Source organism: Longimicrobium terrae (assembly GCF_014202995.1).
In the GTDB taxonomy this organism is placed as follows: domain Bacteria; phylum Gemmatimonadota; class Gemmatimonadetes; order Longimicrobiales; family Longimicrobiaceae; genus Longimicrobium; species Longimicrobium terrae.
In genome coordinates this window covers 1-41,350 of record NZ_JACHIA010000012.1, presented here as the reverse complement: position 1 = coordinate 41,350, position 41,350 = coordinate 1, and the positions used below count along the sequence as shown (strand labels likewise).

General features: G+C 70.2%; 49 protein-coding genes and 1 rRNA gene. 28 read left to right on the top strand and 22 right to left on the bottom strand.

Annotation, left to right across the window (positions count from 1 at the left end; all coding sequences use genetic code 11):
• Positions 1-5: 5 nt before the first annotated feature.
• From HNQ61_RS18055 to HNQ61_RS18035, 5 genes are all read right to left on the bottom strand, one after another.
• Positions 6-1,061 (bottom strand): saccharopine dehydrogenase family protein, encoded by a 1,056-nt coding sequence (locus HNQ61_RS18055; protein ID WP_170034809.1) that lies wholly within the window; start codon positions 1,059-1,061, stop codon positions 6-8.
• 166 nt (positions 1,062-1,227) lie between these two features.
• Positions 1,228-1,485, bottom strand: a complete 258-nt coding sequence (locus HNQ61_RS18050) for a hypothetical protein (RefSeq protein ID WP_183685736.1) — start codon at positions 1,483-1,485, stop codon at positions 1,228-1,230.
• Between the two features lie 753 nt (positions 1,486-2,238).
• A complete protein-coding gene (locus HNQ61_RS18045; protein ID WP_170034811.1) occupies positions 2,239-2,529 on the bottom strand; it encodes a hypothetical protein in 291 nt (96 codons plus the stop codon).
• Complete coding sequence (locus HNQ61_RS18040; RefSeq protein WP_170034812.1) at positions 2,526-2,783, bottom strand: hypothetical protein; 258 nt, start codon at positions 2,781-2,783, stop codon at positions 2,526-2,528. The genes HNQ61_RS18045 and HNQ61_RS18040 overlap by 4 nt, the downstream gene beginning before the upstream one ends.
• Positions 2,784-2,961: 178 nt before the next feature.
• Positions 2,962-3,792 carry a hypothetical protein gene (locus HNQ61_RS18035; RefSeq protein ID WP_170034813.1) on the bottom strand — a complete coding sequence of 277 codons (831 nt, stop codon included), beginning with the start codon at positions 3,790-3,792 and terminating at the stop codon, positions 2,962-2,964.
• A gap of 314 nt (positions 3,793-4,106) precedes the next feature.
• Between HNQ61_RS18035 and HNQ61_RS18030 the strand changes: the two genes are divergently transcribed.
• Both HNQ61_RS18030 and HNQ61_RS18025 read left to right on the top strand, forming a co-directional pair.
• The gene (locus HNQ61_RS18030; RefSeq protein WP_170034814.1) at positions 4,107-4,853 is read left to right on the top strand and encodes an SDR family NAD(P)-dependent oxidoreductase; all 747 of its coding nucleotides are present in this window, start codon (positions 4,107-4,109) and stop codon (positions 4,851-4,853) included.
• A 274-nt stretch (positions 4,854-5,127) separates the two neighbouring features.
• Positions 5,128-6,021: a hypothetical protein gene (locus tag HNQ61_RS18025; RefSeq protein WP_205761520.1), complete on the top strand. Its 894-nt coding sequence runs from the start codon at positions 5,128-5,130 to the stop codon at positions 6,019-6,021.
• Between the two features lie 624 nt (positions 6,022-6,645).
• Here HNQ61_RS18025 and HNQ61_RS18020 read toward each other — a convergent pair.
• From HNQ61_RS18020 to HNQ61_RS18010, 3 genes are all read right to left on the bottom strand, one after another.
• Positions 6,646-7,224 (bottom strand): hypothetical protein, encoded by a 579-nt coding sequence (locus HNQ61_RS18020; RefSeq protein ID WP_170034815.1) that lies wholly within the window; start codon positions 7,222-7,224, stop codon positions 6,646-6,648.
• 468 nt (positions 7,225-7,692) lie between these two features.
• Entirely contained in the window at positions 7,693-7,860 is a 168-nt protein-coding gene (locus HNQ61_RS18015; protein ID WP_170034816.1) for a pinensin family lanthipeptide, read from the bottom strand.
• 120 nt (positions 7,861-7,980) lie between these two features.
• Entirely contained in the window at positions 7,981-8,154 is a 174-nt protein-coding gene (locus tag HNQ61_RS18010) for a hypothetical protein (protein ID WP_170034817.1), read from the bottom strand.
• Between the two features lie 412 nt (positions 8,155-8,566).
• On the opposite strand from HNQ61_RS18010, the gene HNQ61_RS18005 reads away from it, so the two are divergent.
• The 3 genes from HNQ61_RS18005 to HNQ61_RS17995 all read left to right on the top strand — a co-directional run bounded on the left by HNQ61_RS18005 (position 8,567) and on the right by HNQ61_RS17995 (position 9,203).
• Positions 8,567-8,740 (top strand): hypothetical protein, encoded by a 174-nt coding sequence (locus HNQ61_RS18005; RefSeq protein WP_170034818.1) that lies wholly within the window; start codon positions 8,567-8,569, stop codon positions 8,738-8,740.
• A 66-nt stretch (positions 8,741-8,806) separates the two neighbouring features.
• The gene (locus tag HNQ61_RS18000) at positions 8,807-8,962 is read left to right on the top strand and encodes a hypothetical protein (protein WP_170034819.1); all 156 of its coding nucleotides are present in this window, start codon (positions 8,807-8,809) and stop codon (positions 8,960-8,962) included.
• A gap of 70 nt (positions 8,963-9,032) precedes the next feature.
• Positions 9,033-9,203, top strand: a complete 171-nt coding sequence (locus tag HNQ61_RS17995; protein WP_170034820.1) for a hypothetical protein — start codon at positions 9,033-9,035, stop codon at positions 9,201-9,203.
• A gap of 96 nt (positions 9,204-9,299) precedes the next feature.
• Here HNQ61_RS17995 and HNQ61_RS17990 read toward each other — a convergent pair whose 3' ends face one another.
• From HNQ61_RS17990 to HNQ61_RS17980, 3 genes are read right to left on the bottom strand one after another with little or no spacing between them, the layout of a single operon-like run.
• Positions 9,300-9,758 carry an SRPBCC family protein gene (locus HNQ61_RS17990; RefSeq protein WP_170034821.1) on the bottom strand — a complete coding sequence of 153 codons (459 nt, stop codon included), beginning with the start codon at positions 9,756-9,758 and terminating at the stop codon, positions 9,300-9,302.
• 3 nt (positions 9,759-9,761) lie between these two features.
• The gene (locus HNQ61_RS17985) at positions 9,762-10,106 is read right to left on the bottom strand and encodes an ArsR/SmtB family transcription factor (protein WP_170034822.1); all 345 of its coding nucleotides are present in this window, start codon (positions 10,104-10,106) and stop codon (positions 9,762-9,764) included.
• A gap of 54 nt (positions 10,107-10,160) precedes the next feature.
• On the bottom strand, positions 10,161-10,670 hold the full coding sequence (locus HNQ61_RS17980) for a hypothetical protein (RefSeq protein WP_170034823.1): 510 nt from the start codon (positions 10,668-10,670) through the stop codon (positions 10,161-10,163).
• 80 nt (positions 10,671-10,750) lie between these two features.
• Here HNQ61_RS17980 and HNQ61_RS17975 point away from each other — a divergent pair, with 80 nt between their 5' ends.
• On the top strand, positions 10,751-11,737 hold the full coding sequence (locus tag HNQ61_RS17975; RefSeq protein WP_170034824.1) for an aldo/keto reductase: 987 nt from the start codon (positions 10,751-10,753) through the stop codon (positions 11,735-11,737).
• Between the two features lie 84 nt (positions 11,738-11,821).
• Here the strand turns inward: HNQ61_RS17975 and HNQ61_RS17970 are convergent, their stop codons facing one another.
• The gene (locus HNQ61_RS17970; protein WP_170034825.1) at positions 11,822-12,088 is read right to left on the bottom strand and encodes a hypothetical protein; all 267 of its coding nucleotides are present in this window, start codon (positions 12,086-12,088) and stop codon (positions 11,822-11,824) included.
• A gap of 203 nt (positions 12,089-12,291) precedes the next feature.
• Here HNQ61_RS17970 and HNQ61_RS17965 point away from each other — a divergent pair, with 203 nt between their 5' ends.
• Positions 12,292-13,143: a purine-nucleoside phosphorylase gene (locus tag HNQ61_RS17965; RefSeq protein WP_170034826.1), complete on the top strand. Its 852-nt coding sequence runs from the start codon at positions 12,292-12,294 to the stop codon at positions 13,141-13,143.
• A gap of 269 nt (positions 13,144-13,412) precedes the next feature.
• Entirely contained in the window at positions 13,413-13,760 is a 348-nt protein-coding gene (locus HNQ61_RS17960) for a hypothetical protein (RefSeq protein ID WP_170034827.1), read from the top strand.
• A 521-nt stretch (positions 13,761-14,281) separates the two neighbouring features.
• Here the strand turns inward: HNQ61_RS17960 and thiD are convergent.
• From thiD to HNQ61_RS17945, 3 genes are all read right to left on the bottom strand, one after another.
• On the bottom strand, positions 14,282-15,082 hold the full coding sequence (thiD, locus tag HNQ61_RS17955; RefSeq protein ID WP_183685733.1) for a bifunctional hydroxymethylpyrimidine kinase/phosphomethylpyrimidine kinase: 801 nt from the start codon (positions 15,080-15,082) through the stop codon (positions 14,282-14,284).
• Between the two features lie 183 nt (positions 15,083-15,265).
• Positions 15,266-16,171 carry a M48 family metallopeptidase gene (locus HNQ61_RS17950; RefSeq protein WP_170034829.1) on the bottom strand — a complete coding sequence of 302 codons (906 nt, stop codon included), beginning with the start codon at positions 16,169-16,171 and terminating at the stop codon, positions 15,266-15,268.
• A 32-nt stretch (positions 16,172-16,203) separates the two neighbouring features.
• A complete protein-coding gene (locus HNQ61_RS17945; protein ID WP_205761531.1) occupies positions 16,204-17,046 on the bottom strand; it encodes a M48 family metallopeptidase in 843 nt (280 codons plus the stop codon).
• Between the two features lie 66 nt (positions 17,047-17,112).
• Here HNQ61_RS17945 and HNQ61_RS17940 point away from each other — a divergent pair, with 66 nt between their 5' ends.
• Complete coding sequence (locus HNQ61_RS17940) at positions 17,113-17,886, top strand: TrmH family RNA methyltransferase (RefSeq protein WP_170034830.1); 774 nt, start codon at positions 17,113-17,115, stop codon at positions 17,884-17,886.
• 21 nt (positions 17,887-17,907) lie between these two features.
• Positions 17,908-18,669 (top strand): prepilin peptidase, encoded by a 762-nt coding sequence (locus tag HNQ61_RS17935; protein ID WP_170034831.1) that lies wholly within the window; start codon positions 17,908-17,910, stop codon positions 18,667-18,669.
• 409 nt (positions 18,670-19,078) lie between these two features.
• On the opposite strand, the gene HNQ61_RS17930 is transcribed toward HNQ61_RS17935, so the two are convergent.
• From HNQ61_RS17930 to HNQ61_RS17915, 4 genes are read right to left on the bottom strand one after another with little or no spacing between them, the layout of a single operon-like run.
• Positions 19,079-20,236, bottom strand: coding sequence for a M42 family metallopeptidase (locus HNQ61_RS17930; RefSeq protein WP_170034832.1), 1,158 nt, complete (start codon positions 20,234-20,236; stop codon positions 19,079-19,081).
• Positions 20,233-20,802, bottom strand: coding sequence for a gamma carbonic anhydrase family protein (locus HNQ61_RS17925; protein WP_170034833.1), 570 nt, complete (start codon positions 20,800-20,802; stop codon positions 20,233-20,235). Before HNQ61_RS17925 ends, HNQ61_RS17930 begins: the two co-directional genes overlap by 4 nt.
• Entirely contained in the window at positions 20,802-21,788 is a 987-nt protein-coding gene (locus HNQ61_RS17920) for a pyridoxal-phosphate dependent enzyme (RefSeq protein WP_170034834.1), read from the bottom strand. The genes HNQ61_RS17925 and HNQ61_RS17920 overlap by 1 nt, the downstream gene beginning before the upstream one ends.
• Positions 21,789-21,799: 11 nt before the next feature.
• Positions 21,800-22,258: a BsuPI-related putative proteinase inhibitor gene (locus HNQ61_RS17915; RefSeq protein WP_170034835.1), complete on the bottom strand. Its 459-nt coding sequence runs from the start codon at positions 22,256-22,258 to the stop codon at positions 21,800-21,802.
• Positions 22,259-22,496: 238 nt separating this feature from the next.
• Between HNQ61_RS17915 and HNQ61_RS17910 the strand changes: the two genes are divergently transcribed.
• The 12 genes from HNQ61_RS17910 (at position 22,497) to HNQ61_RS17855 (ending at position 32,936) form a co-directional block, all read left to right on the top strand.
• A complete protein-coding gene (locus tag HNQ61_RS17910) occupies positions 22,497-22,766 on the top strand; it encodes an AtpZ/AtpI family protein (protein ID WP_170034836.1) in 270 nt (89 codons plus the stop codon).
• Entirely contained in the window at positions 22,763-23,143 is a 381-nt protein-coding gene (locus HNQ61_RS17905; protein WP_170034837.1) for a hypothetical protein, read from the top strand. Before HNQ61_RS17910 ends, HNQ61_RS17905 begins: the two co-directional genes overlap by 4 nt.
• The gene (atpB, locus tag HNQ61_RS17900) at positions 23,140-24,186 is read left to right on the top strand and encodes a F0F1 ATP synthase subunit A (RefSeq protein WP_170034838.1); all 1,047 of its coding nucleotides are present in this window, start codon (positions 23,140-23,142) and stop codon (positions 24,184-24,186) included. The genes HNQ61_RS17905 and atpB overlap by 4 nt, the downstream gene beginning before the upstream one ends.
• Positions 24,187-24,465: 279 nt before the next feature.
• Complete coding sequence (atpE, locus tag HNQ61_RS17895) at positions 24,466-24,726, top strand: ATP synthase F0 subunit C (RefSeq protein WP_276510113.1); 261 nt, start codon at positions 24,466-24,468, stop codon at positions 24,724-24,726.
• A gap of 91 nt (positions 24,727-24,817) precedes the next feature.
• Positions 24,818-25,399 (top strand): F0F1 ATP synthase subunit B, encoded by a 582-nt coding sequence (gene atpF / locus HNQ61_RS17890; protein WP_170034839.1) that lies wholly within the window; start codon positions 24,818-24,820, stop codon positions 25,397-25,399.
• A 3-nt stretch (positions 25,400-25,402) separates the two neighbouring features.
• Entirely contained in the window at positions 25,403-25,984 is a 582-nt protein-coding gene (gene atpH, locus HNQ61_RS17885; protein ID WP_170034840.1) for an ATP synthase F1 subunit delta, read from the top strand.
• Between the two features lie 147 nt (positions 25,985-26,131).
• Positions 26,132-27,829, top strand: coding sequence for a F0F1 ATP synthase subunit alpha (gene atpA / locus HNQ61_RS17880; protein ID WP_170034841.1), 1,698 nt, complete (start codon positions 26,132-26,134; stop codon positions 27,827-27,829).
• Positions 27,830-27,917: 88 nt separating this feature from the next.
• Positions 27,918-28,799 carry a F0F1 ATP synthase subunit gamma gene (locus HNQ61_RS17875; protein ID WP_170034842.1) on the top strand — a complete coding sequence of 294 codons (882 nt, stop codon included), beginning with the start codon at positions 27,918-27,920 and terminating at the stop codon, positions 28,797-28,799.
• Positions 28,800-28,829: 30 nt separating this feature from the next.
• Entirely contained in the window at positions 28,830-30,311 is a 1,482-nt protein-coding gene (gene atpD / locus HNQ61_RS17870) for a F0F1 ATP synthase subunit beta (RefSeq protein WP_170034843.1), read from the top strand.
• A complete protein-coding gene (atpC, locus tag HNQ61_RS17865) occupies positions 30,311-30,598 on the top strand; it encodes an ATP synthase F1 subunit epsilon (protein ID WP_170034844.1) in 288 nt (95 codons plus the stop codon). Before atpD ends, atpC begins: the two co-directional genes overlap by 1 nt.
• A gap of 402 nt (positions 30,599-31,000) precedes the next feature.
• Positions 31,001-32,662, top strand: a complete 1,662-nt coding sequence (locus HNQ61_RS17860; protein ID WP_170034845.1) for an AMP-binding protein — start codon at positions 31,001-31,003, stop codon at positions 32,660-32,662.
• Positions 32,655-32,936, top strand: coding sequence for a phosphopantetheine-binding protein (locus HNQ61_RS17855; RefSeq protein WP_170034846.1), 282 nt, complete (start codon positions 32,655-32,657; stop codon positions 32,934-32,936). Before HNQ61_RS17860 ends, HNQ61_RS17855 begins: the two co-directional genes overlap by 8 nt.
• Before the next feature lie 39 nt (positions 32,937-32,975).
• On the opposite strand, the gene HNQ61_RS17850 is transcribed toward HNQ61_RS17855, so the two are convergent.
• On the bottom strand, positions 32,976-33,848 hold the full coding sequence (locus tag HNQ61_RS17850) for a R2-like ligand-binding oxidase (RefSeq protein WP_244973945.1): 873 nt from the start codon (positions 33,846-33,848) through the stop codon (positions 32,976-32,978).
• Positions 33,760-34,752, bottom strand: a complete 993-nt coding sequence (locus HNQ61_RS28815; RefSeq protein WP_240978475.1) for a lysophospholipid acyltransferase family protein — start codon at positions 34,750-34,752, stop codon at positions 33,760-33,762. The genes HNQ61_RS17850 and HNQ61_RS28815 overlap by 89 nt, the downstream gene beginning before the upstream one ends.
• A gap of 427 nt (positions 34,753-35,179) precedes the next feature.
• Here HNQ61_RS28815 and HNQ61_RS17845 point away from each other — a divergent pair, with 427 nt between their 5' ends.
• The 5 genes from HNQ61_RS17845 (at position 35,180) to HNQ61_RS17825 (ending at position 40,052) form a co-directional block, all read left to right on the top strand.
• The gene (locus HNQ61_RS17845) at positions 35,180-36,955 is read left to right on the top strand and encodes a right-handed parallel beta-helix repeat-containing protein (RefSeq protein ID WP_170034848.1); all 1,776 of its coding nucleotides are present in this window, start codon (positions 35,180-35,182) and stop codon (positions 36,953-36,955) included.
• A 304-nt stretch (positions 36,956-37,259) separates the two neighbouring features.
• Positions 37,260-37,859, top strand: a complete 600-nt coding sequence (locus HNQ61_RS17840; protein ID WP_170034849.1) for a hypothetical protein — start codon at positions 37,260-37,262, stop codon at positions 37,857-37,859.
• An 86-nt stretch (positions 37,860-37,945) separates the two neighbouring features.
• A complete protein-coding gene (locus tag HNQ61_RS17835) occupies positions 37,946-38,767 on the top strand; it encodes a PHP domain-containing protein (protein ID WP_170034850.1) in 822 nt (273 codons plus the stop codon).
• A 5-nt stretch (positions 38,768-38,772) separates the two neighbouring features.
• Complete coding sequence (locus HNQ61_RS17830; RefSeq protein ID WP_170034851.1) at positions 38,773-39,348, top strand: hypothetical protein; 576 nt, start codon at positions 38,773-38,775, stop codon at positions 39,346-39,348.
• A complete protein-coding gene (locus HNQ61_RS17825) occupies positions 39,345-40,052 on the top strand; it encodes a hypothetical protein (RefSeq protein WP_170034852.1) in 708 nt (235 codons plus the stop codon). Before HNQ61_RS17830 ends, HNQ61_RS17825 begins: the two co-directional genes overlap by 4 nt.
• A gap of 3 nt (positions 40,053-40,055) precedes the next feature.
• Here the strand turns inward: HNQ61_RS17825 and HNQ61_RS17820 are convergent, their stop codons facing one another.
• Complete coding sequence (locus HNQ61_RS17820) at positions 40,056-40,685, bottom strand: hypothetical protein (protein WP_170034853.1); 630 nt, start codon at positions 40,683-40,685, stop codon at positions 40,056-40,058.
• 583 nt (positions 40,686-41,268) lie between these two features.
• Between HNQ61_RS17820 and HNQ61_RS17815 the strand changes: the two genes are divergently transcribed.
• Positions 41,269-41,350: ribosomal RNA gene (locus tag HNQ61_RS17815) — 23S ribosomal RNA — on the top strand; the annotation flags it as partial.

Genomic DNA, 41,350 nt, shown 5'->3' with positions numbered 1-41,350 from the left:
CTTCCCTACTCCACATCCACCCGCTCCACGCCCTCGAACTCCGTAATCCAGTCCGCGCCAAAGACGCGCGACGGCGTCTGGAATCCGGAAGGCGCGTGGCCGGCCAGCACGCGGCGCACGGCTTCCACGGCGGTGCGGGCGGTGAGCGTGTAGCCCTCCGGCGCGCGCATGCGGCTCACGGCACGATGGCCGGCATTGTCCTCCGCCTCGCCCCAGAGCAGGGTGAGGCCGCGGGCCCGCTGCTCCGGCGTGGGCCCCGCCGGACCGCGGCGGATTCTGCGCTTCATCAACCCCTGCACCGGCGCGGAACCCGTCAGCCATCCCAGGCGCCGCGTGGCGCGCAGCAGCCGGGCCTGCCGTGAGGGCATCCGGGTGTACACCTGGATGTCGGGGATGCCGGTGCTGTGGAACGCGGTCGATACGTCGCCCCACGGAATCGTCGTGACGGCCACCGGCCCGCGCCCGAAATCCACCTCGCGCGTGGCCCATGCGGCCGGCACGCGGGTGATGCGGCCGTCCCGGCGCACCGCTCCGCCCTGATCGATGGATTCGGCCATCGTGTTCAGCGTCCCGCGCGAGGGCCCGCCGACGGTCTGAAACGCCAGCGACAGCCGCGTGGCCCCAGGCAGCCGCCGCTTGAGATGCGCGGCCAGGCAGTCGGACGGCACCACGTCGAACCCCGCGCCCGGCAGCAGCATGACGCCCGCCGCGCGCGCCTGCTCGTCGCGGCGGGCGGCGGCCTCAAAGACCGCGATCTCGCCGGTGATGTCCAGGTAGTGCGACGACGTGCGCAGGCACGCCTCCACCATGGGCCGCGACGTGCGCGAGAACGGCCCCGCCGCGTGCAGCACCACCCGCGTATCGCGCAGGGCGGCGTCCAGCGCATCGTTGTCATCCAGCGCGAACGTGCGATACGGAACGCCCAGTTCCGCGGACTGCGCCGCCAGCGCCGGGCCGTCGCGCCCGGCCAGCAGCGGCGTCAGGCCCGCCTCGCGCGCCCGTTCCGCGATCAGGCGGCCCGTGTATCCGTACGATCCGTACAGAAGAAAGTCGGCCGGCATCGGTCTCTGGTGGATGAGGAACGGGCGGTCCGCCGCGCCACGTGTGTGGCGGGCAGCCGCCCGTTTCCCGTCATGCGCAACCCGCGCGCCGGATCGCCGGAACGCAGCGCGGCGCGGCCCCGGAATGGAGCCGCGCCGCGTGGATGTTTCCGCTGCGATGAAGCAATTACCAGAGGCCGTGCCTGGCCTCGTGCCGCGCGAGTGTTCCGTCCTGCCGCATCTTCAGGCAGGAGTTGTCGAGTCCTCCGAAAGCGTCATCGAACGCCGCCGTGTCCGCCGCCGTGCTCGACCGCCGGTACATGACCGTGCAGAGGTGGAGCCGCCGGTTCCAGTTCATCTCGATGTAGAACAGCGCCAGCATTACGGCGATGATGCCCGCCGCCTGCACCACCCACGCGGGCGGGCGGAAGCCTTGGCGGTCCATCGGGTCCGGTCGTCCAATCCAGTATGTCATGCGGATGGATACGAAACCGGCGCGAACCGTGTTTCATCCCTTCCCGGAAAGCTCAAACGAAAACGCGCGGCGGAGTAGATCCGCCCCGCCTCTTTGTTATCTCTCCTCAGCCGACGCCCCCCGCGCCCGGGAAGCCTCGTAGCGCGACACCGTACCATTGCGGCGCAGCAGGCCGCACTTGTCGTCCGCCGGCCGTGCCCCCGCCGGGTATTCCGCATCCACCGCAGCCGTATCCGCGGCTGAGCGTGCCCCCGCGTACTTCTCAAGACAGGAACGTGCAGCGCCGTGGGGCCCGTTCATGACGATGAGGATCAACGTGGATCCGTACCAGGCCATCAGAAGCACGCCAAAGATCCCCAGCAGCGCGGGTCCAATCCACGGCTGATTCCTGGGCAGAAGGCCGGCCAGCCTCATCTCGCCCCCGCCGATGTTCTGCGTGATGCCTGATGCCGGGCGATTGTGCCGTCGCGCCGCATCATCCCGCACGTGGTGCCACTCGTTGCTCTCCCCGCCGCGATAAACACATCGACCTTGGACGAGCCCTCGGCTGTCCGCGCCACGGCGTACTCCGCGATGCACCGGTTGATGGGCCGGTCCCACGGAAGGACTGCGTAGGCGAACGCCACCAGAGAAGCGATCACGACGATGGGGATCCCCACGATGGATCGTGCCGGGACGCCGTCCCACGGCCGAGGCCTGCGCCTGCGTTTCGTCATCTCCGGCTCAGCGGTCGGGGTGCGAGGCCTCGTATCGCGCCAGCGTCCCGTTGCGCCGCATCAATCCGCATGTCAGCGCGTTCGTGTCTTCGGACAGGGTGAACGCATCGATACGGGCCGTGTCGGCGGCCGTGCGTGCCGATTCATACTCCGCGATGCACAGCTTCGGTGATGTGTCCCACATGGACGCGGCATACCCGAATCCCGCCAGGCACACGGCGACGACGATCACAACGGCGACGATTGATCCTTTGGGGATTCCGTCCCACGGCCGGGGGGTAGGTCTGGGTTTCGTCATTCAGACTCAACGGCGGGGTGCGAGGCCTCGTAGCGCGCCAGCGTTCCATCGCGCCGCAGCATTCCACAGGTCTCCTCATAAGGTCTGCGACTTACCAGCGTTCCGTCCGCCGCGGCCGTGTCGCGCGCCGTTCGGGCGCCTTGATACTGGAACCGGCAGAACCGGCTGCTGCCGTCCTCGCCGTCCGAGGAATACACGATGGAGCCGGCCAGGACGAGCACGGCAGCGGTGGTCAGGACCGCCCTCACATCCATCCCGTCCCAGAACCTTGGCGTGCGTTTTGGCCGAGTCATGCGAGGGCGTACGTGATGGGCCCGCGGCGGGTTTCCGCTGTGCCGATGGCGCGGATCGCATTAGATGAACGGAAACGGCGCCGCGGAGAGTTCTCCGTGGCGCCGTTCGCTGTCGTGATCCGGATGGCTCCGGCGCGGATCAGCGCGGGGCGGCGGCCTGCCCCAGAATGCGCGCGCCCAGCACGCGGCCGCCCTGGTCCGTCACGTACTCCACCGTCTGCCCGGCCGGCGTGCGCACCTGCCGCACCAGCTGCCCCGCGGCGTTGGTCGTCTGGCGCAGCGCCGGAAGGCTGGTGAGCGCGCCCAGGTTCTGCTGCCCCACCACGCGCCCGGTGGTATCCAGCGTCCGCGTCACCAGCCCGCCCGCGGTGGTCAGCGTGGTCTGCACCGTCTGGCCGAGCGTGTTGACGGTCTGCGTCAGCACGCCGCCCGGCTGCGTAAGGTTGTTCAGCGTCTGGCCGACCGTGCCCACCGTCTGGCTCACCACGCCGCCCGGCCGCAGCGCCGTGTTGGCCACGCCGCCCACGGTGTTGAGCGTGTTGTCCACCGCGCCCAGCAGGCTGGTGACGATCTCCGGATTGCGGTCCAGCGTCTGAACCACGCGCGTCACGATCCGCGCGACGTTGTCCAGGTCCACGTACAGAAACGCCTGCGCGCCCACGCCCTGAATGCGCAGGCCCACGCTGTCGATGTGCACCGTGGCGCCCGCATCCAGCGAAACGAAGTTCAGCACCCGGGCCCGCGCGGAAAGCTGCGCGTCCAGCGTGTCGACCGTGAGGATGATGGAATCCACCGACAGGCGGGGCACCTCCAGCACGACGTCGTAGTTGGCCGTGCCCTGGATGGAGTCGATGCCGGTGCGCGGAGCGGCGGCCCGGACCTGCGCGGCCGGCCGAGTCTGCGCCGCCACGGGCGCCGCGGCCACCACCAGGGCCAGCGCGGCCCACACCATCTGATGCCCTCGAATCACGGTCGCCTCTTCAGTCCCTCGGTGCGTGGCCCCGCGCGCGGAACCGTCCGCCCCCGCCGGTTGTGGCGATGGGCGGAGCAGCCGGGGTCAATTTCCATGCCTTGTGCCCGGATTGGCATCGGGCCGGGGTGTTCCGGGTGGATTCGACGACGACGCGGCCGAGCCTCGGTCTCACCAGCACGCGCGAATGCCCACGGTGCATTGCTAAGCGGAACGAGATTCCGTATTATGTGGAATCGTGTTCCGCTTGGGTGCGCCGCGTCATACATCCGGTGACGCCCGGCATCTCGAGTTCAACTGAGGAGAGGTACATCATGCATGACAGGCGCGTGGCTCTGGTCACCGGGGCGAACCAGGGGATCGGTCTCCAGATCGCAAAACAACTCGTCGCGCACGGTCTGACGGTGCTGGTCGGCGCGCGCGACCTGGAAAAGGGCAGGGCAGCCGCCCGGGAGATCGGCGAGGGTGCGCACGCTATCCAGATCGACGTCACGAACCAGGCATCCATCGCGGCGGCGGCCGGGCGCATCCGCGGCGAGTTCGGCCGGCTGGATGTGCTGATGAACAACGCGGGCATCTCGCGCGCACAGCCGGATCAGCCGTTCGACGTGGCGATCCGGACCAATCTTCTGACCGATGCGCCCATCGAGGATGTGCGCACCGTGTTCGAGACGAACGTGATCGGCGTCGTCGCGGTCACGCAGGCCATGCTGCCGCTGCTTCGCGAGGCGCCCGCCGGACGCATCGTCATCACCGCCACCTCGGGCGGTTCGCTCACGCTGAACTCCGATCCAGCGAATTCTCACCGCCGGATGTTCGGCAACTACTCGGCATCCAAGGCCGCCGCGCACGCGGTCATGCTCGGCTTTGCCCTGGCGCTCGAGGACACGAACATCAAGGTCAACGCGGCCTGCCCGGGCTTCACCTCCACCGCGCTGAACAACTTCCGCGGCACCCGCAGCCTGGAAGAGGGCGCGCGCGAGCCGGTGCGCCTCGCCCTCATCGGCGACGACGGCCCCACGGGCACCTTTTCTGACGAGAACGGCCCCGTTCCCTGGTAAGAGCCGGTCGCGTTCGATGGACCGCGGGGATCGGCGTGCGTGTCCCGCGGCGGCGGCCCGTTCGCGTCCTCCGCGCAATCACGGGGAGGGCACGCACAACCCGCCTTTCGGGCCGGTCCGGCGGGCGCGAGACGTCGAGCATCCGTGCATCTGTCATCGTGCTCACCCGGTCGAAAAAGCGTGCTCGTGTGACGGATCTGGCATTGGGCCGGGATCTTGCGAAAGGCGCCGCCCACGGGAAGGCCGGCGTACACGGGTGAGGGAGAGACGCAGAATGCACGGACCGAGCAGGACCGCCGCGCTGGCGGTGGTGGCGATCGCGACGCTGGCGACGGCGGCGGATGCATCCGCGCAGCGCAGGCGCGCGTCCAACGAGCCCGCGGCGTCGTGCCTGCAGACGCCGCAGGCCACGCAGCCCCGCACCGAGCACGCGCCCCCGGCCGACCAGCGCGGCTACGACGTGGTGCTGGACGTGCCCGCGCTCTGCGTGGACGCCATTACGCTGGGCGTGCGCAACCTGGACGTGCATCTGGCGCTGGACGCGCAGGTGGCCAACCTGGTGCAGATCAGCGCCGGCGCCGACGTCCGCATCGCCAGCGTAGACCTGGGATTGTACGGCGTGCAGGCCCAGGCGCTGCTGCTGGTGGACCTGGACAACGTGTACCAGGTGGTGGACCGCACCATGACGTTCGTCGACAACAACCCGCAGATCGTGGCCGCGCTCACCAACACGGTGAATAACGCGGTCGGCACCGTGGGGCAGGTGGGCAACACGCTGCTGCAGCCGGGCGGCGTGGCCAGCCAGGCGGTGGGCGTGGTGGGCCAGACGCTCGACAACACCACGCGTCCCGGCGGCCTGCTGACGCAGACCGTCAACACGCTGGGGCAGACGGTGAACACCCTGGGCCAGACGGTGAACACCATCGTCACGCCGACGGGGCAGATCCTGGAGCAGACGCTGGATACGGCCGGCCGCGTGGTGGGCTCCAACGCGATTGGCGACGTGCTGCGCCTTCCGGTAATCAGCGAAACCGCCGGCACGGCGGGCGGGCTGGTGCGGCAGGTGCGCGACACGGCGGGGCGCACCATCGAGGTGACGCTGAACCAGGCCGGCCAGGTCACGGGCACGCGCGTGCTGGGGCAGGCCACCGGCGCGGTCCGTCCCTGACCGCTTCGGGATGATGGACGGATGAAGAGGGCCCCACCGCACCGCGGTGGGGCCCTCTTCTTTTTCCGCCTCGTGTGTGATCGAGGATGAACAGCACGGCGAGGGGGCGGCGTCCGTGCGATCCGCATGGTGTGTCGCGGCCGCGGGCAGCCCTCACCCCCCGGCCCCCTCTCCCGCAAGCGGGAGAGGGGGAGACCTCAGAGCGGGGGCCGACGACGGTGTGGATCGGCTTGCTGCGGCCCGGCGGGTGGAACTGCGCCTCGAGATATACGAAGTCGTCCCCGCGGACTGGCTGCCGTATCCCCAAACGCAGTTGAAGCCCCGAACCGGACGCGCCAGCGGCCGGTGTCGGGGCTTGGCGCTGTTCGAGCGGCGGATTCATCCGCTCAACACACTTCGGCACCGGCCGAATTTCGCCTACTGCGCCGCCCCATCTGCCCGCCCCAACCCTCCCCCAGTCTTTTTTGGGGGAGGGTGGGCCGGTGGTGCCGGCCCGGGTGGGGGCCGCCCTGGACTCCGCCCAGCAAACCGCATCATCCCACATGCACGCAAAAAGCCCCACGGCAGGACCGTGAGGCTGATGCCCGAATTCGTCGGCCAGGACTTTACCGGAAACTCCGCGTGCTACGGCGTCCTGGGTGCAGGCGTCGGTGATGCAGGTGTCGTCGCGGGTGGAGGTGCCGTTGTCGATGTAGGCGCCGGTCTCAATGCAGGCGCCGATGGTGACACGGTCGTCGTCGCGGTCGGCGCAGCCGCTGCAGGATCGGGAGCCGGGCCGCAGATCGCCTGATCGAGCCCCGCCGCAGCGGACGTACCCGTCGGCGCGGCGAGGGCGGCGGCCAGGCGGCAGGCCAGCACCGCATCCGCCTGGATGATGATGCGCATGCCGCCGTTGCGGTACGTCGTCCCCGGCTCCAGCCGCTCGGGCAGGTTCTGCCGCTCCACGCGCACGCCGCTGCCCGGAGCGCACCCGGGCACCACCACGCGCGCCGACGCGGGCGCGTTCAAGCGGATGGACTCCGCCGTGAACCGCGCGTCGATGCGGATCATCGCCGATCCCGCGGAGTCGCCCGCGACCGAATCCGCCACCGCCCGTCCCGCACCGTTGCCGCCGCAGGCGGTCGTATCCGCCGGGGTCGTCTGGGCGGCCGCGCTCCCCGCCACCAGCGACGCGCACGCCGCCATCATCATCCACCGCATCATCCATCCTGGCTCAGGCCCCGAATCATCCCCCCGCGACGAGCACGATGCGTTCCGCCAGCTTCAGCCCAGGAACGGCGGGCGCAGACTCGGCGGCGCTGGCCTGCAATCACCCCGATCCGCGGGACCTCCGCCTCCCGAGCAACTGCCGTGATCCACCGCGCCATCCGCCACGCTGAGGTCTCCCTTTCTCCCGCGGAGCGGGGGAGAGGGCCGGGGAGAGGGGGCCCCTCCAACCGCGCGGCACCATCCAGAGCACATGGACCTCTGTTTGGGTACCTCCGGCGTAAGCTCCCCTCCGACGCACCGAATCCGCCATCCTCATCCCATCCCGCCCCGAACGCGGAACCGGGAAGCCGCGCCGTGCTGGCGTGGCTCCCCGGTGTCGGAAAGAGAGAGTGGGGCCGCACCCCATGCTCCCCAGCAAATCCGTCCCCCGCGCCGGGCGCGGGGGACGGAGTCAGCGGTGCTTCAGTAGCAGGCGATCGGCGTACAGCCCGTGCAAAGGCCGGTCTGGCCGCGGCAGGTGTCTTCGGTGCGCATGGCGTTGGCTCTCACCGTGCCCTCGGCCTTGGGCGTGGCGGCGGTCACGAAGGACTCGATCTCCACGTCTTCCAGCTTCAGCTTGTGCTTGGTCATGGTGTGCTCCTGGCTCAGGTATGCGAGTGATGGATCGACGGCGGGTGCGGCCCCGTTCCCTCTGTGCTCCCCGGATTCTGCGCGTTCAGCCAGCCCGGCGCGCAGCCGGGCCAGCGTGCCTCAGTAGCAGTGGAGAGGAGGGCAGGCCGTGCACGCGCCGGTCTGGCCCATGCAGGTGCCCTCGCCGACCGTTTCCATCTCGTTGGCCTCCACGGTACCCTTTCCTTCAACGGCGCGGGCGGTCGCGAACGACTCGATCTCCACGTCTTCCAGCTTCAGCTTGCGCTTGCTCATGGCGTGCTCCCGGTTCAGGTCTGCGAGTGATGGATCACGGGGTGTGCGGCCCCGCTCCTCTGTACTGCCCGGATCGCGCGCCCAGCCAGCCCGTTCCCGACATCCGCGCCCGTGTTCTGGAAGCGGTGTCGAAGCTCATCTCGAAGTCTGCCGTTGTGGCCGAATGTGTGCGCGTGAAACGAATGTCGCCGTACATCGCCATTCGCGCAAGAGGGTCTGGAAAAGAGTCTTTCGATTCGGGGTTCGGCAGTCCCCATGCGAACCACGGGGCGGGAAGGAGTGTACGGGATCGTCCCTGATCCGCCATATCGCTGACATTCTGATTGCGGGTGGCGATTGTGTGATGGTGGTCCGCAATTCGCGTGAATGAGCGGAAAAGGTTCCTGTCTACCCTGTGCAAGGCGAGGCGAGGATGAAGAAGCTCACGCTGGAGCTGGACTCGGTTTCGGTGCAGTCCTTTGCGACGGAAGAGGGCGCGACGCCCACGTGGGGCACGGTGCGCGGCCACGACGGCGAGGAACTCGCGCCCTCGTACCTGCGCCCGTCGCAGTGCATCACCAGCTGCACCCGCGACGACGAGCGCTGATCCCGCCGCGCGGGACCGGACAACCACGCGAAGAACGCAGTCTTCCCACAGCAAGGCGAGGCGCGGATGAACAAGCTTACCCTGGACCTGGATACGATCTCGGTGCAGTCCTTTGCCGTCGGCAACGCGGTGCGCGCGCCCCAGGCCGCGGACGAGGCCGCGGAACCGTCGTGGCGGCCGTCGCAGTGCATCACCAGCTGCACGCGCGACGACGAGCGCTGACCGGCCGGTGGCGGGATTGGCGGCCGATTGGAAATTTTCAACTTCCCTCAACAGCAAGGCGAGAAGGCAGATGAAGAAGCTCACGCTGGACCTGGATGCGGTGTCGGTGCAGTCGTTTGCGGTCACGGCCGAGCGGACCGGCGATGCCGGCACCGTCCTCGCGCGGGAAGCGGTGTTCGCGCCCTCGTACATCGACTGGACGCGCTGCGCCACTGACTGCACCTGCCCGGACACGCGCTGATCCGCACGCCAGTTCCGCGGATAAGAAAGAGGGCCGGGAATCGCTCCCGGCCCTCTTTTCGTCCACCGTACCGGACCGCATGTGGCGCGAAGCGGATCAGTGCACGGGGACGCCGCCGCCCATCAGTGCGTCCAGCCGCTCCAGCCCCATCCGCGTTCCGTGCTCGCGCTGCGCGGCGTTGTCGTGGCCGTCCAGAAACACGCCCTGCTCGTTGAACGTCATCCGCGTGCCCCCGCCGTCCTGCTCAAACAGCACGGTGACGACGGAAACCGACATGCGCGCCTCATCCCGCAGGACATCGTACGTGTAGACGATGCGCTCGCCGGGAACGATGTCCTGAAAGCGGATCTCCGTCGTGTACACCGGCCCGCCGGGCTCACCCCCGCGGCTGAACTCGCGCCCGCCCACGCGAAAGTCCATCGAATAGTCCGCGTGGCAGGCGAACCACTCCGCCTTGCGCGCCGGATCCGCCCAGGCGGCATACACCCGCTCGACAGCGGCGGGATAGGTGCGTTCGATCGAAAAGGTCGCGTATTCCACCGATCGTTCGGCCATGATCTACTCCGGGGTTGATGGTCGGTCCTCCGCCGCGAGGAATTCGCCCAGGCGGTCCAGGCGGTGCTCCCACGTGGCGCGCCGGTCCATGATCCACTGCTCCGCGCTGCGCAGCGCCGCCGGCTCGATGCGGCAGGTGCGCACCCGCCCCACCTTTTCCGACCGCACCAGCCCGCTTTCCTCCAGCACCCGCAGGTGCTGCATGACGGCGGGAAGCGATATGGTGAGCGGCTGCGCCAGGTCGCTTACCGACACGGGCCCGCGGCTCAGCCGTTCCACCATGACCCGGCGGGTGGGATCGGCCAGCGCGTGAAACAGGAGGTCGAGTGACGGAGGATGGTTAAGCATGTGATTAAGTATTGTGCGACGGTGGTGCCGCGTCAAGGATCGTGATCCCGCCGGTCAGTCCGCCGGACAGGCGAAGCGGGTCGCGATGACCGGATCGGGCGGCGAGGGAGGCACGCCGCCCTCATGGGTCGTGAACCGCGACGTTCCGCGCAGTTCGTTGCCATCAACCCGGAGAGCGAGGACATACCCCGTGTAGTTGTCGTGAAAAACCATCCGCACCGAGCCACGCGCCGGAACCGTCCATCGGGCGGACGGATACAGCCGGTCCCACTCCCGGGGAAGCGGCGGCGCCATGGTGTCGGTCACGGGTTCGGGCTCCCGGCGGTGCCCGGCGAACGTGATCCGCCACGCGCGGGCGGACTCGCCGCGGCAGGCGGGGCAGTCCGGCGCGGTGTCCAGGCGCACGCTGTCCGGCAGGCCGGGCGCGCTGACCAGCGTGTCCGCGTGAAACCAGCGGAGCGCGTAGCAGCCCGCCACCGCGTCCGCCGTATCCTTTTCCGTCGCGGCACACCCGGCCGCCCCGCACGCCAGCAGCGCGAGAGCGGCCCGCCATGCGCGAACCATCCGCCGGGACGCACCGGCGCGGAGTGTGCGGGCGGTGGCGGGTGGCAGCAGGATCTCGGAATTCTGAACGGAGAGCGGGAATGAAGTCACGGACGCTTGGGCAGGGGCTTGTGGTTTCCGAGCTGGGGCTCGGCTGCATGGGGATGAGCGACTTCTACCAGGGCGGAAGCGAGGCGGAGTCCATTGCCACGCTGCACCGCGCGCTGGACATGGGCATCACCTTTCTGGACACGGCCGATATGTACGGCCCGTTCACCAACGAGGAACTGGTCGGCCGCGGCATCCGCGGACGCCGCGACGAGGTGGTGATCGCCACCAAGTTCGGCAACCAGCGCTCGGAGTCCGGAGCGTTCATGGGCATCCGCGGCGATCCGGAGTACGTGCGGGAGGCGTGCGACGCCTCGCTGCGGCGGCTGGGCGTGGACCACATCGACCTGTACTACCAGCACCGGGTGGATGACAAGGTGCCCATCGAAGACACGGTTGGCGCCATGGCCGAGCTGGTGCAGGCCGGCAAGGTGCGCCACCTGGGATTGAGCGAGGCCGCGGCAGACACGGTGCGTCGCGCCCACGCCGTGCACCCCATCGCCGCGCTGCAGACGGAGTATTCGCTGTGGACGCGCGACGTGGAGGAAAACGGCATCCTGCAGGCCACGCGCGAGCTGGGGATCGGGTTCGTACCGTACAGCCCGCTGGGCCGCGGCTTTCTGACGGGCCGATTCCGCACCTTTGACGACCTGCCCGCGGACGACTACCGGCGCGACAGCCCGCGCTTTCAGGGCGAAAACTTCCAGAAGAACCTGGACCTCGTCAACCGCGTGCAGGAGATCGCCCGGGAAAAGGGCGTGACCGCGTCGCAGCTGGCGCTGGCCTGGGTGCTGGCGCAGGGCAACGACCTGGTGCCCATCCCCGGCACCAAGCATGTGCGCTACCTGGAGGAGAACGCGGGCGCGACGGAGGTGCAGCTCACCGCGGACGACCTGGCGCGCATCGAGGCGGTGTTCCCCGCCGGCGCCGCGTCCGGAACGCGCTACCCGGAAGCCGGCCTGCGCACCGTCAATCGCTGACGGTCGGAAAAGGTGTGAAAAGCAAAGGCCGGCCCGAATGCATCCGGGCCGGCCTTTTCCGCTATCCGCGCCGTGCCGGAACGATCAGCACTCGCCGTTCGCGTTGGTCATGCACCCCGCGTAGCAGGTGCCGTACGGCTCGCCGGGCCCGACGCCGCCCTGGCTGCAGTACAGCGAGGGATAGCACCCTTCCGCGCCCGTACAGAGGCATTCCGTCTTGTAGTAGCTGGGGCGGCACCCGTCGGGGTAGTACGTCGCCATGCCATTCACGGTGCCGCTGGCCTTCTCCTCGTCCTGCGCGGTGAACGAGCTGACTTCCAGCTGGTCCAGCTCGAGCTTCAGCTTCTTCATGGTACGTTCTCCAGAAAAAACGTGGAAAGGTGGGTGTCGACTAATGTCGCTGCTGATGGCTTGAAAGGGAAGGGTCCGGGGCGGCAGATGTTTCTCTCGCCCGCGGATGACCCGCCTGGAGCGGGTGCTGGCCCGGGGTGCCGTTGACGCGGGCGGAGCGGCGGTTGAGATTGGCGCTTTCCCGGTCCACCATGGAGACGCTGATGCACGGCACCCCGATTCACGACACGGTTACCTTTCTGCGCGAGCGCTTTACCCGCGCGCCGCACGCCATCCTGGTGCTGGGCAGCGGCCTGGGCGGGCTGGCGGATGAAATCGAGGACGCCGTGCGCGTTCCCTTCGACGAAATCCCCGGGTTTCCGCGCCGCACGCAGGCGCTGGCGGGGCATGCGGGGCAGCTGGTGGCCGGGCGGATGAACAGCGTGGAAGTCGTCGCCATGCAGGGCCGTTTTCACCTGTACGAGGGATGGGAGCCCGCGGACGTGGCGCTCCCCATCCGCGCGCTGGCGGCGCTGGGCGCGGAAACCATGCTGCTGACCAACGCGGCCGGCGGCATTCGCCCCGGCTTCGTGCCCGGCGACCTGATGATCATCGCGGACCACCTGAACCTCATGTTCCGCAACCCGCTCATCGGCCCCACCTTTCCGGGGGAAACGCGCTTTCCCGACATGTCGGAGCCATACGACCTGGCGTTCCGCCGCGCCGCCGCCGAGGTGGCGCGCGACCTTCGCATTCCGGTGACGGAGGGCGTGTACGCGGGGCTGCTGGGGCCCAGCTACGAGACGCTGGCGGAAGTGCGGATGCTGGGACGGCTGGGCGCGGACGCGGTCGGCATGTCCACCGTGCCTGAGGTGCTGGTGGCCTCGGCCATCGGGGTAAAGTGCCTGGGCATTTCGTGCATCACCAACCTGGCCGCGGGGCTGGGCGGGCAGAAGCTGTCGCACGACGAGGTCATGGAAGTGGGCGCACGCGTGCGCGACCAGCTTGCGGCGCTCGTCCGCGGGGTCCTGCCGCGCATCGCCGGGAGCAACCTGGCCTCCGAAGCCGCCAACTGACGCGCATTCCTCCGTGGCGCGCCCTCCCCCGGGCGCGCCACGGATGGATCCCGTCCCGCCGCGTTGGACGGGACGCGCGATCCGGAAGGAATACACGCCACGCGCGCCTCGCGTTACATTCCGTCACGCCCGGCTTCACGGGCGCGAAACTCACGATTCATCTCTGCCGTACAGCCCCCGGACCGGCGCAGACGCGCCTCTGGCCCGGGTGCGCCTTTCGCCCGGGCCTGTCCGCGCCCGCACATCATCAAATTCAGGAGTTTGCTTCCATGGAGCCCACCGAAGCACTCGTCGCGATGACGGGGATCATTCTCGGCAGCCTCACCGTGCTGATCCCCATCACCGGCATTACGATGCGTGTGGCGTTGAAGCCGCTGATGGAGGCGCTGGGCCGGTATCGCGAGATCCAGGGCCAGAACGATGCGACGCTGTTGATGGAGCGGCGCCTGGCGCTGATGGAAGAGCAGCTTCACGGGATGGACCGCGCGCTGCGCGACCTGTCGGACGAGTCGGACTTCCGCCGCCAGCTGGAGAGCGGCTCCCGCCAGCGCCTCGCCACGCCGGAGATCGCCACGGCCGAGGCGCCCCGCGCCGAATCCGCACTGGCCAACCGCTGATCGCGCCGGTTTCGGTGGATGGATGACGAAAGGGCCCCGCACTCACGCGAGTGCGGGGCCCTTCTGCTTCGGGGGATGACGGCGCATCGCGGCTGCTCTCCCGGCCCCTGCCGGTGCAAGCCGCGCACGGAAGGAGACAACTGCGGATTCGTGTGTTCCGGACGGATTGTCGCGGCCGCGGGCAGCCCTCACCCCCCGGCCCCCTCTCCCGCAAGCGGGAGAGGGGGAGACCTCAGCGCGGCGGCGGATTGCGTCGCGGGTGGCGCAATCCCGATGCAGTTGAAGCCCCGAACCGGACGTGCCAGTGGCCGGTGTCGGGGCTTTGCGGTGTTCGAGCGGCGGATTCATCCGCTCAGGATACTCCTTCGCGCCTCCCAGCTCCGCTACCCGCATCGAGCTATCCGCCCGCCCCAACCCTCCCCCAGTCTTTTTTGGGGGAGGGTGGGCGAGTAGTACGAGCCCGGGTGGGGGCCGCCGTCGAACTCCGCCCAACGCACCGCATCATCCCCCATCATCAGCCCCTACGCCGGCCCAGGCACCAGGTGGTTCAGCGGCCCGTGCCCCGCGCCCAGCCCCGGCGCCGACTGCATCGCGCGCTGCACGAAATCCAGCGCGTCCTCCACCGCGCGGTCCAGCGGGCGGCCGTGCGCCAGCCCCGCCGCGATCCCGGCGGAGAGCGTGCACCCCGTTCCGTGCGTGCTGCGCGTGTCCAGCCGCGGCCGGCGCCATTCCCGCCACTCGCGGCCATCCCACAGCAGATCCACCAGTTCCTCCGAGCGCAGATGCCCGCCCTTGAGCAGCGCCGCCTTCGCCCCCAGTTCCACCAGCCGCACCGCCGCCCGGCGCATCGCCTCCGGATCATCCACCGGAAAGCCCACCAGCAGCGCCGCCTCGTCCAGGTTGGGCGTCACCAGCGCGGCCAGGGGCAGCAGGTGCTCCACAATCGTTCGCTGCGCGTCCTCGTCCAGCAGCCGGTCGCCGCTGCTGGCCACCATCACCGGGTCCAGCACGAAGTTCGGCAGCCGGTTGACGCGAATGGATTCCGCCACCGCGCGCACCAGCTCCGACGTCGCCAGCATCCCCGTCTTGCAGGCCGCGGGGGGCAGATCGTCCGCCACGGCGCGGATCTGCGCCTGCACCGTATCCACCGGAATGGAGTGCACGCCGGACACCCCCAGCGTGTTCTGCACCGTAATCGCGGTGATGGCGGACGTGCCGAAGCAGCCGAACGCCTGAAACGTCTTGAGGTCGGCCTGGATCCCCGCGCCCCCGCCGGAATCCGAGCCGGCGATGGTGAGGGCGATGGGAGGCGTGGCGGTCATCGGCATGCGGTCGGTGTCCGGATCGGGATGGGTTCGGTGGATGCAGAAACTCGCCTGCGCCGCGCCGCCGTGCAACCGCGGGGCCCGTCCATCCGCGGCGGAGGACGACAGGGCGGCCATGAAACGCGGCGAGGGGCGCCCGGTTGCCGGATCGCCCCTCGTTCATCCACCGCGCCCGCACCGTCAGGGCCCACCGCGCACAGGCCCCGCGGGTCCGGGCGGCACCATCACCGGCCCGGGTCCGCCGGGCAGCCCGGGGTGTCCGGGCGGCAGCGGAAGCAGCAGCGGCGTGGGCAGCCGGTCCAGCCGCCGCAGAAACGCGCCGTACGACGGGTTGTTGCTGGCCAGCGCGCCGTGCGGCGCCGCCATCACGCTGCGGATCTGGGCCCGCGTGGCGTTCATGCGCGCGGCCGTGGCGGGGTGCGTGCTGAACCACGACTGCTCCGCCCGCAGCGCCTGCGGATCGTGCCGCTCCTCTTCCATCAGCGTGCTGAACAGACTCAGCATGCCGCGCGGGTCCACGCCCGACGCCACCAGGTACTGCACCGCCAGCTGGTCGGCCTCGGCCTCGTCGGCGCGCGAGTGCTGCGCGTTCCACATGGCCCCGCCCAGCGCCAGCGCGTCCTGGTCAAGCAGCGGCTCGCGCCCCAGAATCAGGTGGTACATGGTGCTGGCCATTCCCTGCGAGCGCATCTGCCGCTGCAGGTTCTGCGCGCCGTGCCGCGCCGCCACGTGCCCGATCTCGTGCGCCAGCACCCCCGCCAGTTCGCTGACGTTGCGGGTGCGCTCGATGAGGCCGCGGTTGACGTAGATGTGCCCGCCGGGGAGCGCGAACGCGTTCAGCCCCGGCGTGTCGACGATGTAGAAGTGATAGTTCAGGTCCGGCCGCGCGCTCTTGCTGGCGATCAGCCGTCCCAGGTCGTTCACGTACAGCGTGAGCGGCACGTCGCGCACCAGCGGCACCTGCGCGTTGATCTGCGCCGCCACCTGGTCGCCGATGTCCTGCTCCTTCTGCTCGCTCACGCACCCGCCCAGCGCAAGCAGGCCGGCGCACGCCAGCAGCCCGGTTCCGATCCGCGGAAGGCGCATGCGCCGTCCGGGCCGCGGCGTGGCCGGCACGCTCACCGGCGGTCCGAAGGAGCCGGACGCAGCGACTGCACGCGCGAGCGGAAGGTCTGGAACGACTGGCGGTCCAGGATCAGGTTGCTGGCCGTGGCGCCCGCCGTGCGGGCGATGAGCGCCTGCGTGTTGGCCACGCGCTCCTGCTCCGACGGGTGGGTGGCAAACCACTGCTCCACCGAGCTGGGCTGGCGCTGCTGCATGGACTGAAGCGTCTGGAACAGCTGAACGATGCCCTGCGGATTGTAGCCGGCGCGCACCATGTAGCCCACGCCCACCGCGTCCGCCTCGCGCTCCGCGTCACGCGTGTAGCCGGCGAAGATTGCGTTGCCGCCCACCTGCACCGCCGCCTGCTCCAGCCCGCCGGGGTTGCGCCCCAGCAGCACGCCGTAGACGACGCCGATGGCGGTGTTGGCGTTCTGCGCGCGCTGCATCTGCGTAATGCTGTGCCGCTGCACCACATGGCCGATCTCGTGCGAAAGCACGCCGGCCAGCTGCGCCTCGTTGGTGGACCGCTCGATCAGGCCGCGGTTCACGTAGATGTGTCCGCCCGGAATGGCAAAGGCGTTGACAACGTCCGAGTTGACGACGTAGAAGTTGTACGGGATTCCGCGCGGGTCGGCGACGGCGGCGATGCGCCGGCCCAGGTTGTTGACGTACTGCAGCGTCGCCTGGTCGTTGATGAGCGGAAGCTGCTGGTTGATCTGACGGGAATAGTCCGCGCCCAGCTGCACCTCCTGCTGGGTCGTCACCGCGGGGGCGCACGCCGCGGCCGCGCCGCCCGCCCCACAAAGGCAGACCACCATGGCCGTCTGGCGAACTCTTCGCGTAAGTGCAAGTGACATATGGTTCTCCACGTTTCTGGGTCAGGCGTTGAACTGCGTGGAAAAGCAAATCGCGGACCAGTCGGGGTGGGCGTGCTGACCCGGCGCGAAGAGCGGCTTCTGCGCCTTCTTCGCCAGCGCAAGCACAGGGAAACCGAGGGCCTTTTCGTGGCGGAGGGCATCCGCGCGGTAGAGGACCTGCTGGCTTCGGAGCTGTCCATCGACTTCGTGGCCGCGGCGTCCTCCGCGGGTGACACTCCGCGCGGGCGCAGTCTCATTCACGCGCTGCTGGACCAGAACGTCACATTGCGCGAGGTGAGCGAGGTGGAGCTGCGCACGCTGGCCGATACGGAGTCGCCGCAGGGAATTCTGGCCGTGGGATCGGTGCCGGAGGGCGGGCTGGACCGCATTCGCGTAGAGCGCGAGCCGGCGGTGGTGCTGGTGGTGGACGCCGTGCAGGACCCGGGCAACCTGGGCACCCTGGCGCGCACCGCCGAGGCGCTGGGCGCGGCGGGGCTGGTGTGCCTCCCCGGCACGGTGGACGCGTGGAACCCCAAGACGGTCCGGGCCGCCATGGGCGCCACCTTTCGCCTTCCCGTGGTGGAGTCGGGGTGGAACGAGCTTGCGCCCTGGCTGCGGGAGAACGGCTTTCAGGTGCTGGCCTCGGGCACGGGGGGCGAGGCGGTGGGAGAGCCGGCGCCGGCGCGCACGGCGCTGGTGGTGGGGAACGAGGGGGCGGGAGTCGGCGACGAGACGCGGGCGCGGGCCCACCGCGTGGTCGGCATTCCGCTGCGGGGGCGGGCCGAGTCGCTCAACGTTGCGGCGGCGGGCGCCATTCTGATGCACCAACTGCTGCGCTGAGCGGATCGGACTTCGAGCGTGATGGCACTGCTTCTGGCCTACGCCGCCGTGATCGGCGCGTGCGTGGGTTCGTTTCTGAACGTGTGCGTGTACCGGTGGCCGGCGGAGCTGTCCGTCATCCGCCCTCCCTCCCGCTGCGGATCGTGCGGCACGCCCATCCGCTGGTTCGACAACGTGCCCATCCTGGGGTGGATGATCCTGCGCGGCCGCTGCCGGGCGTGCGGGGCCGGGGTCAGCATCCAGTATCCGCTGGTGGAGGCGGGGACGGCGGCCATCTGGGTGATTTCGGTGCTGCGGTACGGGGTGGAGTGGCAGGCGCTGGTGGTGGCGCTGTTCTTTACCATCCTGCTGGGGATCGCGCTGTCGGACGCCAAGACGTACATCATCCCCGACGAATTCACGTGGGGCGGCGCGGCCATCGGCTTCGCGCTGTCGTTCGCGCCGGGGGGCGTCACCTGGATGCAGTCGTTGATCGGCGGGGCGCTGGGTTTCGGGCTGCTGTGGCTGATCGCGGTGGTGGGCGAGTGGGCGTTCAAGAAGCCCGCGATGGGCGGCGGCGACATCAAGATGATGCTGATGGTGGGCGCGTTCCTGGGGCCGTGGGGCGTGCTGCTGACGCTGTTCCTGGGCGCGCTGTTCGGCACGCTGATCTTTGCTCCCATCAGCATGAAGACGGGAAAGCTGGTGCCCTTCGGCATCTTCCTGGCGCTGGGCGCGGCGATCACGGAGCCGTTAGGGCAGGCGCTGATCGACTGGTACGTCCGTAACTTCCTCGTGGTCTGAAGCGTGTACGGTTCTGGATGACGGAAACGGGCCGGCGCATCGCGCCGGCCCGCGTTCGTTCGCCGATCGTCACCGAATGCCGCGCCGGCACATGCACACGAAAGATGTGCTCCTCGTCTGAGCCCGCGTCGCGTGGGGCACGCCCGTTCTGATGGGAAGGCAGATCTTCGGCGACGGGGATCGGCGTGTCTGAAGGGGCGGCCGGCGCCTCCTCTGGATGACGCGTTTCGGCGTGTACATCGCCGGGGAGAAGGCGTCGCCACGGACCACAAACGAAAGCGGAGGACCGGAATGCTCCCGGTCCTCCGCTTCATCATCCCCAGTTCCCTCCGCGGTTCCCCTGCAGTTCCCCCCGCAGTTCCTCCGCGTGCCCCCGCCACCCCCGCGTCCTCGCGTGAAACCGACGGAGTCAGCCCTCGGCCACCTCGCACAGGTACGCCTCGAACAGCCGCACCGCGGATTCCACGTCCCGCGGATCCACGGCTTCGAACGGGGAGTGCGAGTAGCGGATGGGCGGCGCCACGAGCAGCGTCTCCATCCCCTGCCGCACCAGGTGGGCCCCATCCGACGAGTAGTGGTACAGCACCACGTCCTGCACCGGAATTCCCTCGCGCGCCGCCACGTCGTGCATGCGCCCGATCAGCCGGCGGGAGTAGTGCACGGACGAGTCGCGATGCACCAGCGCCGGCCCGCCCCCCAGCCGCACGGGTACATGCTCCGCCGACACGGTGGGAATGTCGCCTGCCAGCCCGTTGTCGATGATGAAGCCCACGTCAAAGGTGCGCCCGTCGCGCGCCAGGCTGCTGGCGCCCACCATCCCGATCTCCTCCTGAACCGTCAGCGCCAGCGTCACGTCGCACGCGGGCGCCCGCTCCGCCAGTCGGCGGGAAAGCGCGACCAGCACCGCCACGCCCAGCCGGTCGTCCATCGCCTTGCCCACCAGAAGCCGTCCCATCCGCTCCACCGGCGACGCCCACACCATCCGCGTCCCCACGCCGATTCCCGCCGCGGCGCACTCGTCCGCCGTCATCCCCACGTCCACGAACAGGTCGTCCCACGACACGCGGGTGCGGTCGCGCTGCTCCGGCGTGAGCGCGTGCCCGGTCGTCGCCGCCAGCACGCCCGGCAGCGCGCCCGTGCCCGCCAGCACGCGAAAGCGCGAGCCGATGAAGTAGGGAAACGAAAACAGGTCCCGCTCGCCCGGCAGCACGCGCAGAAAGCCGTCCGCCGTCACCGACCGCACGATGAGCGAAAGTTCGTCCGCGTGCGCCGCCAGCAGCACGCGCGGTCCCGGCCCGGGAAAGCGCAGGAACAGGTTGCCCACCGGGGTGCGCGTCACCTCGCCGCGCCCCTCCCATTCGCGCGCCACCCACGCCGTGACCTCGTCTTCCTGCCCGGTGGGGCCGGCCAGGTCGCACAGCGTGCGCAGCAGCACCTCCACCTCGTGCGGGTCGCCCGCGGAAAGCGCGTCTCCGGCCGGGGCGCGGGCGGGCACGACGGCGGGTTCCGGCGTGCCGTACGCCTCCGCGTCGGCCAGCACGGTCTCACGCTCACGAAAATCGCTCATCGTCCCCCGTTCCCCGGTTCGGTGCCGTCCGTGTCCACCCGGCCCACGCCCCCGTCCAGGTACGCGCGGGACAGCTCCACGTAGTGATGCGCGCTGGTGCTCACCCAGCGCAGCGACTCGCCCTGCAACTCCTTCTTGACCACCGCCGGCGTCCCCGCGGCCAGCGTGCGCGGGGGGATGACGGCCCCGGCGCCCACCACGGCTCCCGCGGCGATCAGCGCCTCGTCGCCCACCTCGGCCTTCTGCAGCACGACGGCGTTCATGCCGATCAGCGCGCCGCGGCCCACGGTGCAGCTTTCCAGCACCGCCCCGTGGCCGATGGTGACGTCCTCACCGATGAGGGTCGCGCCCTGGCGGCTGACGTGAAGGACCACGTTGTCCTGCACGCTGGTGCGCGCGCCCACGCGGATTTCAAAGTCCGGCTCGTCGCCGCGCAGCACCGCGCCGAACCACACGCTGGCCTCCGCGCCGATGATCACGTTGCCGATGACGACGGCGTTGGGCGCCACGAAGGCGGTGGGGTGAATGCGGGGCAGGATACCGGCGAAGGGAAGAATGATGGCCATCAGTCGTCAGTGCACAGGATGCCGGCCAAGCGCCGCGCATCCACGTTTCCGCCCGTGAGAACCACGGCCGCGGGTCCCTCCGCCCCGTCCAGGGCGCCCTGCATCACCGCGGCGGCGGCCACGGCGGCGCTTCCCTCCGCCACCACGCCCTCCTCCACGTACAGCCGGCGGATCGCGCGGCGCACCTCGTCCTCGGACACCAGCACGATGCCGTCCACCACCCGCATGGCCAGCGCCAGGCTGCGCTCGTCCACGTCGCCGCTCAACCCCTCGCAGACCGTTTCCCCGTAGTCCGGCGAGGTCAGCCGGCCCGCGGCCAGCGAGGCGTGCATGGCCGCCGTCTCGTGCGTCTGCGCGCCGATGATGCGCACGCCGCTCCCCATCGCCCGCGCGACGACGCCGATCCCCCCGATCAATCCGCCGCCGCCCACGGGGACCACGAGCGTCCGCACGTCCGGCCGCTCGCGCAGGATCTCCAGCCCCACCGTGCCCTGTCCCGCCACCACGGCCGGGTCGCTGAAGGCGTGCACGTACAGCGCCCCCGTGCGGGCGGCAAAGGCCTCCGCCTCGTGGTGCGCGTCGTCATATCCCCCGTCCACCAGCCGCACGTCGCCACCGAAGCCGGCGATGCGGCGGCGCTTGGTTTCCGGCGCGTCCGCGGGCACGAACACGGTGGCCCGGCATCCCACCAGCGTGGCGGCCAGGGCTACGCCCTGCCCGTGGTTCCCCGCGGAGGCGGTCACCAGCCCGCGCGCGCGCGCCTCCGGAGACAGCGACGCGACGGCGTTGTACGCGCCGCGCAGCTTGAATGATCCGGTGCGCTGTGACAGTTCCAGTTTGAGAAGAACGTCTGTTTTCGCGCGTTGCGACAGCCACGCCGAACGCTCCAGCGGGGTGCGGCGCACCACGCCGTCCAGCCGCCGGTCCGCGGCGAGTACGTCAGCGAACGTCGGAAAAGGCGGATCCGGGTCTGGCGAGGGCGTCACGGCGGGGCGGATCAGGGAAGGCGGAACGGGGTGCTCGCTTCCACCGGATGGCTGGCGGAAACGAGCCGGGCGCTGGCGGTGAAGTCGCCGCGGCTGCCCGCGGCGGGGCGCCACGTTTCGCTCCACGCGCGCGTTTCGCCGGCGGCCAGCGTTTCCGACCGCAGCGCGGCGGTAAAGCCGCGGTCCGCGGACCAGCGCCACACTTCGCGCCCGCCGGAAGCAACGGCGAAGTCGTACGTCTGCCCGCTGCGGAACTCCATGCGCACCGGCTGGGCGCCGCCGTTGGTGACCCGCAGCGTGAGCCGCACGCTGTCTCCCGCGGGCGCCACGGAAAGCGACGACACCAGCGGCGAGGCGAAGGCCACGCCGCCGGGCTGCGCATCGGGCGAGCCGGGGGCCGGGACGGCGGCGGCGCAGGCGCCGCACAGGGTGGCGAGGGCCAGCGGGAACAGCGCGCGGCGAAGCACCATGAAGCAACCGGGAAGGCGTGGAAAGACGGACGGCGGGACACTCCCGCGGGCCCGCATGGACGGCAAGTTAGACGCCAGCAAAGAAGGCCGTCAACGGTGGGAGCGGCGAGTTTGCGAAAAATTTCACAAGCGGGGATGGAACATTCCGGGAAGTGGGCGGAATGTGCTTGCGAAAAATTTCACAAGCGCCTATATTGGGCGCGCTCACCCCCCGCAAGCGGCCCTGAAAGACAGCGGAATGCCAGCAGATCCACGGGGCCCGGCAGGGCGGGGGCAGGGCGCGGGGACGGGAGACCTGATGGGCGCGGGAATGCAGTTCGCCGCCTTCATCGCGATCTGCCTGTTCCTGGGGATGTGGCTGGACCGCAAGCTGGGAACCGCCCCCTGGCTGCTGATTGCCGGGGCCGCGCTGGGCGGCGTGGGCGGGTTCTGGATGCTGTACCGCACCCTGGTGGTGGCGCCGCGCGAGCGGGACGCCGCCGGGTCTGAAAGGAAAGACCGTCCGTGAACAGGCTGGGGCTCCGCTACACCGTCACCGCGTTCCTCATTGCCGCCGCCGTCGCGGCGGCGGGGGTTCTGCTGGGCGGTCCCGCGCATCGCGCGGGGGTGCTGGCGGGCTCGGCGCTGGGGTTTGTGACCCAGGCCGCCGTGTTCTGGATCTTTTTCATCCGGCTGTACCCCGGGCGCGACCAGGCCTGGACGGCCTATGGCCTGGGGCTGCTGGTGCGGCTGGCGGTGTTCGCCGTCACCGCGTTCGTCCTGGCGCCGCGCGCGGGGCTGCCCTTTGCGGCCACGCTGCTCTCGCTGGCGGGCGTATTCTGGCTCACCACGCTGAGTGAAGCGGCGTATCTGAAGAACCGAACGTCGAACCCGACGCAAGCATGAAGCTGACCACCGCGCTGTTCGCCCTGCTCTTTGCGGCCGCCCCCGTGGCGGCCCAGGCGGGCCACGAGGCCGCCCCCGCGGCGGCCGAAGCCGGCCATGGCGCCGCCCCCACCGCGGCCCAGCCGGGGCATGAGGGCGCCGCCGCCGGAAACGCGGCCGCGGCGCACGAGGCCGTGTCCGACGTCAACCAGGGCGTGGAAGCCGGCCACGGAGCCGAAGGCGGGCACTCGGAAGAGTTCAACGCCATGCACCACGTGCAGGACGGCCACACGCTGGACTTTCCGCCCATCGGCACGGTGCACCTGCCGGCCGCCGGATCGTTCATGGTGGGCCCGGTGGACATGACGCCCACCCGGCACGTCGTCTTCATGGCGCTGGCCGCGCTGCTGATGCTGATCATCTTCATCCCCGCGGGGATGGCGGCCAGGCGCCGGCAGAGCGGGGTGTCGCCGGGGTCGCGCCGGCACAACGTGGTGGAAACGTTCGCCCTGTACATCCGCGAAGAAGTGGTGATGCCCAACATCGGGCACGGCGGCGAAAAGTACGCCGGGTACCTGATCACGCTCTTCTTCTTCATCCTGTTCTGCAACCTGCTGGGCCTGCTGCCCTGGGGCGCCAGCGCCACGGGCAACATCGCCGTCACCGCCGCCCTGGCCCTGATCACCTTTCTGGTGGTGGAAGTCAGCGGAATGATCGCGCTGGGCCCGCTGGGATACATCAAGACCATCGTGTACATCCCGCCCGGACTGGGCCCGGTGATGTCGTTCATCATGGCGATCGTGATGACGCCGGTGGAGCTGCTGGGCAAGCTGGCCAAGCCCTTCGCCCTCGCGGTGCGTCTGATGGCCAACATCATGGCCGGCCACATCGTGCTGCTGTCGCTGTTCGCGGTGGGCGTGGCGTTCGGGCGCTACTTCATCTGGGGCCCGTTCCTGATGGCCGGCGCGCTGACGTTCCTGGAAATCTTCGTCGCGTTCCTGCAGGCCTACGTGTTCTGCGTGCTGACGAGCGTGTTCATCGGAATGATCCGGCACGCGCACTGAGAAAGCTGAAAGTGCCCAGTGCCGGAGTGCCAGGTGCCCAGGACAAGGGCCGGCACCCGTGGACTGATGACTGGGCACTGGGCACTGAGCACTTGAAGTTCATGCGCGTGGCGTGATCCACGCCGGCGGGGGAATCGCTCACTCCCGTCGTACAGTACCCGGGGATGGGCTCCCGGGGAGGGCGCGCGGCGCAAGCCGGACAGGCGCCACCGGGCTCCGGCCCGAGCGAGCGATCGGCCCGAAACCGTTGTCTGACGCTACACCACACGGAGACGTACCATGCAGGCTACCGACCTGAGCTTTCTGAGCAACGGCCTTCTCGGCGCCGCCCTGGGCGCGGGCCTCGCCATCATCGGCGCCGGCATCGGCATCGGCATGATCGGCCGCGGCGCCACCGAGGGCATGGCCCGCCAGCCCGAGATCGCCGGCAACATCCAGACGGCCGGCATCATCCTGGCGGCGCTGATCGAAGGCGCCACCTTCTTCGCCCTGATCGTCTGCCTGCTGATCAACGGCACGGTCGGCGGCGCGCTGGGCTAAGCGTTTCGCGGCGCGGCGGAGGGGCTTCGCGGCCCCTCCGCCCGCCCCCTTTTTCTTGTGATCGACTGACAGACCGAGCCTGCTGACCCCTATGAGCCGCAAGACCTGGCCCCTGCTGGCCCTGCTCGTCCTGACCGCCCAGCCGCTGTACGCGGCCGAGGAGGGCGGCGGCCCGCTCGACATCAACGTCGGGCTGATCATCTGGACCTTCCTGATCTTCGGGATCGTCCTGGCGGTGCTCGCCAAGTTCGCCTGGCCCAACATTCTGGGCGCCGTGGAGCGCCGCGAGGCGCACATCCGCGAGCTGCTGGAAGGCGCCGAGCGCGACCGCGCCGAGGCCGCCACGCTGGCCGAGGAGAACCGGCGGCTCATGGAGGACACCCGCGCCAAGGTGCAGGACGCCCTCAACGACGCCCGGGCGCAGAACGAGCGCGTGCGCGCCGACGCCCTGGCCGAGTCGCGCCGGCAGCAGGACGAGATGATGGAACGCGCCCGCCGCGACATCGCCGCCGAACGCGCCGCCGCGCTGGAGTCCGTGCGCCACGAGGCCGTGGACCTGTCCATCGCCGCCGCCGAGCGGCTGGTGCGCCGCACGCTGGACAGCGAAGACAACCGCCGCCTAGTGCGCGAGTACCTGGGGCAGGTGTCACCGCGCGCCACCGCGGGGGTCTGACCGGTGCGCGCCGAGCTGATCTCCCGCAACTACGCGGAGACCCTGCTGGCCCTCGCCGAGCGCAACGGCGGCGACGCCGCCGTGCAGCAGTTCGGCGCGGCCATGGAGGACGTGGCGGGGCTGCTGAACCAGGATCCGCGCGTGCGCCAGTTCATGGAAACGCCGCGCGTGACGCTGGACCAGCGCAAGACGGCCCTGACGGCCGCGCTGCGCGGCCGGGTGCCGGAGCTGGTGCTGCGCTTCCTTCTGGTGGTGGTGGAAAAGCGCCGCGGCGCGCTGCTGGGCGAAATCGGCCAGCAGTACCAGGCGCTGGTGGACGAGCGGATGGGCCGCGTGCGCGTGGCCGTTACGCTGAGCCACGCGCCCGACGCCGCGCTTGAAGAAGAAATCCGGCGCGGCCTGGAGGCGCGCATGGGCACGGCCGTGATCCCCACCTTCACGGTGGATCCGGAGCTCCTGGGCGGCATGGTGGTGCGCGTGGGAGACGACGTGCTGGACGGGTCGGTGCGGACGCGCGCGTCGCGGCTGCGCCGGGCCATGATGGCGGCCGACCTGCCGCCGCTGGCCGCCCCCGCGGCGGTCTGACGCGAACCCCGCCGGCCGCGCGACGCTGCGCTCCACGGAGCGCGCCGCCGCCGGCGAACCGGGTCGCAGGGTCGGGTTACAGGGTTCGGACGACATCAAATCTGCGCATTCCAGCCCCGCGCTGGACCGCCAACCGAGGATAGAAGAATGGCGACGGTCGAAAGCCAGCTTCGCGCAAGCGAGATCAAGGACGTACTGCTCGGCGAGATCGAGCGGTACGAGGACGTGCTCGGGGCCGAGCAGGTCGGCAGCGTGCTGGAGGTAAAGGACGGCATCGCCCGCGTCTACGGCCTCATGGGCACCATGGCCAGCGAGATGCTGGAAATCACCAGCGGCCAGACCGGCCAGGTGGTGACCGCGCTGGCGCTGAACCTGGAAGAAGACAACATCGGCGCCGTGATCCTGGGCGACTGGACGGCGCTGCACGAGGGCGACCAGGCGCGCCGCACCGGCCGCGTGCTCGACATCCCCGTGGGCCCCGGCTACCTGGGCCGCGTGGTGAACCCGCTGGGCGAGCCCATCGACGGCAAGGGCCCCATCCACGCCGCGGGCCGCCGCCAGGTGGACATCGTGGCGCCCGGCATCGTGCTGCGGAAGCCGGTGGGCGAGCCCATGCAGACGGGCGTCAAGGCCATCGACGCGCTGATCCCCATCGGCCGCGGCCAGCGCGAGCTGATCATCGGCGACCGCGGCACCGGCAAGACGGCGATCGCGATCGACACGATCATCAACCAGAAGGGGCAGGACGTCGTCTGCGTGTACGTCGCCATCGGCCAGAAGGCGTCGACCGTGGCCGGCGTGGTGAGCCGCCTGGCCAACGCCGGCGCGCTGGAGTACACCATCATCGTCGCCGCCACGGCGTCGGACCCGGCGCCCATGCAGTACATTGCGCCGTACGCCGGCACCGCGCTCGCCGAGTACTTCATGTACACCAAGGACGAGAACGGCAAGGGCAAGGCGACGCTCTGCGTGTACGACGACCTTTCCAAGCAGGCCGTGGCGTACCGCCAGATGTCGCTGGTGCTGCGCCGCCCGCCGGGCCGCGAGGCGTACCCGGGCGACGTGTTCTACCTGCACAGCCGCCTGCTGGAGCGCGCCGCCAAGCTTTCGGATGAGATGGGCGGCGGATCGCTGACGGCGCTGCCGATCATCGAAACGCAGGCCGGCGACGTGTCGGCGTACATCCCCACGAACGTGATTTCCATCACGGACGGGCAGATCTTCCTGGAGTCCAACCTGTTCAACTCGGGCGTGCGCCCGGCGGTGAACGTGGGCATCAGCGTGAGCCGCGTGGGCGGCAGCGCGCAGATCAAGGCCATGAAGCAGGTGGCCGGCAAGCTCAAGGGCGAGCTGGCGCAGTACCGCGAGCTGGAGGCGTTCGCCGCCTTCGGTTCCGAGCTGGACGCGGTGACGCAGCGCCAGCTGGCCCGCGGCGCCCGCTCGGTGGAGATTCTGAAGCAGGGGCAGTACCAGCCCATGCCGGTGGAAAACCAGGTCGCCATCATCTTCGCGCTCACCAACGGCTACATCGACAACGTCGACCTGCCGCAGGTGAAGGCGTGGGAGCGCGACTTCCACGTCTTCCTCAAGGCGCAGCACCCGGAGCTGCTGGACGGCATCCGCAGCACGCGCACGCTGGCCGGCGACGCCGAAAAGGCGATGCGCGCGGCGATCGAGCGCTACGCCGAGCTGTTCGCCGACCCGCACTCGCCGGTGGGCACCGACACGTACGCCCAGAGCGCGATCCTGAACGAGACGGCCGCCGACCGGCACATGTCGGAAGAGCAGCTTCGCATGGCGAGCAACCCGGCGGCCAACGCCGCGGGCGCCCGGCAGTCGTACTGAAGTGCGTGAGTGCGATGTGCGTGAGTGCGGAACTGAAACCGCATCCGCGCATCGCACGCCCGCGCTCCCGCACCTGACCTAGACGAACATGGCCAAGGCCAGAGAACTCAAGGGCCGCATCCGTTCGGTCCAGAACACGCGCAAGATCACGCGGACGATGGAGATGGTGTCCACGTCCAAGCTGAAGCGCGCGCAGGACCGCGTGGAAGCGGCGCGTCCGTACGCCGAGCGGCTGTCGGGGGTCATTCGCCGGCTGCTGACGCCGGAGCTGGCGGCCCGCTACCCGCTGCTGCGGCAGCCGGCCACGGTGCGCCGCGCCGCGGTGGTGCTGCTCACCAGCAACCGCGGCCTGGCCGGCGCCTTCAACGCCAACCTGATCCGCGAAGCCCGCTCCCTGATGGCGCGCCTGCGCGCCGAGGGGGCCGAGGCCGAGCTGCACATTTCCGGAAAGAAGGGCATCAGCTTCTTCCGGTTTGCGAACGAGCAGCTGCGCACCGCCATCGCCGACATCGGCGACCGGCCGGGCGCGGCCGACGCGCAGCGGCTGGTGGACGAGCTGATGGCCGAGTTCGTCCGCGGCGAGATGGACGCGGTGTACGTGGTGTACGCCAAGTTCAACTCGGCGCTCAGCACGCCGCCCACCACCATGCAGCTGCTTCCCGTGGCGCCCCCCGCCGCCGAGGCCGAAGCGGCCGCCGGCGCGCAGGCCGACGTGGAGTACCTGCTGGAGCCGTCGGGCGACGAGATCCTGGGGCGCATTCTTCCGCTGTACGTGCGCAACAGCGTGTACCGCGCGCTGGTGGAAACGTCGGCGGCCGAGCACGGCGCCCGGCGCACGGCCATGAAGAACGCCACCGACAACGCCGGTGACATTCTGGAAACCCTCACGCGGACGTACAACCGCGTGCGGCAGGCGGCGATCACGCAGGAAATCGCCGAGATCGTCGGCGGAGCCGCGGCGCTGGAATAACGTAGAGTCCCACGACTGAGGAGAGCATAGATGGCGACCATCGCCCCCGAGCAGGCCACCGTGCCCGCTGGCGCGACCCACGTGGGCCGCGTGATTCAGGTCATCGGCCCCGTGATCGACGCCGAGTTCGAAGGCCACCTTCCGGAGATCTACAACGCGCTGCACGTGCGCGCCGCGGCGGCCGACGGCCGCCCCGCGGTGAACCTGACGCTGGAAGTGCAGCAGCACATCGGCCGCAACCAGGTGCGCGCCGTGGCCATGGAAGCCACGGACGGCATCGTGCGCGGCATGGACGTGTTCGACACGGGCGCCAGCATCCGCGTTCCCGTGGGCGTCAACGCCCTGGGCCGCATCATGAACGTGCTGGGCGACCCGGTGGACGAGCGCGGCGAGATTCCGGCTTCGGCCGAGCGCTGGTCCATTCACCGCGACGCGCCGCTGTTCGTGAACCTGGAGGCCAAGACCGAGGTGCTCGAGACGGGCATCAAGGTCATCGACCTGCTCACCCCGTACGTGAAGGGCGGCAAGATCGGCCTCTTCGGCGGCGCCGGCGTGGGCAAGACGGTGGTCATTCAGGAGCTGATCCACAACATCGCCATGGGGCACGGCGGCCGCTCGGTGTTCGCCGGCGTGGGCGAGCGCACCCGCGAGGGCACCGACCTGTGGCTGGAGTTCCGCGAAGCGGGGCTCATCAAGGACGACAACCTCGCGGAGTCGTCCGTGGCCCTGGTCTACGGCCAGATGAACGAGCCACCGGGCGCGCGTCTGCGCGTGGCGCTGGCCGGGCTGACCGTGGCCGAGTACTTCCGCGACGTCGAGAAGCAGGACGTGCTGTTCTTCGTCGACAACATCTTCCGCTTCACGCAGGCGGGTTCGGAAGTGTCGGCGCTGCTGGGCCGCATGCCGTCCGCCGTGGGCTACCAGCCCACGCTGGCCACGGAGATGGGCGGCCTGCAGGAGCGCATCACCTCCACGCGCGACGGCTCCATCACCTCGGTGCAGGCCATCTACGTGCCCGCCGACGACCTTACGGACCCGGCGCCGGCCACCGCCTTCGCGCACCTTGACGCCACCACGGTGCTCAACCGCGCGCTGACGGAAATCGGCATCTACCCGGCGGTGGACCCGCTGGACTCCACGTCGCGCATCGTGGACCCGCAGTACATCGGCGACCGGCACTACAACGTCGCCACCAGTGTGCAGCGTATTCTGCAGCGCTACAAGGAGCTGCAGGAGATCATCGCCATTCTGGGCATGGACGAGCTGTCGGAAGAAGACAAGGTCACGGTGGGCCGCGCCCGCCGCATCCAGCGCTTCCTGTCGCAGCCGTTCCACGTGGCCGAGCAGTTCACGGGCACGCCGGGCGCGTACGTGAAGCTCGAGGAAACCATCGAGTCGTTCGAGCGCGTGGTGAACGGCGAGTTCGACCACCTGCCGGAGCAGGCGTTCTACATGGTGGGCGGCATCGAGGGCGTGCTGGAGAAGGCCCGCAAGCTCGAGGCGGGCGGCTGATGGCGGCCCCCGCGGCGTCGGGCGAGGGCGCGGGGGCGCTGCGCGTCACCGTGCTTTCCCCGGAGCAGACCGTCTACCAGGGTCCGGCGGACGGCGTCGTGGTGCCGGCGCACAACGGCCAGCTGGGCATTCTGCGGGGCCACGCCCCCCTGATGGCCCTGCTGGGCGAAGGCGAAATGCGCATCACGGTGGGCGGCGCCGAGCGCCGCTTCCGCGTGTCGGGCGGCTTCCTTCAGGTCGCTGACAACGAGGTCACGATCCTGAGCGAGCGCGCGGATCCGGCCTGAGCGGTTTCGCGATCGATGGATCACCGGCCCCCGCCGCCTTTCCGAAGGCGGCGGGGGCCGGTCTCGTTGGGCGGATCATGCGAGTGAAACAGCCGTGCCGTGCCGCCGTCTGGTGCGGGGAACATACGGATTCGATGAACTTCGGCGCCGTACCTTTCGGTTCGTGGCGGTGGAAGCCTCACGGCAGTACGTGAGCCTTTCCGCCGTTGTTGCGGCAGATTCATCTGCTTCCGCATCGTCGTCAGCCAGGATTTTTCCGGATTTGTATCACGCCTTCGCCTTGCGGGCGCTTCCACGCCGCGCCACCTTCCCGCGCCCCGGCGCCCGCCGGAGATGACGCGGCATCCGACACGGCACTGGGGCGGACCGCAGCCCCTCTGAACGCCCCCTGAACGCTTGTAGATGCGCGCGACCAAGCTCCTGGAGTGGATGGACCGCCCCCCGCTGGACCGCGGGATCCGGTTTGCGCAGGCGGATAGCACGTGGACGTTCCACGGCTACGCGGAACTGGCGGAGCGCGCCCGCCGCGCGGCGGATGCGCTGGCGGGCCGCGGCGTGCGCGCGGACGACGTGGTGGTGCTGCTGGGGCGCTCGGGCCCGGACTTCGTCGCCGCCCTGTACGGCGTGCTGCTCGCGGGCGCCACGCCTTCGCTGCTGGCTCCGCTGCTGGCGTTTCAGGACCTGGATGCGTACCGGGCGCACCTGCGCGGCGTGCTGCGGACCGCGTCCCCCGTGCTGGCGCTGGTGGATGAAGGGCTGGCGGAGGAGGCGGAGATTTTGGCGGCGGAAGGTGCGGAGTCCGTGCCCATCGCCTCGCTCCTGTCCTCCCCGGCGGATGCATCCGCGTTGGCGGGAACGGGAGCGGGGCGGCTGGCGCTGCTGCAGTTCACCTCCGGCTCCAGCGGCTCCGCGCGGGGCGTGCGGCTGCCGTACGCGGCGGTGGAGGCCAACATCGCCGCCATCCATGCCTGGCTGCGGTGGACGCCGGAGGACGCGTTCGTCTCATGGCTTCCCCTGCACCACGACATGGGGCTGGTGGGCGGGCTGCTTTCCGCCGTCACGGCCGGGAGCGACCTCTGGCTGATGCAGCCGGAGCAGTTCGTCCGCGAGCCGCTGCGCTACCTGCGCGCGCTCGCCACGCCGGGCGTCCGGCTGACGGTTACGGCGTCATTCGCGCTGGAGTACATCGTGCGCCGCGTGGCTCCCGCGGCGCTGGAGGGACTGGACTTCAGCGGATTGCGGGGGATGGTGATCGGGGCGGAGCGCATCGACGCGCGCGCGCTGGACGACTTTCACGCGCTGCTCTCGGCCGCCGGCCTCGCGCGCGAGGCGCTGCTCCCCGCGTACGGGCTGGCGGAGGCCACGCTGGCGGTGACCGGCGTGGACCCCGGAGCGGGCTGGACCCGCGAGGCGCTGGATCCGGCGTCGCTGGCGCCGGGGATGCCGGTACGTGCCGCGAACGGGCCGGACGCGACGGTGGTGGTGGGCTGCGGCCGTCCGGCGGCAGGCGTGCGGGTGACGATCGACGGCGAGGACGGCGCGCCCCTCCCCGACGGCTACGTGGGCGAGATCGTCGTGCGCGGCGTGTCCGTCGCCGAGGGATACGCCGGGGCCGCGGATGCCTCCGCCACCGCGCTGCGCGACGGCGAACTGCGCACCGGCGACGCGGGCTTCGTGCGCGACGGCCAGCTGTTCGTGCTGGGGCGCCTGGGTGACAGCCTCAAGGTGCGGGGGCGGATGGTGTTCAGCGAAGACCTGGAGGTTGCCCTGGCCGCGGCCGGCGTTCCCCGTCCGCGCATCGCGGTGCTGCTGGGCGAGCATGAGGGCGCTCCCACCGCCGTACTCCTCTCGGAAGAACCGCAGGGCGCGTGGCGCCCCGCCGCCGAAGCGCTGCTGCGCCGGCAGACCGGCGGGGCCCGCGTAGTCTTTGTCGCCACGGCCCGCGGCGGCATCTCCCGCACCTCCAGCGGCAAGCCCCGGCGGCGGCCGCTGTGGCACGCGTTCGCCACCGGCGCGCTGCAGGCCGCATCCCCGTTCCGGCACACCGCCCCGGCTCATGGCTGACACACCACCCCTCGACGAGCGCGAGCTGCGCGCCCGCGTCCGCGACCTGGTTCTGCGCCTTGCCCCCGAGCCGCCCGCCGCGCCCCCGGAGGACGGGACGCACCTAGTGGAGGAACTGGGCTACCACTCACTGGCCCTGCTGGAGCTGGCGTTCGCGCTGGAAGGCGAGTTCGGCCTGCGGCCGCTGGACGAGCGCGCCGCCCGGGACATGCGCACCGTGGCGGACGTGGCCGCGCACGTCCTCCGCGAGCGGGAGTCCGGGCGCGGCGGCTGATCCGACCCGTCGAACCGCCTCTTTTCCTCGAGAATAGAATCAGTCCGCCGTAGCGGGCTGCGGGCGGCGGTGGCCGGGGACGCGCAGCTGGTGCAGCGTGCGCGTCCGCGCGCGGACGATGCGCTGCAGCCGCCCGGCGAACCGGTCGCGCGAGTGGCGCATCAGCTCATCCATGGTGATGCCCATCGGATACGCGCCGTCAAAGAAGCCCAGGAACTGCCGGGTGGAATCTTCCACGATGGGCTTCAGTTCCGTCATCCGCCGCAGAAACGCCCCGTACGCGCGGTCGCCGTGCTCCACCACGAGCCGGCTGATCAGGTACAGGCCGAACGCCACGTGCCGCGATTCGTCGCGCCTCAGCAGCCCGACGGCCCGCCGCATTCCGGGCAGGCTTCCATCGTGTCCCAGCATGCGGTCGAAGAGAAGGTAGCCGGTGTCGGCCATGATCCCCTCCACCACCAGGTTGTAGGTGACGGACGCCCGCACCTGCGCCTCGGGCGAAGCATCCGTCTCCAGCCGCCGCAGCGCGTCCGGAAGCTCCTGGTCAAGGATGCGGCGGTAGCTGGGGTGCCAGAAGCGCGACAGGTCTCCCGGGTCGCCCGCCACCTCCGCAAAGAAGCGGTCGAACAGGTCCACGTGCTTGGCCTCCTCCCACAGAAAGGAGGTCAGGTACATCTCTTCCTCCATCCGCCCCTCCGCGGCCAGCACGCGCAGCAGGGGGAGCAGGTCCAGCGTGACGGCCTCCTCGCCCGCGTGGAACAGGGCGCACAGCTGCAGAACCCGCTGGCGCCGCTGCTCCGGGAGCGTCGCCCACTCCATGCGGTCAGGGGCGAAGTCGATGTCCTGCGGATCCCACGCCCCCTGGCGCTTGGCCTTGCTCCACAGCCGCATGGGAAACGATTCCCGGTCCAGCAGTCCCTGCGTACGGTGCCGGTGAAGTCCTGCCTGCTGCACGATCCGTCCTCTCGTAAGACGCGCCGGGGTGGGTTTCGGGAAGGGCCTGATGCCGGGGGGAGTGCGGAGCGGCGGTCTCCCCGCCGCGGCTCGCCTCGCGCGGCGCGGACGTCCCCGCCAGCCGGGCCGCGTACCGCTGCACGAAGCGGATGAAGTGCTGGAGCGTGGCGGCCGCGTCGCCGCCCGCGGGACCGGGAGCCTCGATCCGGGCCTGAATCGCCGCCCCGCGCAGCCGCGAGGCAATGAACACCACGCGCGCGCCGCAGCGGGCCGCCAGGTGGATGAGGGGATCGGCCACGTGCACGGTTCCCAGCGCGGTCTCCACCGCCGTGGTGATGCCGGGCTCGGCGCTCGCGCGGTCCACCATGGCAAAGACGATGCGCCCGCGCGCCAGCTCTTCGCGCACCGCGAGCAGAAAGAACGGGGAGCGGCGGATGAGCGGCAGGTCGGAGCCCGGCGGCGCGGCGGGGGCGGTGACGGCGGTGATGGCCGTAACCGGATAACCGGCCTCGTGCAGACGGCGGATGGCCATGCGCGTCAGCAGCGTGTGCGGGCCGATGAGCAGCACCCCGCGGCCGTCCGCCGCCGCCTCGTCCAGCCGCTCAAGCCCCCGTAAAACGACGCGTGCATCAAAGCCGACGCCGCTGCGGATCAGCTCGCCGAGCACCACGTGCAGACTCACCGCCAGACCGGAGTTCAGCGGCCAGCGCCGCAGCCCCGTGAACATCCCGGCCCGCCGCACGAACGGGGTAAGGACGCGCGCCAGCAGCAGCGCCGCCGCGAAGCGGCGACGGCGTGGAACGCCGGCCATCGCCCGCCGCAGCGCGCCGCGGGCAAGGCCATTCAGGTACCGCCTGATCAACCGCGCTCCTCCGAGTTCCGGCTCCGGTCCAAGCCGTTCCCCGGCTGTGCTGCACGTTGCACCCCGCGGCCCGCGTCCGCAACCCGTCCCGCGCGACTGATCGAGGGAACCGTCGCGGGGTTCTTGGATGAGGGGTGGCGGCAACCGGGCATCAGCCCCGCTTCCGGCATGGCGCCGGAGCGGGGCTGTCTGTGTTCCGGATGTGAGGCGGACGGAACGGGAATCCGGCACGGATCAGCGGTTCAACCGTTCCTCGATCTCCGTGCGGACAGGCCGGAAGGCATCCGCGGACAGGTGTGCGGAGTGTGCGCAATAGCCACACAGTTCTGGTCCCGTTTCGGCATTCGTTCGGGTATGTTCGTAGGCCGGAAGAGGCGTCTCCCCGGACCGCCCGCCGGTTCTGCACACACCCCGAACGGAGCAGAACATGATCAACGTCAAGGACGCCCCGTACAGCGCGTCCGGCAACGGCACGACGGACGACTCCGCCGCCGTCAAGAACGCCATTGCCGCGGCGATCGCCCAGGGTGGCGCGGAGGTGTACTTCCCCGCCGGTATCTACAACCTTCCCTCCTGGGCCCTCACCACCCCCACCCCCGTCCCGACGCTCACCGAGCCGGTCCGGCTGCGCGGCGAGGTGCCCGGCGACACGGTGCTGCGCGGGCCCGGCACCACCACCCGCTTCGCCATCGCCCGCAGCGAACTGGACGTGGCGGGGCTGACCTTCGAGAACTGGGGAACCATCTTCGAGGGGATCAACGCGCCGCCCGTGCAGGCGGTGAGCTTCGAGAACTGCACCTTTCGCGACTCGGCGACGTTCCTGCTGTGGAGCGGCACCGCGGCGGAGTTCATCGGGCGGCTGACCATCGACCGCTGCATCTTCCGCAACCTGTCGACTGCCGTCGTATCGGCCAGCATGAAGTTCGACGCCGTCTATTTCACCCGCAGCCGCGTGGAGAACTGCCGCCGCTACGTGCTGCGCATGTCGGGCAACGACGAGGACGAGGGCCGCGAGCTGGTCGTCTTCAGCGACAACTACGTCGCCAACCTGACGGCGGAGGGCTTCAGCGGCGCCGCGGCCGTCGCGCGGGTGGTGCAGGTGATCTGCCAGCGGCTGGTGGTGACCAACAACCACGTGCGGCGGGTGCGCAGCATTCCCGGCGGCGGCAACACCAACTTCATCTACCAGTCGTCGGTGCACGCCTACGTGGCGGGCAACCACCTGGAAGACATCGGCACTCCGGGCGACGCCACGGGCGCCATCATCCAGGAAAAGAACCCGGCCGCCATCAGCAGCCGCTACATCGGCAACCTGTTCATCCAGAACCCGCCCGCGGAGGGCGAGGCGCCGGCACAGCCGCCCGCGATCCAGATTCTGGGCCAGGGCCACACGGTGGTGCACGGCAACGAAGCCCGCGGGCTGCGGCATGCTCTCGCCTTCTTCTTTCAGAATGGCGGTGACCTGATCGTTTCCAACAACGTCATCACCGACATGGACACGCCGTACGGCGCCATCATCGTCTACGGCGGGGAAAACGTCCTCATCGAGTCCAACGTCATCAACGGCGTGCGGCACACCGATGAGTCCGCCTGGCCGTACTACACGCGCGCCATCCGCCTGGAGCGCTACGGGGAGCCGGTCACGGTCGGCGGGACGACGACGTACGTCTATCACGCGCCCACCGACGTACGCATCTCCAACAACGTCATCAAGCACGTCCGCAAGTCGGGGGTGCAGGAAGGGTCCGCCATCTCGGTCTACCTGAACGGCGTCGAGGCCAAGGGGCTGTCCATCGTCGGCAACACCATCGTGGACTGCGATCTGGGTGTGGACCTGCGCGTGGCGGGAACGGGGAGCTTTCTGGACACGGAGATCTCGTACAACACGTTTCGCGACAACCGCGTGAACGTGTACGCGCCCACGCCGCCGGTCGCGTTCACCACGCGCGACAACCGCGGCTGGGCCACGGACGCCACGGGCACGGCGACCGTCGCCGCCGGCGCCACCTCGGTTGTGGTGACGCACGGGCTGGCGCGCACCCCCGCGGCCGCGGGGATCACGGTGACGCCTGCCAGCGCGCCGGACCTCATGGGCGCCGGCCGCTTCTGGATCAGCGCGGTGACCGCGACGACCTTCACCATCAGCGTGGACGTCGCGCCGGGCGCCCCCGTGGTCTACGCCTGGACCGCGCAGGCCGGCTGATCGGAGAAGATTGATTGTGGATGGGGCCCGTCCGGCTGCCGGCCGGGCCCATCCCGTTTCCGCCACCGACGCTGACCGCGATCACGCCCGCCCACGATGCAGCGCGATGGAACTTCGCTCTGATGCGCATCAACCATCATCATGAACGCTGTTTCTATTCCCCATTCCCTATTCCCTATTCCCTACATCTTCTCTCCTCTGGTCCAGAACTTGAACCCGTGGAACACCCGTACGCCCGCTGGCCTACTACCCAGGCTGACGGGCATCGTCTTTGTTGCATGGACCCCACCTCAGGACCGCCAGGATGAAGCACAAGTGGATTGCCGCCGCCGCGATCGGGGCGGCGTTCGCGGGCACCCGCGCCGACGCGCAGGTCTTTACGCCCACCTACATGTCGCCGGTTCCCCGCAGCGACTTCGGCGTCTACCTTCACGACTGGGGCTCGGACGCGCTGGGCGTGGAAGGCATCTGGCGCCGCCCGTCGCGCGGCGGCTCGGACGTGGGGCTGCGCGCAGGCTACGTGGACACCGGCGACGGCGCCCTGACGCTCGGGCTGGAAGTGCGGAACCCGGTCGTCCTCGCGGGCGCGCCCATCGGTCTGGCCTTTACCGCCGCCGCGCAGGGCGTGCTGGGTGACGGCACCGGCATTCTGGGCGGGCAGGTGGGCTTTACCGCCGGGCAGGCCATTCCCGCCGGCAACCTGACGGTAACGCCGTACATCCATCCGCGTCTCGCCGTGGCCAACGACATCATCGGCGACCGCAACGACGACAGCGACATTCAGGTTGACGTGCTGGCCGACGTGGGCGTGGACCTGGACTTCGCCTCCGGCTTCGTCCTCCGCTTCGGGGCCAACCTGGGCCGCGGCGCGGACTGGGGGCTGGGCGTGGCGTGGCGCCAGTAGCAAACGCGGGTCACCACTGAACTGTCATGATCACGCGCCGCCCGCCGCACCGGCGGGCGGCGCGTCCGTCTCTGATCCCCATCCGTATGAAGCGAGTCGATCTCCACCTGCACACCCGCGCCTCCGACGGCGAACTGTCTCCCGCCGACCTTGTCCGCACCGCGGCCGACGCCCGGCTGGACATCATCGCCATCACTGACCACGACACCATCGGCGGCGTCGCCGAAGCCCTGGCCGCCGCGGCGGGCGGGCCGGTGCGCGTGATCGCCGGCGTGGAGGTCAGCAGCCGCCACGGGGAAGACGAGATCCACGTCCTGGGCTACCATGTGGCGCCCGACGCCGCGTCGCTGCTTGCCCACGAGGCGGGCGCGCTGGGACGGCGGCAGGAGCGGGCGCGCGAGATGGTGCGCAAGCTTCAGTCGATGGGCATCGCGGTGGAATACGAGGACGTCCTGCGCGCCGCGGGAACGGACGCGCGCGCCATCGGCCGTCCGCACGTGGCCCGGGCGATGGTCGCCGCCGGGCAGGTGCGCTCCGTGGGTGAGGCGTTCGACCGCTTTCTGGGCGACGCGGGATCGGCCTTCGTTCCCACCGAGCTTCCCTCCGTGCGCAGCGCGATCGAAATGATCCGCGACGCGGGCGGCGTGGCCGTGTGGGCGCACCCCGATCCGCGGCAGTTCGACGCGGCGATCCGCGACTTCGCGGAGTGGGGCCTTTCCGGCGTGGAGTGCTTTCGCCCCACGACCAACCCGTCCGACGCCAAGCATTTCCGCTCCGTCGCGCGTGAACTCGGGCTGTGGCCCAGCGGCGGCTCGGACTGGCACGGGCCGTATCGTTCGCGCCTGGGGGACTTCTTCATCCCAGTGGAGGACGTGCAGGAAGTGGTGGACGCAGGCGGGACCGGCTGATCCGCATGGATACGGAGGCGGCCGCGGGGCCCCGGTGGAACGACGGACTGCGCGATCCCTGGGTTCTCGGGGGGCTCGCGCTGCTCGCCGTGCTGTCGTGCCTCGCCGTCGTTCTCTACGCCGGGCAGCCGCAGACCGCGGCGGAAGTGGGCGGGCGCGCGTGGGTGGCCATCGCCCCGGACGCGTACACGCCGCGCATTTCCCGCGCGCGCGAGCGGGTGAGCGCCGCCATCTCCGCGGCGGCCGCGGGTGACACGGCCGCCGCCCTGGCGCGCTACGCCGAGGCGGAAGAGCAGGCGCTGGACGCGCGCCAGAACGCGGGGCAGGACAGCGTCCGCCTGGTGGAAAGCACGGAAATGTGGGCGGGCATCGCGCTCGACAGGGCGGGGATGATGCTGGCCTCCGGCGCGTCCCCCTGGTACCGCGCGGACGACAAGCAGCGCCTGAACGATGCGCTCGCCGTGGCGCAGCGGGTGCGGGCCGCCCCGGTTGCCGCCTCCACGCGCACGCGGGCGGACGCGTTGATCGCCCGCATTCAGCGCCAGCTGCGGCCGGGCCCGCTGGAGTGGATTCCCCGATGACGCTCGCCCATCGCCGCGTCGCGGCCAGCCTCGCCTTTCTCGCCAGCGCCGCGCTCGCCGGCGTGGCGCTTGTGCCGGACGGGGTGGAGTACCGCACCTTCGGCATGGTGGAGGGCGTGTTCGCGCTCCTCCTCTCCTACCTGCTCGTCATGCGCGGGGGATGGGCCCCGGCGGACGGGGTGCTGGGATGGATCGCGGTCGGCTACGGCACACTGGCGTCGGCGCAGGTGCTGGAACTCCTTTATCCGCCACCGGGAATGATCGAGTGGATGGTGACGGCGGGCGTGGCGGTCACGGCGTGGGGTGCGTTCAACGGAGGCACACGCAGGCGGCTCGTCTTTACCCTCGCCAGCTTGGCGCTCCTGCTCGCCGTTCTCAAGTTCTCCGTCATTCCCGTGCTGTGGACGCGCGTCGGCCCCGCCGCGGGCACCGGCTTCGGCCTGGGCGACGCGGCGGAGGGGGTGCGCCGCGTCTTTGCGGATTACCGGCCGCTGCGGCCCGCGGGGCAGATGGTGGGGTTCATCGCCATCGCGTTCTGGGCCGTCGCCACGCGCCTCCTGTGGCCGGAGACGATCGCCGGCGAGGTCGTGGACGAGGCGGGCGCCTCCTCCCGTCTCGCGCCGCCCGACGGACTTTCCGCGGATCTGCCCCGGCTGCGGTCCGTCGATCCGGCGCTCCCCTCAAGCCCGGACGCGCCGCGCTGATCCTCAGCGATAGACGCAGGACATCCCGGCCCACAGCACCTCCACCGGCGCGCCGGGAGTGCTGTCCGCGAACACCCCGCTCATCGCGCCCGCCTGGAACTCCGTCCCTAGCGTCGTCTTGCTGACGTTGATGGCGTACGCGCCCTCCACCTCGCCGCGGGTCGATCCCGCTCCCACGCCGCTCATCGTCTGCACCGCCCGTCCGGCGGGAACAGGCTGCCGCGGCGCCGTCGCGCTCCATCCGGTGAACTTGGCCTCCTGTACCAGCACGGTCAGGCCGTTCGGCCAGCGGATGGACGTGAGCGGCCCGGCTCCGCAGTCGGGCTGAGCCGCCCGCTCGGCCGGCGCTCCCCAGGCCGTCGTAAGCGCCTGCAGCGCCGCCGCGGAATCCGCCCCGAACGCAAGCAGCCGCGTGCTCCCCGTCTTGGAGTCGACCAGGCGCAGCCCCTCCCCGTCCAGTGCGACCGCCACGGCGGGCTCCGCCGGTGCAGCCGGGCTGTCCGTGCCGACGGTCGGCGCGGGCGCCTGCGCGGCGGGAACCGCGGGCGCATCCACCGCCGCGCGTTCTTTCTCCGATTGCGAGCAGGCGCCAGCGCCGAGGACGAGCGCGAACACGATCGCGCGGTATGACATGGTCAGATGAGCCTCGCTTGCGGTAGATGATGTACGTCCGTCGTCCTGCGGTCCTGCGTGGATGACGCGCAAGGATGCGGCCTCACGCACGATTACGATGCGTGTAGGTGAGCCGGGCCGCTCTGGACGCGAATGCCGATCGGAAACGCCTGCATGATGTTCGATTGCGGGCGATTCCAGAGATTCCTGAGGGATGGAGCTGGCCTGGTGCGCCACAAGTCGCGTCTGGAAGTATGGATAGCCGAACGGGCGTTCGAGAAGAGTTCGGAATAATTCCCAGATGGAGTGTTGACGAAACTGCTCGAGGTGATTATTGTTTGCGCCCTTCGCGGGACACGGCGGCAACGCCGGGGCGGCAGAAACCGGAATCTCCGGACCTGTTGACAACCGCGACAAGGGCCATTAAGTTAGTTGGCTCGCGGCGAAATGGCCGCGCTGAAGAAGTATTTGAAAATTCGGGTAATGGGTTGGGTTAGCGAGTAGTCGAGCGAAGTGATCGGCACTCAGCAAGCACCAATACGTGTGAGAAGGTTCGGTGGACCGGAGTGCCTGGTGGAGTAACCTCCCGCCAGCGAGCATATCCGGTCAAGCGAAAGTAGGGCGCACGGTGGATGCCTTGGCACGGACAGGCGAAGAAGGGCGCGATAAGCTGCGATAAGCTTCGG

Excerpts from the sequence above, each read along its gene's own strand:
- HNQ61_RS18055 (WP_170034809.1), bottom strand. The coding sequence starts at position 1,061 with ATGCCGGCCGACTTTCTTCTGTACGGATCGTACGGATACACGGGCCGC.
- HNQ61_RS18050 (WP_183685736.1), bottom strand. The coding sequence starts at position 1,485 with ATGGACCGCCAAGGCTTCCGCCCGCCCGCGTGGGTGGTGCAGGCGGCG.
- HNQ61_RS18045 (WP_170034811.1), bottom strand. The coding sequence starts at position 2,529 with ATGACGAAACCCAGACCTACCCCCCGGCCGTGGGACGGAATCCCCAAA.
- HNQ61_RS18040 (WP_170034812.1), bottom strand. The coding sequence starts at position 2,783 with ATGGATGTGAGGGCGGTCCTGACCACCGCTGCCGTGCTCGTCCTGGCC.
- HNQ61_RS18030 (WP_170034814.1), top strand. The coding sequence starts at position 4,107 with ATGCATGACAGGCGCGTGGCTCTGGTCACCGGGGCGAACCAGGGGATC.
- HNQ61_RS18025 (WP_205761520.1), top strand. The coding sequence starts at position 5,128 with ATGCACGGACCGAGCAGGACCGCCGCGCTGGCGGTGGTGGCGATCGCG.
- HNQ61_RS18020 (WP_170034815.1), bottom strand. The coding sequence starts at position 7,224 with ATGATGCGGTGGATGATGATGGCGGCGTGCGCGTCGCTGGTGGCGGGG.
- HNQ61_RS18015 (WP_170034816.1), bottom strand. The coding sequence starts at position 7,860 with ATGACCAAGCACAAGCTGAAGCTGGAAGACGTGGAGATCGAGTCCTTC.
- HNQ61_RS18010 (WP_170034817.1), bottom strand. The coding sequence starts at position 8,154 with ATGAGCAAGCGCAAGCTGAAGCTGGAAGACGTGGAGATCGAGTCGTTC.
- HNQ61_RS18005 (WP_170034818.1), top strand. The coding sequence starts at position 8,567 with ATGAAGAAGCTCACGCTGGAGCTGGACTCGGTTTCGGTGCAGTCCTTT.
- HNQ61_RS18000 (WP_170034819.1), top strand. The coding sequence starts at position 8,807 with ATGAACAAGCTTACCCTGGACCTGGATACGATCTCGGTGCAGTCCTTT.
- HNQ61_RS17995 (WP_170034820.1), top strand. The coding sequence starts at position 9,033 with ATGAAGAAGCTCACGCTGGACCTGGATGCGGTGTCGGTGCAGTCGTTT.
- HNQ61_RS17990 (WP_170034821.1), bottom strand. The coding sequence starts at position 9,758 with ATGGCCGAACGATCGGTGGAATACGCGACCTTTTCGATCGAACGCACC.
- HNQ61_RS17985 (WP_170034822.1), bottom strand. The coding sequence starts at position 10,106 with ATGCTTAACCATCCTCCGTCACTCGACCTCCTGTTTCACGCGCTGGCC.
- HNQ61_RS17980 (WP_170034823.1), bottom strand. The coding sequence starts at position 10,670 with ATGGTTCGCGCATGGCGGGCCGCTCTCGCGCTGCTGGCGTGCGGGGCG.
- HNQ61_RS17975 (WP_170034824.1), top strand. The coding sequence starts at position 10,751 with ATGAAGTCACGGACGCTTGGGCAGGGGCTTGTGGTTTCCGAGCTGGGG.
- HNQ61_RS17970 (WP_170034825.1), bottom strand. The coding sequence starts at position 12,088 with ATGAAGAAGCTGAAGCTCGAGCTGGACCAGCTGGAAGTCAGCTCGTTC.
- HNQ61_RS17965 (WP_170034826.1), top strand. The coding sequence starts at position 12,292 with ATGCACGGCACCCCGATTCACGACACGGTTACCTTTCTGCGCGAGCGC.
- HNQ61_RS17960 (WP_170034827.1), top strand. The coding sequence starts at position 13,413 with ATGGAGCCCACCGAAGCACTCGTCGCGATGACGGGGATCATTCTCGGC.
- thiD (WP_183685733.1), bottom strand. The coding sequence starts at position 15,082 with ATGACCGCCACGCCTCCCATCGCCCTCACCATCGCCGGCTCGGATTCC.
- HNQ61_RS17950 (WP_170034829.1), bottom strand. The coding sequence starts at position 16,171 with ATGCGCCTTCCGCGGATCGGAACCGGGCTGCTGGCGTGCGCCGGCCTG.
- HNQ61_RS17945 (WP_205761531.1), bottom strand. The coding sequence starts at position 17,046 with ATGTCACTTGCACTTACGCGAAGAGTTCGCCAGACGGCCATGGTGGTC.
- HNQ61_RS17935 (WP_170034831.1), top strand. The coding sequence starts at position 17,908 with ATGGCACTGCTTCTGGCCTACGCCGCCGTGATCGGCGCGTGCGTGGGT.
- HNQ61_RS17930 (WP_170034832.1), bottom strand. The coding sequence starts at position 20,236 with ATGAGCGATTTTCGTGAGCGTGAGACCGTGCTGGCCGACGCGGAGGCG.
- HNQ61_RS17925 (WP_170034833.1), bottom strand. The coding sequence starts at position 20,802 with ATGGCCATCATTCTTCCCTTCGCCGGTATCCTGCCCCGCATTCACCCC.
- HNQ61_RS17915 (WP_170034835.1), bottom strand. The coding sequence starts at position 22,258 with ATGGTGCTTCGCCGCGCGCTGTTCCCGCTGGCCCTCGCCACCCTGTGC.
- HNQ61_RS17910 (WP_170034836.1), top strand. The coding sequence starts at position 22,497 with ATGCCAGCAGATCCACGGGGCCCGGCAGGGCGGGGGCAGGGCGCGGGG.
- atpB (WP_170034838.1), top strand. The coding sequence starts at position 23,140 with ATGAAGCTGACCACCGCGCTGTTCGCCCTGCTCTTTGCGGCCGCCCCC.
- atpE (WP_276510113.1), top strand. The coding sequence starts at position 24,466 with ATGCAGGCTACCGACCTGAGCTTTCTGAGCAACGGCCTTCTCGGCGCC.
- atpF (WP_170034839.1), top strand. The coding sequence starts at position 24,818 with ATGAGCCGCAAGACCTGGCCCCTGCTGGCCCTGCTCGTCCTGACCGCC.
- atpA (WP_170034841.1), top strand. The coding sequence starts at position 26,132 with ATGGCGACGGTCGAAAGCCAGCTTCGCGCAAGCGAGATCAAGGACGTA.
- HNQ61_RS17875 (WP_170034842.1), top strand. The coding sequence starts at position 27,918 with ATGGCCAAGGCCAGAGAACTCAAGGGCCGCATCCGTTCGGTCCAGAAC.
- atpD (WP_170034843.1), top strand. The coding sequence starts at position 28,830 with ATGGCGACCATCGCCCCCGAGCAGGCCACCGTGCCCGCTGGCGCGACC.
- atpC (WP_170034844.1), top strand. The coding sequence starts at position 30,311 with ATGGCGGCCCCCGCGGCGTCGGGCGAGGGCGCGGGGGCGCTGCGCGTC.
- HNQ61_RS17860 (WP_170034845.1), top strand. The coding sequence starts at position 31,001 with ATGCGCGCGACCAAGCTCCTGGAGTGGATGGACCGCCCCCCGCTGGAC.
- HNQ61_RS17855 (WP_170034846.1), top strand. The coding sequence starts at position 32,655 with ATGGCTGACACACCACCCCTCGACGAGCGCGAGCTGCGCGCCCGCGTC.
- HNQ61_RS17845 (WP_170034848.1), top strand. The coding sequence starts at position 35,180 with ATGATCAACGTCAAGGACGCCCCGTACAGCGCGTCCGGCAACGGCACG.
- HNQ61_RS17840 (WP_170034849.1), top strand. The coding sequence starts at position 37,260 with ATGAAGCACAAGTGGATTGCCGCCGCCGCGATCGGGGCGGCGTTCGCG.
- HNQ61_RS17835 (WP_170034850.1), top strand. The coding sequence starts at position 37,946 with ATGAAGCGAGTCGATCTCCACCTGCACACCCGCGCCTCCGACGGCGAA.
- HNQ61_RS17830 (WP_170034851.1), top strand. The coding sequence starts at position 38,773 with ATGGATACGGAGGCGGCCGCGGGGCCCCGGTGGAACGACGGACTGCGC.
- HNQ61_RS17825 (WP_170034852.1), top strand. The coding sequence starts at position 39,345 with ATGACGCTCGCCCATCGCCGCGTCGCGGCCAGCCTCGCCTTTCTCGCC.
- HNQ61_RS17820 (WP_170034853.1), bottom strand. The coding sequence starts at position 40,685 with ATGTCATACCGCGCGATCGTGTTCGCGCTCGTCCTCGGCGCTGGCGCC.